General features: G+C 62.9%; 43 protein-coding genes (2 of these 43 running past the window's edge). 17 read left to right on the top strand and 26 right to left on the bottom strand.

Annotated features, from left to right (window positions below; translation table 11 throughout):
• Positions 1-847: the 3' portion of a Na+/H+ antiporter NhaA gene (nhaA, locus tag K4043_RS01745; RefSeq protein WP_259260818.1), read on the top strand. It extends 326 nt beyond the left edge of the window; 847 of the gene's 1,173 nt are visible here — the last part of the coding sequence; its start codon lies off the left edge, out of view; it ends in the stop codon at positions 845-847.
• Between the two features lie 75 nt (positions 848-922).
• Here the strand turns inward: nhaA and betT are convergent, their stop codons facing one another.
• The 3 genes from betT to K4043_RS01730 all read right to left on the bottom strand — a co-directional run bounded on the left by betT (position 923) and on the right by K4043_RS01730 (position 5,784).
• On the bottom strand, positions 923-2,926 hold the full coding sequence (gene betT / locus K4043_RS01740; protein ID WP_265307956.1) for a choline BCCT transporter BetT: 2,004 nt from the start codon (positions 2,924-2,926) through the stop codon (positions 923-925).
• A 19-nt stretch (positions 2,927-2,945) separates the two neighbouring features.
• Positions 2,946-4,046 (bottom strand): hypothetical protein, encoded by a 1,101-nt coding sequence (locus tag K4043_RS01735; RefSeq protein WP_265307955.1) that lies wholly within the window; start codon positions 4,044-4,046, stop codon positions 2,946-2,948.
• A 484-nt stretch (positions 4,047-4,530) separates the two neighbouring features.
• A complete protein-coding gene (locus tag K4043_RS01730) occupies positions 4,531-5,784 on the bottom strand; it encodes a DUF2254 domain-containing protein (RefSeq protein WP_265307954.1) in 1,254 nt (417 codons plus the stop codon).
• Between the two features lie 256 nt (positions 5,785-6,040).
• Here K4043_RS01730 and trkA point away from each other — a divergent pair, with 256 nt between their 5' ends.
• From trkA to K4043_RS01715, 3 genes are all read left to right on the top strand, one after another.
• Positions 6,041-7,429 (top strand): Trk system potassium transporter TrkA, encoded by a 1,389-nt coding sequence (trkA, locus tag K4043_RS01725; RefSeq protein WP_265307953.1) that lies wholly within the window; start codon positions 6,041-6,043, stop codon positions 7,427-7,429.
• Between the two features lie 113 nt (positions 7,430-7,542).
• Positions 7,543-8,949: a TrkH family potassium uptake protein gene (locus K4043_RS01720; RefSeq protein WP_265307952.1), complete on the top strand. Its 1,407-nt coding sequence runs from the start codon at positions 7,543-7,545 to the stop codon at positions 8,947-8,949.
• A gap of 75 nt (positions 8,950-9,024) precedes the next feature.
• Complete coding sequence (locus K4043_RS01715; RefSeq protein WP_265307951.1) at positions 9,025-9,462, top strand: BLUF domain-containing protein; 438 nt, start codon at positions 9,025-9,027, stop codon at positions 9,460-9,462.
• Positions 9,463-9,800: 338 nt separating this feature from the next.
• Here the strand turns inward: K4043_RS01715 and K4043_RS01710 are convergent, their stop codons facing one another.
• The gene (locus tag K4043_RS01710) at positions 9,801-11,234 is read right to left on the bottom strand and encodes a restriction endonuclease (protein WP_265307950.1); all 1,434 of its coding nucleotides are present in this window, start codon (positions 11,232-11,234) and stop codon (positions 9,801-9,803) included.
• Positions 11,235-11,533: 299 nt separating this feature from the next.
• On the opposite strand from K4043_RS01710, the gene K4043_RS01705 reads away from it, so the two are divergent.
• The 3 genes from K4043_RS01705 (at position 11,534) to K4043_RS01695 (ending at position 19,601) form a co-directional block, all read left to right on the top strand.
• Positions 11,534-14,146: an AAA family ATPase gene (locus tag K4043_RS01705; protein ID WP_265307949.1), complete on the top strand. Its 2,613-nt coding sequence runs from the start codon at positions 11,534-11,536 to the stop codon at positions 14,144-14,146.
• 91 nt (positions 14,147-14,237) lie between these two features.
• Positions 14,238-15,536, top strand: a complete 1,299-nt coding sequence (locus K4043_RS01700; protein ID WP_265307948.1) for a hypothetical protein — start codon at positions 14,238-14,240, stop codon at positions 15,534-15,536.
• A 306-nt stretch (positions 15,537-15,842) separates the two neighbouring features.
• A complete protein-coding gene (locus tag K4043_RS01695) occupies positions 15,843-19,601 on the top strand; it encodes a hypothetical protein (protein ID WP_265307947.1) in 3,759 nt (1,252 codons plus the stop codon).
• A 184-nt stretch (positions 19,602-19,785) separates the two neighbouring features.
• Here K4043_RS01695 and K4043_RS01690 read toward each other — a convergent pair whose 3' ends face one another.
• A complete protein-coding gene (locus K4043_RS01690; protein ID WP_265307946.1) occupies positions 19,786-20,871 on the bottom strand; it encodes a site-specific integrase in 1,086 nt (361 codons plus the stop codon).
• Positions 20,872-20,975: 104 nt separating this feature from the next.
• Between K4043_RS01690 and K4043_RS01685 the strand changes: the two genes are divergently transcribed.
• The 3 genes from K4043_RS01685 to K4043_RS01675 all read left to right on the top strand — a co-directional run bounded on the left by K4043_RS01685 (position 20,976) and on the right by K4043_RS01675 (position 22,924).
• Positions 20,976-21,869: a DNA-binding protein gene (locus K4043_RS01685; protein ID WP_265307945.1), complete on the top strand. Its 894-nt coding sequence runs from the start codon at positions 20,976-20,978 to the stop codon at positions 21,867-21,869.
• A gap of 270 nt (positions 21,870-22,139) precedes the next feature.
• Entirely contained in the window at positions 22,140-22,403 is a 264-nt protein-coding gene (locus K4043_RS01680) for a phage protein (RefSeq protein ID WP_265307944.1), read from the top strand.
• 71 nt (positions 22,404-22,474) lie between these two features.
• On the top strand, positions 22,475-22,924 hold the full coding sequence (locus K4043_RS01675; protein WP_265307943.1) for a hypothetical protein: 450 nt from the start codon (positions 22,475-22,477) through the stop codon (positions 22,922-22,924).
• Here the strand turns inward: K4043_RS01675 and K4043_RS01670 are convergent.
• The 9 genes from K4043_RS01670 to K4043_RS01630 form a co-directional block, all read right to left on the bottom strand.
• Entirely contained in the window at positions 22,904-23,545 is a 642-nt protein-coding gene (locus tag K4043_RS01670) for a TraX family protein (protein WP_265307942.1), read from the bottom strand. The genes K4043_RS01675 and K4043_RS01670 overlap by 21 nt on opposite strands.
• Positions 23,542-24,720, bottom strand: a complete 1,179-nt coding sequence (locus K4043_RS01665; RefSeq protein WP_265307941.1) for a zonular occludens toxin domain-containing protein — start codon at positions 24,718-24,720, stop codon at positions 23,542-23,544. The genes K4043_RS01670 and K4043_RS01665 overlap by 4 nt, the downstream gene beginning before the upstream one ends.
• Positions 24,717-25,034, bottom strand: a complete 318-nt coding sequence (locus tag K4043_RS01660) for a DUF2523 domain-containing protein (protein WP_265307940.1) — start codon at positions 25,032-25,034, stop codon at positions 24,717-24,719. The genes K4043_RS01665 and K4043_RS01660 overlap by 4 nt, the downstream gene beginning before the upstream one ends.
• The gene (locus K4043_RS01655) at positions 25,031-26,467 is read right to left on the bottom strand and encodes a virulence factor TspB C-terminal domain-related protein (protein ID WP_265307939.1); all 1,437 of its coding nucleotides are present in this window, start codon (positions 26,465-26,467) and stop codon (positions 25,031-25,033) included. Before K4043_RS01655 ends, K4043_RS01660 begins: the two co-directional genes overlap by 4 nt.
• Positions 26,468-26,596: 129 nt before the next feature.
• Positions 26,597-26,827, bottom strand: a complete 231-nt coding sequence (locus K4043_RS01650) for a hypothetical protein (protein WP_265307938.1) — start codon at positions 26,825-26,827, stop codon at positions 26,597-26,599.
• Positions 26,828-26,848: 21 nt separating this feature from the next.
• Positions 26,849-27,070: a hypothetical protein gene (locus K4043_RS01645; protein ID WP_265307937.1), complete on the bottom strand. Its 222-nt coding sequence runs from the start codon at positions 27,068-27,070 to the stop codon at positions 26,849-26,851.
• A gap of 3 nt (positions 27,071-27,073) precedes the next feature.
• On the bottom strand, positions 27,074-27,358 hold the full coding sequence (locus K4043_RS01640; protein WP_265307936.1) for a G5P family DNA-binding protein: 285 nt from the start codon (positions 27,356-27,358) through the stop codon (positions 27,074-27,076).
• The gene (locus K4043_RS01635; RefSeq protein WP_265308521.1) at positions 27,355-28,287 is read right to left on the bottom strand and encodes a replication initiation protein; all 933 of its coding nucleotides are present in this window, start codon (positions 28,285-28,287) and stop codon (positions 27,355-27,357) included. Before K4043_RS01635 ends, K4043_RS01640 begins: the two co-directional genes overlap by 4 nt.
• Before the next feature lie 175 nt (positions 28,288-28,462).
• Positions 28,463-28,627 (bottom strand): hypothetical protein, encoded by a 165-nt coding sequence (locus K4043_RS01630; RefSeq protein ID WP_265307935.1) that lies wholly within the window; start codon positions 28,625-28,627, stop codon positions 28,463-28,465.
• A 137-nt stretch (positions 28,628-28,764) separates the two neighbouring features.
• Here K4043_RS01630 and K4043_RS01625 point away from each other — a divergent pair, with 137 nt between their 5' ends.
• On the top strand, positions 28,765-29,139 hold the full coding sequence (locus K4043_RS01625) for a DUF3693 domain-containing protein (RefSeq protein WP_265307934.1): 375 nt from the start codon (positions 28,765-28,767) through the stop codon (positions 29,137-29,139).
• 156 nt (positions 29,140-29,295) lie between these two features.
• Here K4043_RS01625 and K4043_RS01620 read toward each other — a convergent pair whose 3' ends face one another.
• Positions 29,296-29,703, bottom strand: coding sequence for a hypothetical protein (locus K4043_RS01620; protein ID WP_265307933.1), 408 nt, complete (start codon positions 29,701-29,703; stop codon positions 29,296-29,298).
• Between the two features lie 40 nt (positions 29,704-29,743).
• Between K4043_RS01620 and K4043_RS01615 the strand changes: the two genes are divergently transcribed.
• The 3 genes from K4043_RS01615 (at position 29,744) to K4043_RS01605 (ending at position 39,695) form a co-directional block, all read left to right on the top strand.
• The gene (locus K4043_RS01615) at positions 29,744-30,517 is read left to right on the top strand and encodes a hypothetical protein (protein ID WP_265307932.1); all 774 of its coding nucleotides are present in this window, start codon (positions 29,744-29,746) and stop codon (positions 30,515-30,517) included.
• 209 nt (positions 30,518-30,726) lie between these two features.
• Complete coding sequence (locus K4043_RS01610; protein ID WP_265307931.1) at positions 30,727-39,438, top strand: glycoside hydrolase family 94 protein; 8,712 nt, start codon at positions 30,727-30,729, stop codon at positions 39,436-39,438.
• Entirely contained in the window at positions 39,435-39,695 is a 261-nt protein-coding gene (locus K4043_RS01605) for a hypothetical protein (protein WP_265307930.1), read from the top strand. The genes K4043_RS01610 and K4043_RS01605 overlap by 4 nt, the downstream gene beginning before the upstream one ends.
• A gap of 54 nt (positions 39,696-39,749) precedes the next feature.
• Here the strand turns inward: K4043_RS01605 and K4043_RS01600 are convergent, their stop codons facing one another.
• From K4043_RS01600 to K4043_RS01585, 4 genes are all read right to left on the bottom strand, one after another.
• Positions 39,750-40,538, bottom strand: a complete 789-nt coding sequence (locus tag K4043_RS01600) for a hypothetical protein (protein ID WP_265307929.1) — start codon at positions 40,536-40,538, stop codon at positions 39,750-39,752.
• Between the two features lie 75 nt (positions 40,539-40,613).
• Positions 40,614-41,333 carry a hypothetical protein gene (locus K4043_RS01595; RefSeq protein ID WP_265307928.1) on the bottom strand — a complete coding sequence of 240 codons (720 nt, stop codon included), beginning with the start codon at positions 41,331-41,333 and terminating at the stop codon, positions 40,614-40,616.
• A 70-nt stretch (positions 41,334-41,403) separates the two neighbouring features.
• Positions 41,404-42,099, bottom strand: a complete 696-nt coding sequence (locus K4043_RS01590) for a hypothetical protein (protein ID WP_265307927.1) — start codon at positions 42,097-42,099, stop codon at positions 41,404-41,406.
• 127 nt (positions 42,100-42,226) lie between these two features.
• Positions 42,227-45,220 (bottom strand): TonB-dependent receptor, encoded by a 2,994-nt coding sequence (locus K4043_RS01585; protein ID WP_265307926.1) that lies wholly within the window; start codon positions 45,218-45,220, stop codon positions 42,227-42,229.
• 62 nt (positions 45,221-45,282) lie between these two features.
• On the opposite strand from K4043_RS01585, the gene K4043_RS01580 reads away from it, so the two are divergent.
• A complete protein-coding gene (locus K4043_RS01580) occupies positions 45,283-45,435 on the top strand; it encodes a hypothetical protein (RefSeq protein WP_265307925.1) in 153 nt (50 codons plus the stop codon).
• 91 nt (positions 45,436-45,526) lie between these two features.
• A complete protein-coding gene (locus tag K4043_RS01575; protein WP_265307924.1) occupies positions 45,527-47,080 on the top strand; it encodes a thioredoxin family protein in 1,554 nt (517 codons plus the stop codon).
• 62 nt (positions 47,081-47,142) lie between these two features.
• On the opposite strand, the gene K4043_RS01570 is transcribed toward K4043_RS01575, so the two are convergent.
• Together K4043_RS01570 and fusA are read right to left on the bottom strand one after the other, a co-directional pair.
• The gene (locus K4043_RS01570) at positions 47,143-48,069 is read right to left on the bottom strand and encodes a M14 family metallocarboxypeptidase (protein ID WP_265307923.1); all 927 of its coding nucleotides are present in this window, start codon (positions 48,067-48,069) and stop codon (positions 47,143-47,145) included.
• 163 nt (positions 48,070-48,232) lie between these two features.
• On the bottom strand, positions 48,233-50,275 hold the full coding sequence (fusA, locus tag K4043_RS01565; protein ID WP_265307922.1) for an elongation factor G: 2,043 nt from the start codon (positions 50,273-50,275) through the stop codon (positions 48,233-48,235).
• A gap of 566 nt (positions 50,276-50,841) precedes the next feature.
• Between fusA and K4043_RS01560 the strand changes: the two genes are divergently transcribed.
• Entirely contained in the window at positions 50,842-53,040 is a 2,199-nt protein-coding gene (locus K4043_RS01560; RefSeq protein ID WP_265307921.1) for a TonB-dependent siderophore receptor, read from the top strand.
• 30 nt (positions 53,041-53,070) lie between these two features.
• Here the strand turns inward: K4043_RS01560 and K4043_RS01555 are convergent, their stop codons facing one another.
• From K4043_RS01555 to K4043_RS01535, 5 genes are all read right to left on the bottom strand, one after another.
• Positions 53,071-53,838, bottom strand: coding sequence for a heme ABC transporter ATP-binding protein (locus tag K4043_RS01555; protein ID WP_265307920.1), 768 nt, complete (start codon positions 53,836-53,838; stop codon positions 53,071-53,073).
• On the bottom strand, positions 53,835-54,869 hold the full coding sequence (locus K4043_RS01550; RefSeq protein ID WP_321160133.1) for an iron ABC transporter permease: 1,035 nt from the start codon (positions 54,867-54,869) through the stop codon (positions 53,835-53,837). The genes K4043_RS01555 and K4043_RS01550 overlap by 4 nt, the downstream gene beginning before the upstream one ends.
• A 20-nt stretch (positions 54,870-54,889) precedes the next feature.
• The gene (locus K4043_RS01545; RefSeq protein ID WP_265307918.1) at positions 54,890-55,924 is read right to left on the bottom strand and encodes an ABC transporter substrate-binding protein; all 1,035 of its coding nucleotides are present in this window, start codon (positions 55,922-55,924) and stop codon (positions 54,890-54,892) included.
• A gap of 69 nt (positions 55,925-55,993) precedes the next feature.
• On the bottom strand, positions 55,994-57,376 hold the full coding sequence (locus K4043_RS01540) for an ATP-binding protein (protein WP_265307917.1): 1,383 nt from the start codon (positions 57,374-57,376) through the stop codon (positions 55,994-55,996).
• 121 nt (positions 57,377-57,497) lie between these two features.
• Positions 57,498-57,671, bottom strand: the end of a protein-coding gene (locus tag K4043_RS01535; RefSeq protein ID WP_123729255.1) for an alpha/beta hydrolase-fold protein. It continues 834 nt past the right edge of the window; the window shows 174 of its 1,008 coding nt (coding positions 835-1,008); the start codon falls outside the window, past its right edge; it ends in the stop codon at positions 57,498-57,500.

The raw sequence follows: 57,671 nt of genomic DNA, 5'->3' as shown, positions 1-57,671 counted from the left end.
CGGCATGGCACTTCCTGCTCTGATCTTCCTGACCGCTTCTAGGCACGAGTCCTCTTTGTCCAACGGCTGGGCCATTCCTGCGGCCACAGATATTGCCTTTGCGGTAGGGGTGCTGGCGCTCCTGGGGCGGCACGCGCCTGCCAGCTTGAAGCTCTTGCTGCTGTCGGTGGCCATCATCGACGACATGGGGGCAGTGGCAATCATTGCCTTGTTTTACACCTCGTCCCTCGACATCGGAGCTTTGGCGGCTGCAATTGGCGCGGGGCTTGCCATGTATGCGCTAAAGATAAACGGTGTGAAGCGGCTCTGGCCATACTTGGTTCTGCTCTTGGCCATGTGGTATGCCACGCTTCTTTCAGGTGTCCACGCCACGATTGCAGGAGTTGTCGGTGCATTTCTGATCCCCTACGGCGCCAGTGCTAAGTCGCCACTGGTTCGCTTGGAGCACGGCATTGCGCCTTGGGTTGGCTTCGTAATCGTGCCGATCTTTGGCTTTGCCAATGCCGGTGTGGATCTGTCCGGAATTTCGATGAGCGCCATTTTGGCACCGCTGCCGTTGGGAATCGCTGCTGGGCTCTTCGTCGGCAAGCAAATTGGCGTGTTCGGCGGCGTTGCCCTTGCGGTCAAGACCGGGCTTGCTGAAAAGCCAGCGGGCGCATCGTGGCTACAAATCTACGGCGTGAGTTTGCTCTGCGGCATTGGTTTCACGATGAGCCTCTTCATCAGCTCGCTCGCGTTCCCATTGGACCCTGCGTTCGTTGAGGATGCCAAGGTCGGTATCTTGCTTGGGTCGCTGCTTTCCGCGCTGCTGGGAGCGGTCGTCTTGAGGTTTGCACCCCGAACCTAGAACAGGCTGCCGATTTGTATCTAAGGCTTCTTGCCCAAGTCCCGGCCAACCGAATCCGGTTGGCCGGGGCATTGATCAGCGAACGTGATCCAGGAACTGGCGGTGGCGCTCGTATTGGTCCAGCACATCGTGGATCAACTGCACCTTTGGCCAGCCCATAACGTCGTAGTCCTGCCCGCCTTCGCGCAGGTAGACCTCAGCCCGATAGTGGCGGGTGCCGTCGCTCACCGGGCGACGCGGGTCCTGCAACGCGAAGGTGGGCGGCTCGTAAGGCTGGGGACGCACCGAGTAGAAGAAGTCCATTTCCTCGCCATGGCCTACGCGAAGCCAGGCGCGCCCATCATCACCTTGGGTGACTTCAACCGGAAGATCCTGCTTGCGCAGCTCCACCGCGACCTCTTGGAGAGCGGGCAGCACCTGATCCTTGATGAAGCCGACGACCTCGATCTTGACAGGGTTATGCGCGAGCAGCTTAAGCCTGGCGCGCCAGTCATCGCTGGTGCCCGGAAGCAATCGTGCATCACGAGAAATCGAGCGCTTGGTTGCGTCCAGATGCATGGCTTTGAGAAGCCCCCAACACATCAAGATCATGACGATCGTAAAGGGGAGGGCGCTGGCAATAGTCGCAGCTTGGAGTGATTCAAGGCCACCTGCAATGAGCAGGGCAACAGCGATGCCGCCAACCAGTAGCGCCCAGAAGATGCGCTGCCAAACCGGAGACTCTTCCTCGCCCTTGGAGGTCAGCATGTCTATGACCAGCGCGCCGGAGTCAGCGGATGTGACAAAGAACAGCGCGACGAGGACAACGGCAAGCGAGGAGGTGATCATCGTCAGCGGAAGGTGGCGCAGGAACTCAAACAACGCCATTGAGCTGTCATTTGACACCGCCGTGACGAGCTCTTGAACACCTTCGGAGCGGACCATGAACAAGGCCGAGTTGCCGTAGATGGTCATCCAAAGGAACGTGAAGCCCAGCGGCACCAGTAAGACGCCAACCACGAATTCACGCACCGTGCGGCCTCGCGAAATACGGGCGATGAACATGCCAACGAAGGGCGACCACGCAATCCACCAACCCCAGTAGAACAATGTCCAGCCGCCAAGCCAGCCACTTGGCTCGTAGGCATACAGGTTGAAGGTCATTGAAAAGAGCTGGGAGGCATACATGCCGGTGTTCTGGACAAATGCCTGCATCAGGTGGACCGTGGGACCGCAGACAAGCACAAACGCAAGCAGTGCCACGGCCATGATCATGTTGATCTCAGACAGGCGACGGACACCACTATCGAGCCCCGCGACGACAGAACCTGTGGCCACCAGGATGATGATGCCGATCAAGGACACCTGCACGAGGGTGCTCACTTCCAGGCCGAACAGGTAGTTCAGTCCTGAGTTTATCTGCATCACTCCAAGACCAAGCGACGTGGCCAGGCCAAAGATGGTGCCAAGGGCTGCAAACGTATCGACCGCGTGGCCGATGGGGCCGTGGATGCGTTCTCCAATCAGTGGATAGAGAGCCGATCGCACCCGCAGGGGCAGGTTGTGGCGATAGGCAAAGTAGGCCAGTGCCAACGCAACAACAGCGTAGATGGCCCAGGCATGCACACCCCAATGGAAGAAGGTGATACGCATCGCCTGGCGAGCTGCCTCGGCAGACTCGGCCGTGCCTGTCGGCGGGGTGGCGTAGTGCATGATCGGCTCAGCCACACCGAAGAACATCAGGCCAATGCCCATGCCTGCGGCAAAGAGCATGGCAAACCACGAGGCATAGCTGTAATCAGGGCGACTGTGGTCTGGGCCGAGCTTGATGCGCCCGTAACCACTGATCGCGACACCGACCACAAAGACCAGGAAGCCTGCGACCGATAGGATGGTGAACCAGCCCGCGTCATTGGCGGTCCAGTTCTTGGCCGCTGTGAACCAAGTCGTTGCTTTTTCTGGAACGAAGATGGATAGCGCCAGCAGTAAAAGCACGATGGCCGCAGTGGGAATGAACACCTGCGGCAAGATGCGCTGGCGAACAGGAGTGGATGGCGGAGCGGGGCTCTGCATAAATTCCTCCGGTTGATGATCGTTCAAGCTGGAATGCGGCTTGAGCTTAGAAGTAGAACCCGATGTTGAGGTTGAGTCGGCTCTGCCAGCGGGAAGGGCCGCCGTCATCGATTCCGATGCCGTCGCCGCCTGCAAACCACATGTTCTTGCCAGCAATCCAGTCCACGTAAGTCAACATGATCCCTTTTTGCAGGCTGCATCCGGTGACGTTCTGCCATGACTCCCTCACGCCTTGGCTGCGTCCCACCGGGCGCGTCATGCTGAGGTTGTTGTAGCAGGTGATGTCATCGAGCCAACGCTTCTCACCGAAGGAGTAGGCCACGTTTGCACTGGGGACATCGGCTTCCGACGCAATCTCAAACGGGGCAAGGAACGCTGACATCGCAATTCGGTTGCCTGGCACGCTGTAACGGTAGCGCGCCCATTGCAGCTGAGTCGTCCAGCCATCCCGTTTCCACTGGGCATGCAGCGCTGCACCCTGGTGGCCATAGTGACGGCGGGTGGTGGTGTTCTGAACCTGACCGCTGAATGCAGAAGCCCCGAGCAGCAGCTCACCGTCATGCAAGGAGCTGGTGTGTTCGTATCTGAAATGCATGCGCTCCCGCTCCTTGTAGGGCAGGTCAGCGGTCTGGGCCACGTCAAAGGAGTATCGGTCGTAGCGGGAGCCACTTCCGTATTCATCCCCCGAGAACCAGCCGGCTATCCAGTGATGGTCGCCACTTCGATGGCTAATCGTCACACCCGGATCGTAATCGTCTTCAATGCCAAGGTAGTAGCCTGAGCCAAACCAAAAGCTCTGGGAAACGGTAGGCAGAAGTCCGAAGGGGACCTGCTGGATGCCCGCTTTGAGCTGCGTTGCGTCGGTGAAATTCCATCCGGCGTAGGCATGGTGGACGGCATCGAAGCCGTCATACCAGCGGTATTGGGCCGAAAAGAAAAGGGGACCAGCGCCGGCTTTGACGTCTGCGCGAAGCAGTTCAAGTTGCAAACGGCTTGTGGGGCCGTAGTCCAGCCAGCCATAATTGAACCGGACGGCGCCACCCACATCGACAAACGGTTCTGCCTGAGTGTCCGGCGCTTCTTGAGCATGAATGGTGTCTGTGGCCGTTGCCGCAGCACACAAAAAAATCAGGGGAAATACCTTCACGATAGTGTCCCGTGGCCTCCATTTTGCGAATGAAAGCGTCCAAGTCTAGCGCGTTAGCGCGAGCCACCCAAGCGAGGGAAACCTTCCGCATGGTGCGCGCGGCATGATCAGGCAGCAACTGGGACGCATTGGGGCGGTATAGAACCATGATGCCCGTGAAAACGAGGGGATGGCGTGGCAGGCGACTTTCGGAAGTAGTGATACGTCGCGCGTGCGGCCAATTGAAGGAGAGCAATGTGCCTAATCGAGTGCGGTTTTACGATCGTGACGGAAATGGAATACGGTTGCCTGAGGGGTGGTGGTTGGATCTAGATAGAGAGATCCCGTCGCTGGTGAGTGTCGCGAAAAAAATTGATCTTCCCATTTCCATTCGAAGCGATCAGCCCAATCTCAGCGCTGCGTTTCTTCTCGACATCCTGGCCCAAGTTCCAGGTACGGTCAGGATTGAGTGACGCCACTTGGACCCGACTGGTGGCCATCGATATCAGTTCGGTCCCGCTACGGTCTGAGGGACGACGGCCCGTTTCGCCCTTTTGTGCTCTACGGAAGCGATTGCTCGAAGCTTGTCGCGATCCTGAGAGAAGCGAAGGGTCTGCAAGGCGCGCTCCAGAGACAGATCGGCGTAGCGCCGCGCCGCCTGGCGCGTGGTGGATGAGCAGCCAGCAGACAGTGCGGCGAAAGCTTTTTGGAGCCTGATGTTGACTTCAAGCGACCCTGCTGCATCAGTCGATATGGGCGCGAACACATCTTCAAACAGGTCATCCACATCAAGCTGAGCCATGTGCACGAACGGATATTGAACGTCCTTGGCCTCGGATCCGGATGACAAAGCGTCCCATTTGAGCAGCAGGCGCACACAGCTACCGATGACCGTAATGCACGTCCCTGGATCATTGACGGCCGGCGACAGCGCTCGCACACCAATCTCAGCAAGGACGACCAAGCCGTAACGCGGATCGTTCTCTATTCGACGAGAGCCGCCGATGGTGAAAGCTGCGAGCAGTTGCGTTTTCTGGTCATGGTGAAGGGTGCCCCAGACACTGAGCAGCGCACGGTTTGGGGTTGCAAAGGTGCCGGGCTGACAGTTCACATAGACGATGAGCTGGTGTTGTTCTGCAACCGTGTTGAGGCGCTGCACATCAATGTGTTCAACATGGCCTACATCCGCAGCGAAGACATCGACCGTGCTGCTCGGAGCGACGCCGGAGTAGGGCGTAGCGCCAAGGAAGGGCTCTTCTGCACGCTGCTTCATGGATTTCAAGGTGGCTTGCTCGACAAGATCGACCGTTTCGCCGAGTCGTCCAAAGCGGGAAAATTGCTCGATGGCGCGGAGAAGCGTGACGGTGATGACGATGATGACCGCAATGGTCGCGCCAAAGAGAACAAGTCTGCCGCTGTCCCCGTAGATGCCGGTGCTCAGCGCAATGAGCCCGACGATGGAGAACAAGAACGCACCGATAAATGTGGCCAGCGTGCCTTGCGCTCGCGTATCTTCAATCAGGAGCCGGGACGCGCGCGGCGTGGCATTGGTCGACGCCGAGCCGTAGGCAGCGACCATGGTGGATAGGGCAAAGGTGGTCACTGTCAGCATTGAGGCGGCAAGGATGCCAAGGATGTTGCCAACTGAGTCGGCACCAATCTGCGTTGCCAGCCCCTCCGGCAGCACGAATTTAGCGCCCGCACCGGCCAATGCAGTAGCCACGCCTAGAACGCCGTAGAGCGTGGATCGGAACCACATCCTCCTGCTAATCCTGAATAGGGCCAGCCGCCACTTTGTCATCATCGGACGCTTGCTCGTTATCTGTGTTGACAGTATCCCAGCCGCCCAGGCCTGTGTGCGTCAATACGAGGTGAGCAGGCTGCAATCCAGCGGCCATGGCGCCCAACTCCGTTGGGGTGACACTCCCTGCCCGGGGCCTATAAAATCGAACTCCTTAGACCGGTTCGGAGCTTGGGTTTTTGACATTGGCATCTGTCCTGTCAGCCCTCTATCCATGAAGATTATTGTGTGTGGCGCGGGCCAGGTGGGGATGACGATTGCGCGCCAGTTGGCCTCGGAAGGTGTGGCGATTACGATCATTGACACCGATGCCGAGCTGATCAGGCGGGCGGATGAAAGCCACGACATTCGCGGGGTCGTCGGACATGCCTCTTACCCGGATACGCTTCGGGAAGCTGGCGCGATGGATGCTGACATGCTGATCGCTGTGACGCGTTCGGATGAAGTCAATATGGTCGCCTGCCAAGTCGCCTACTCGCTTTTTAAAGTAAAGCGCCGAATCGCCCGTCTTCGCCATGTGGGATACACCGCGCGCGATGCAAACGGACTGTTTGCGGCTGAGCATCTGCCCATTGATGTGATCATTTCCCCGGAGGCTGAGGTTGCCGAGGGAATTACCAGGCGGCTTCGCACGCCAGGTGCCTTTACGATCCTCCCCTTGGCTCGCGGACAGTTGGAAGTGATCGGACTCGGTGTGGCGGATCCAGATTGTCCGGCGATGGGTGAGCGCATCTGTGACCTTGAGTCCAACGGCAAGTTTGAGCACATCAGGGTCCTTGCCATAACCCGCAAGGGCATTACGTTCATTCCCACACAGCAGGATCGGGCTGAGCTGGCTGACGAACTTTACATACTCGCGCGGTCAGAGCGGCGCAAGGCGACGATGGCGCTTTTCGGGCACCGCGAGCGCCCCGTCGCCGAACTTGTGATCGCAGGTGCTGGCAATGTGGGCATGCACCTGGTTCGAAACATTCGGGCCTTGCTTCCAAGGGCGCGCATGACGGTCATTGAGCGGGATCGGGATCGGGCACGCTACGCGGCGGAAACACTTGGCGGCGATGTTGTTGTGCTCCATGGCGATGCCCTGGATCGGTCAGTGCTTGAAGAGGCTCGGGTCGATCAAAAGGAAACTCTGGTTGCCGTAACCAACGACGATGAGTCCAACATCTTCTGCTCGCTCTTGGCGCGAAAATTGGGCTGCCGCCAAGCCGTGACGCTAGTCAACAAGAGCACCTACGCCACACTTCTTCCCGGAATGGGCATCAACGCTGTCGTCAGTCCAAGCGCGGTGACGGTCTCAACCGTGCTGCGGCACGTCCGTCGAGGGGCCATTGTCGGTTTGCAGACGTTGCGCGAGGACTTTGGTGAAGTTATTGAAGCCACGATTGGTGCCGGAAGTTCGCCACTTTTAACGCACACCATCGGTACGCTTGGTCTGCCGGAAGGAATTAAAGTCGGTGCCGTCATTCGAGAAGACCACCCACTTGATATGACAGCCGAGACCCGGATCAATGCGGGTGACAGGGTCGTGCTGGTCGTGGCATATGGCGAGATCGATGTTGCAGAGAAGCTTCTTGGCGGAGCGGGCGGGCGGTCGTTTTGAAGGCCAACAGTAGCGGTATCCGTTGGGCACCAGGTCAGACGCCAATACCGCACAATGGCTTTCGTCTGGTGGCGGCGATCGTTGGGCAAGTCCTGTTGGCAGCAGCTGCCTTCATGCTGCTGCCCATGGCTGCGGATCTCTATTACGACAACCGGGATTGGTTGGCGTTTGGGACGGCCTCTTTGGTTTCAGCCACCTGTGGCAGTGCGCTGAGCTGGGGCTATTGGCGCTCTCGCGGGAAGTGGGGCAAGTCGGGCCTGACATTGAGGCAGGCCTTCGCCCTGACGCCATTGAGCTGGGCTGCCGTGTCCGCCGTGAGTGCGCTGCCGTTTCTCTTCTCGGAACACCCGCAGCTTCGCGGACATCTTGCCAACGCATTTTTTGAAGCGATGTCCGGCATTACAACGACCGGCGCCACGGTCATGACGGGTCTTGATACCGCGCCCCCAGGCTTGTTGCTCTGGCGAGGGCTGCTTCAATGGATGGGTGGCATCGGCATTATCGCGACTGCCATTGCCATCTTACCAGCGCTCGGCGTGGGCGGCATGCAGCTGTTTCGCACGGAGTCCTCAGATCGCTCGCAAAAGGCCATGCCCCGGGTTCGGCAGATCGCCTCGACGATCGGGTATGCCTACATTGGTCTGACGGTTGTGGCCGGTCTGGCCTATTGGCTGGCAGGCATGAACCCCTTTGATGCCATCGTGCATGCGCTCACCTCGATTGCGACGGGCGGATATTCGACCTCAGATCAATCGTTTGGTCGATGGCAAGGCAACGGGATCCAGTGGCTTGCCACGCTCTTCATGCTGTCAGGGACCTTGCCCTTCGTCTTGTATGTGCGGTTCTTGGCGGGGGACCGGAGGGCGTTCTTTGATCGCCAGGTCAAATCTCTGCTGGGGCTTCTGGCAGTGTCGGTGGGTGGGATTGGAACGTGGTTGGCTGCATCCGGCCAATATGGGTTTGAGCAGGCTTATCGCTACGCTGCTTTCAGTGTGGTTTCCGTGGTCACCACCACAGGCTATGCTGTAACGGACTATGGCCAGTGGGGAGCGGCCGTCGTAGGGGTGTTTTTCTTGTTGACGTTTGTTGGCGGGTGCACAGGCTCCACGAGCGGGGGCATCAAGATCTTTCGCTTCGAGGTCATGGCAGTGATGCTTCGAGTCCACTTCCTACGCCTGCTTTATCCCAATGGGGTCTTTCCTCGGTCCTACGACGGCAAGCCGCTCTCCGACGAGGTGATCGGCTCAGTGGTAGCGTTTTTGACGGTGTTTTTGGTTTGCTATGTAGTCATTACGGTGGTGCTGCTTGGGCTCGGGTTGGACTTCCTAACCAGCGCCAGCGGCGCGGCCACCGCGCTGTCGAACGTAGGGCCGGGCTTAGGGGAGACCATTGGGCCAGCAGGGACGTTCGCCTCGCTGCCAAGCGCAGCCAAATGGGTGCTGTCGTTCGCGATGCTGCTGGGGAGACTCGAGCTCTTCACGGTGTTGATCATCTTCCTGCCTCGCTTCTGGCGGGGATGACGTATAGTTCGTGCATGTTCGGATGCTTAATTTCCCCGTGCCGAAAGACCCTTTTTCCCACACGCAGCTCGACCAATGCCGCACTCGTATTTGATCTGCACGAGCCTTGTCGCGCCGGGGCTAGAAAGCAAGAACTTTCCCGAGCTTTGGAAAGAGGCGGAGCGGGCAAATGCAGGGTGGGGTGTGACGGGCACCGTGGTCTTTGATGGTGCAATTTTCTTGCAGTATCTGGAAGGTCCGAAGTCAGGCTTGGACGTAATCTATCGAAGACTGGTTAGAGCAAGCTCCCATCGAGATACCACGATTATTGACCGTGGTCATACGTTTTATCGCCGTTTTCCTGAGCCCCGCCTCGTTTGCTTGACTGTAACGCGAGAAGTCATGGCTCAGGCCCTGGAGCTGCGCGGCGTTCTTTTCCGGAAAAGAGACCGAGCTGCAAGAGCGCTCCATCTTCTTGAGCAAACCGTGACGTCCTATTCCTCTCCGCGCTGGGCGGCCAAGTCAAAGCTCTGAGCCACTCGGGGTCGCCCTCGTTACCCCGTATTTTTGGGCAAGCGATCGTCGGATGACCGCGTTGGCCATTCTGGCTAGTCTCAAGACCAGTGCGAGGGCATCTACTGGCTTTCTTCTACGATGGCGATGTACGCTTCTCGCAGTCAGCGTACATCGGAGGGGAGGGGATTAGGAAGATTTATCGTGGGTAGGGAAGGGCAACTTCCGACCCAAAGCGGACGTAGAGACGGATGACACCGACAAAGATCTTGCAGAGCTTCAGGGATCACGTGGGTTTGCAGCGATCCATCTAAGTTCAGGCAATTGGCACTCCGGGCATGCTGCGCAAGTACCGAGATTCAGGCCAGCATACTGAGCGGGACGAAGTGCAATCCCTGTAGCGCGGGATTGCTGACCACCGCAAAGTCCCGCCACACGATCAGATCACCAGGACAGCTGCGTCCTTCGCCCAGATAGACGGAGGCCTTGGGCTCTAGGGATTCGCGATCTAAGCTGACCAGTTCGCGGTTGTTGCGGCTCACGCTGAGCAACAACGAGCCAGCAATCACTTGGCGCAGCGGGTCCACCCAGGGAAATGGCGTTGTGTTGTTCGAGGTGCGTTCAAACCTCACATCCCGGCGCCACGCGCCCGTGTCCGGATCCAAGACACAGATCCCACGACGCGACTGGAACATGCCTACGTACACCCGTTCGTAGACGGCGTCGTAGGTCAGGCACGCTGGTGTCGCGTCGTCGGTCTGGCCATTGGTGACCTCGGCCAGTTGCACCGTACTAATGTAGTCCCGTCGCGCGAGGTCGTATGTCGCGACGTAGCAGTTCGCATGAGGGTAGGCTCGCCCCGCGATGCGTCCACCGCGCGATATGCCGATGTAGAGCAGGGGTTTGGTTGGATGCCGCAGTAGGGACATACAGCCGCGCCCGCCCTGTGGGTAGGGCACCGCCTCGAACGCGTAGGTGGCACTGTCGATAATGAAAAATTGGCTGGTCTTGTTGCTGGCGAAGTAGACCGTCTTCTGGTCTGGCGAGACTGCCATCTCGCCTTCGCCCCCACCGGGCACCGGGATGCGCTTGATGATCGCTTGGGTAGCGAGATCAATAACAACCACGACCTCGGAGAACACTTGGCCAAGGAAGAGGCGGCCGTCCGCGAGTACCAAGTTGCCGGGTGGATGCGTTCGAATCACGCGAGTGCCGTCACGCGGCGAAAACGCCTCGTACTTGTCGAGCTCAAAGGTACGCGCAATGACTTTTCTCGCAGGGTCGACCAGTGAAATGCTGCCGTCTCGCCAGTTGGCCGTAATTAGAATGTCTTCAACCAGGAGCAGTTCGTGTGGCGAGTGCTGTGGAAACCGGTAGAGCGGAATTGGATCGGAGGCGCTAACCAGCGCCAGCGGGGCCTCGGACGTGGCCGCCAACGCGGTGCGCTCGAACTCTTGCAAGGAGGTCACCAAGGTGATGTTCGTACCGCGGGCAGCATCCTGCGCCCCGGACTGGAAGCCCATTTCGCTAACGATGATGCCGCGGTCCGCGCCAACGTCCTCGAGGATGCTCTTGAGGGCGAGCACCTTTTCCTTGGTCACTCGTGACTTCCATAACTTGCACTCGATGATCCATGTGCAAAGGATGCCTGCACGGAGAAAGGTGGCGTGGACGTCGACCGCGTGAGTCGCCCGCAGGCCCGCAACCCGCAGATCCTCTTGCGCGTTGCAACCCAGCCGACGGAATACGTCGGCCGTGGCGTGCTGGTAACGCTTCCACTCCGGCTCGCTCATCAAGCGGACACTCTCGAGACACTGGTTGCAGTGTATCTTGGTTGGCCAAGGTTACCGAGCCGGCGGGCCGAGACCTCTACGGGCACACCTACCAGTGGAAAGCACGCCAACAGGCGTCGCAGACATAGACAGCCTGATCAGGATAGGATTGGAAGCAAGTTGGTTGTCCAGTGCTTTCCTGACAAGCAAGGCGCGGTGACGTTTCAGGGGGGGCTAGATGTCAGTAGTCCGACAGGACTCGGCTAGCCGGTGAAGACGGTATCCGGCTGGGACAGCCGCCGGGCAGCGGAGCGGCGACGATGGGTGCGGTGCACGACGAGTATTTGCGATACATGCAGTGGCTGGGGGCAACGGACGAATCTGCTGACGCCAAGCGGATTGCGCGGATCGTCCAGGAAAACCTAGATGCCCTGATCCCTACGGTGAACAACGGGGGGCAGCGGGCGACTGTGCTGACGCCCTTGCTGCGTCGGGACCTAGACAACACCCCCGACGTGATCGAGCCGGCACAGGCCAATGCGGCCGCCGCCCAACTCCCCTGGACACGGTTGAAGAAGCTGACGATCGGACCATTCCGTGGATTCCGGCGTGAGGAAGAATTCGACCTGTCGCAAAACATCGTGCTGTTCCAAGGGCCCAATGGCAGCGGCAAGAGCAGCCTGTGCGAGGCTCTGGAGTTTGCACTGCTGGGCTATGTCGAAGAGGCATCAGCGAAGCGCATCGAAGATCTCGGGCAGTATTTCAACAACATCCACGAAGGCAGGTATGTCGCGCCGCAGCTGCTGGCAGCCAGTGGCGCCAATGGTGTCCCCGTCGCACCCAATGCCGAATTGCTACGCTTTGCCATCGTGGAAAAGAACCGCATCGAAGGCTTCGCGCGGTTGGCTGCACGCACCCCGGCACAAGCCGGCGCCCTCATTGCCACTTTGTTTGGCATGGATGGCTTCAACAACTTCGTTGGCAACTTCACCGCCAGCTTGGACAGCCAGCTACGGCTGGGCACGCCCAAGAAAGACGGCTTGGCGCTCAAGCAAGCGACTCTAGTAGCCGCACGGCAAAAGGTCGATGGCAATGCCGAAGCACAGGTGGCCTTCGATACTGAGCAGGCCCAGCTTGCCAATGGGTTTGAAGAGGAGCTGACCTACGAGCTGCTGTTGCGACGCCTTGGCATGGACGAGCAGGAGGGGCGGCTGCAAGAGGTCAATGCCATCCTTCAAGAGCAGATCCCAGCGCAATCGGGGCTGACGGTTGCCTCATTTGCTGCCTTGCGCAGGAGCATGAGAAAGAAGCTTGCCGAGATGGCCAGGACGCAAGCGAATCTGGACGCCCGGGCCGGCGAGGTCTCGTTTCTCGCACTGTATCGAGCGGTGGCGCCGCTAGCGACAGAAAGCCCCGGCAAATGCCCCGCCTGTGACACCCCATTGGCCAACGTGATGCGGAATCCATTCGTTCGCGCGCGTGACGGGCTTGAACTCCTGGCAGACCTTGCTGCGCTTGAGGCATCGAGGACGCGCTTGGCTCAGGAATGCCACCAGCTGTCCTCGCAGTTGCATGGAAAGGTGGCGGCAGCGCACGCCTATGCTCCCTTGGATGGTGGAGATCTTGAGCCATTGGTGCAGTGGGTGGTGCAAGACCAACCCATCGAGGCTTGGTCAGAGGGCTTGCTGACCAAGACCACTTGGAAAGCAGTGTTGGCGAAATTGCGGGCACTTGAGGAAGGCGACGCGGCTATTCGTGCAAGGCAAGCTCAGCGTGCCCCGCTCAGGGAAGAGCAGCAGGCGCTGGAAGCGATCAAGGAACAGGTTGATGCACTTCGACTTCGCCGTTCGATGTACGATCAGCAGGTCGTGGCAGAGCAAGCCAAGATCGACGGCTTCGATGAAGCCAACGCGGCGTTGATTGTTGAAGCAGCGGATGAAGCAGCTGCCGTGGTCTTTGAGAAGCGGATTCAGGACGGATATGCGTCTTTCCTCGACAGTCTGAAACGGTATCGCGACGGGCTGCCTGAAGGCCTGTTGGCCGACTTGAACGAGACGGCCCGGGATCTCTACAACCTATTCAATGTGGACGACCACGATCATGACAAGCTGGCCAAGCTCGATCTTCCGCTTCGTGGGGGTGAGCGGATCCGGGTTGCCTTTGTGGGAAGTCAAGGCCAACTACACGATGCGCTGCGCGTATTGAGCGAGGGGCATCTGCGATGCCTGGGGTTGGCTATCCTGCTGGCCAAGAACATCAAACTGGGCTTGCCGTTGCTTGTGTTTGACGATGCCGTCAATGCCATCGACCACGACCACCGCAAGGGGATACGCGACACGTTGTTTGGCGATGCAAGGCTTAACGGCAAGCAGATCGTGATTACCTGCCATAGCCCGGAGTTCATCACCCAAGTGCAAAACGGCCTGGGGCAGGGAGCTTCGAAGCTCTACATCCTCAAGCATCATGGCGGCGACCATCAGCCAATCATTAAAAACGGCAGCGATCGCCACTACCTTCGTCGCGCCCAAGAAAGACTTGACGAGGCTGATCAGCGCCAGGCACTGGCGTCCTGCCGTCAGGCACTGGAGAACCTGACGACCCGGGTCTGGAAGGCGCTGGGCAATGCCGACGATTCACTAGGACGGGTATCGCTGGTTTTGCGCAGGCCTGATGGAGATCCCGAGCTGCGCAACCTCGTGGAGGTCCTGTCCAGGGCCGTCAATAGCGGAGTTGATCAAGGGCGGTTGGCGACAGCTGCCTGGACGCAACGCAAGGAGGCGTTCCAGGAACTACTGGCTGTGCCTGAGGCCGCTCTGGCGTGGAAGTATCTGAACAAGGGCACGCATGATGGGGATGGGGAAGACTTCGAAATTGGCATCGTCCAGCAGATCCTGGCGGCACTGAAGAAGCTGAGTGCTTCCTTTGGAGACTAGCTTCATGCCTTGGAAGCGCCGTCTTACCCCATAAATGTTTTCAAGACACTACCAAGATGCCGAGCTCGAAAAATCTGCTAAGGAGTTTTCTATGTGCAAGGAATGCAAGGATTGCCCGGAGCTGTCTCAAGGTCTTCGCGCCCACATCGAAGCTCTTGGTAAAGGATCCGTAGTCACCGAAGCAGGTATCCGAGAAGCAGGAGAGGACAGCTTTGTATGCCATCTGCGGGGACTGGCCCGGAGGGTTACAAATGGCTTTAAAAATGCACAGACAGCTCTGGTGCGCGTCCATTTGACTGAAGGAACCGGGAAGGCTAACGCGTTCGCGTACGCCAAAATTGAGGGTAGACCCAATCGGCATCTTGTGCTGGTGACACGTGAACTCCTCAATCGTGTTAGGACGCTGGCCGGGCAAACTCCAAGCATAGCCAAGTTGATCAGCGAGCGTGCAGCTCCGTCAGATGTACTCCGTACGCTATGGGGTGATCTGCCCAATGATGAAGATCACTATGAGGCTTTCGGAGCGCTTCTCGCAAATGTCGCCCTTGGGTTCCTGATCAACCATGAAATGGCGCACATCGCCTTCCAGCACGTCACAATCCTTGGTGAAGAATCATGCTCATCCTTTGAGATAGACGAGGTTGCCAGCATCTTAGGGCAGGGGGCTGCCACGAACCACAGTCACTGCAAAGAGTTGCGGAGCCAAACGATCGAGCTAGATGCTGATGTCCACGGCCTCAATTGGACGCGTATCTATCTAGAGGAGTTGGCAGAACGAATATTGAGAACATCTGTGATCCATGACCCCACAGCGGAGGCGGTGTGGAGGAACTTCGTCGGAACCGAGGCGGGACGACGATTCCTGCTTGTTTCGTCCTCTTGGCTTTTGCTTCTCTCATTCCCGCCTTCAGGCTTCAAATTGAAAGACATGGAAAAGGGAACGCACCCAGCCTTGTCGATCAGATTGTGCACACTGCTTCACGCGGAAGCGGAAATTGCTAAGCAGAAAAACAATTGCAAGCAACAGGATCGGCAGGTGGCGGCCTCAATTTTCGCGCTTTTGGCATATGCCGGGGCGCAAGCGGCAGAAAACGCTATCGAAAAATTCTCGCAAGGATCGTCCATCGACACTCCTTCCCAGGAATACTCCCTCCAGAAAGCTGCGCGAGACTGGGGTATATACCAAACACTCGGCCAGGAGGGGGCTGTTCAAGCCCACTTGCAAAGGCTTGCTAGTGAGCGACGGAGTATGGAGAAGAAAATAGGCAGTGGGAAGATATGTTCGGACGACGCAGTCCTACGGTGGTTCATGGAGGAGAGGCCCATGGGAAGTGGTGTTGAGGTCTCCACGACTGAAAGCGTGATGGCCCCGGTGGTGGCTAGCCGGTGACGCGTACTGCCTGCCGTCGGGCTATGGCCGTCCCAAATTTCCAAAGGACATCCTGTCAGGGGTCGAGAATGTCATCAAGTTCACAACAATCGCCTTTCACCGATGAGCATCAGGTGCAGGAAATAGGCGAGTTAGAAGGGCTCGCCATGACGTTGCATGGGTTGACTGTGAGGCAACCTCCAGCCTAGCAGACGGTGCGTCAGCCTGCCCTGGCTCTGCTTGCGATCTGATCGATGTCTCGGAAGAAGGAGAGCACTCGCGCGGCGGCAGTAGTTGCAAACACCTATCGACGAGGAGTCGACCAGCATGGGCAAGAATTCCGGCAAGCGGCGCGCAGTCAAACTGAAGAAGGACGCGCTCAAACAGAAGGCCAAGCAAAAAGAGCAAGCCAGATTCTCCGGCAATGATGCGGTCGTCATCCTTGGCTTGCGGCAATGGCTTGCGCGGCGACACCCGCTCGATGTACTGATGGCCTTGCTTGCCTCAGATCTGTGGCTGCCCAACATCGGTGCGCAGGTCAAGCACGGCTTTGTCTACAGCGTTTTCATGATCATGCCGGAGGACGAGTTTGATGGCAGCCAGCGCATTCAATCGCACGAAGACCTCAGGTTCTTCTTAAAAGGCGTGTTTTCCCGCGTGCCCAGTTTCCCGGTGTTGGAAGACTACGTGCCGGAGCTGGACTGGGGGTTTGTCAAAACCCCCTGTGGCGACGACCTTGTACGGATGTTCTATTCAGGGTATCTGGAAAGAATTCCCGACCAGGTGGAGGCATACCGGATCAAGTATGAAGGGTGCGATGAGCCTCTCTATGACATGGAAGTGGTCTTGCGCGCTCAAGACTATCTGCTGAACCACTTGGGCCAAGTACACCCCGATGCGGTCACCCACGCAGCGCCTGGATATCGGGAAATACCGCCGACAATTTTTTGGGAATGTGCCAAGACCGTGTTCGCCGGCTTTGCCGAAGCCGTCCCATCCTGGACACCGCGGGCGGAGTTGATCTGTCTCCTGGGCTCCGGCACGACGGTATCGAGCCTGCGGGGCTTTGGCGACATGCTGATGGAGGGCCAGTTGATGCCCGCGCCATTTGTGCGCATCGGCGCCCGCGTGATGCCACTGTTTCCGCGCAATACCGCTGGCTGGGTCATCGATCACTGGGGTGAGAAGGAGGGTTACGTCAATCGGCCAACCGATGCGGTGGCCCACGGCGTGGCGGCATTCCTGCGAGCGCGCTTCCGGTCTCTGCAACTAAGCGCTGGCCCGTATCAGATTGTTCGTAGGGATGGGGTAGCGCTACCTTTTTCGGTGGCGGGCTACTTCGTCGATGACCCCCTCCTCACGTTGATTGTCGTGGCCAATGACGATCAACTCGAACAACTGCCCCAGTGGTATGTGGTCATAGAGAGGACGGTGACTTCCGAGGTGGAGTGGGGGTTTCGGGGGACGGACGGGAAGATCTTCTCGATTCAGTTCCGCGATGGACGCGCCATTTCCTCGGTCAAGCTCACCGTCCTAGTGGTCGTGCCCAAGGTTACTACCGCGTCGGTCCGTCTGCGGATTCGTCCGAGTCCAGCGAAGCTGATTTATCTTTCGGACTTTGTTGCGATCTTCGATGCGGTGCGTGATGTGGAGGAACTTCAGCAGTTCTGGCGGTTCCAGGAGAGAGAGAGCCAGGTCTTGGGGGCACCCATGTTCGGTGCGACCGACATGTTTGGGGCATTCCGCCAATCGCATGGGACAATCCTGCCGGGTGCGCGCGAGTACAGCATGGTCATGCTGGATCCGCATACAGGCTCGGGCTGGCGCTTTGAGGAGCTGAAGCGCTTCTGGGAATCTGCCCCGCCCAATTTCCCGGATGACTCACCCCGTTCGTGGATGTTGGAGGAAGATCGTTCCGTTACCTGGAAAATGAACGACAAGCGTCACTTCGTGGCCGCCAGCAGCGCGCTCATCGCAACCTCTTGCCTGCACGTCATCGTTGCCTTTCCAAAGGGCATGCCCGCATTAGAAGCGCGTGTGCTGAATCTATTCGCCCAGTGCTTGGCTGATGCGCTGGCGACCCGGGAAGCGCTGGTGCAAGGGCTCGCAATTTTTGCCAACCCACGTATCGTGACCTATCTCTCGCCTGCGCCGGACGGGCCAGCAGCGAAGGCCGAGCCCGGAAACGGTTTGTTGTCGGGCTGGCAGGTGAAGCGTAACGCATCTAAGCTTATAGAGCTGCACGCAGAGCTGGATGTCATGGGGGCGCTGGATGCATTCAAGGAAGCGACAGATGCCAAGGTGGAAGTGGCGACTGGGATAGAGTGGCTTCTGGGCGCGTCGCACGAACTGGGATTGTCGGTCGACATGTCCGTACTCAGCGCGCTTCGACGGACGGACACGCGTCCTGCCAGATTCACGCTAAGCATGGAAGAGCGGGCGATCGATGTGCCGGACGGTCAACGGCCTGACTATCCTGAGCCGATACACTTCAAACGCGCACGCCAGCAGCTTGCCCACGCGCTTGCGCGGGAGGACGTGGTGCCGGGGCGATATGAGCTGGCCGAGGCCAAAGCGATCATTGCCCCTGTGTTGACGGCATTCCGCGATGACGTCCACCACTGCCTGTTGAGCTATGGGCGGGACGATCTGCTCACTTATGCAGTGCAACAGTTCGATGCCTTGCTGGCCGACAACAACAATCGGATGCGTCGCGTCCAACTAAGCCAAGCCCATGAGGTGGACTACGATCGCAGTCGCCACATCATGGATATGCATACCGAGTTCATCCGGCGTACCAACACATACCGGTACCTGATCGAGGCCACACTCAGCGTCCATGCGTCCAGCGCCTTGCCTACATCGGATAGGCCAGTACTGACTCGCACATCGGCGCTTGAATTACTGGCCGTGATTGATTGGCTGCTGGTTCTCTATGATGCCAATACCGCATTGCACTACGGCATACAGCCTGGGGGGATAGAGATCGATCAGGACTGGGTTCCCCAGGTGTTCTACACCTCCTCCATAAATGAAGAGGCCATTCAGGAAGAACAGGCCATCGAGGTGTTGGGGCAGGGCTTGAACCGCGAGGATGAACCTGACCGGCTATCGGAATCAGAGAGGCTCGCGCTTGATGCAGCCTTTGTCGAGGACGCCGGGTTCTCGCTCACCACGTTGATGACGGTGCTACGGCTGCTGCGACAATGGCAACGACTCAATGAGCGCGAACAGCTGCAGCTGTCCTACGCGGCATCGACAGACGAGATCCTTCAGTCGGCTATCGACGTGTTTTTTGATCTGGACCAGGCCCAGTTCAAGGACGCACTTTCCTTTCTAACGATAGATCCGGACGGCATCCGCCGATTGACCGGGGTAACGGCGCCTGCCGCCGATGTGCCTTTCTGGGAGCACCGAAAACGGGCGCAGCGGATCTCGATACGCCCCATCATCGCGCGCACAGATGGCGTACTTATGTGGGGTGCCGCCTGCGTAGACCGGACATATCGGATCTGGTCAGGCACTTTTGGCGATGGGTATCCGCCGGCGGACTTTTCCTGGCCGAACGTGGAAGGGGTTGCTGAGCAGGTCAAGAAGCGGATCGAACGAGAGATCGAGGATCGGGCTTACGCGGTGATGACCCGGTTTACCCCATATGTGGCCAAGAACGTTGACCTGCGTCGTCGTTTTCCCGGAGAAGGCTTCGAGGAGATCGGCGACTACGACGTGCTGGCGTATCTGCCGTCGGGCAAGATCTGGGTATGCGTGGAAGCCAAATACAACAAACCGCCTTTCACGGTCAAGGATAGCCGGCGCCTGCGTGACGATATATTCGGCCCAAAAGGGCACGTATTCAAAAGCTCACGCCGGGCAGCCTATCTTGAAACCCATGCAACCAGGATTGCTGCCCTGCTGAAGTGGCCGACAAGCCAGGATGGCGATGACCAGGTCATGAATCTCTACGTCTGTCCCCGCATCATGTACTGGATGCGAAACCCACCTGCCGCGGTCAAGACTGAGTTCGTCAGGCTCAGTGCGATGGAGAGCTGGTTCATCGAGCGGGGGTTCGCGTCTGGAGCGCCTTGAGTGCCTGCGAACAGGGCCGTCGGCTGGCCTGGTTCATGCCCGGCTGTTCTGCTCTATTTTGAGCCAGGGTGGTCAAGTGATTATCCGAGTAGAGCACTAGGGCAGCCTCTGGTGCCCTCGGCGATCTCGACGAAGCTTTGCCTCTAGATGCAGTGACGCATAGGTCGAAGCATCTCTTCGGCATCTAGTCTTCAAGTAGCCGAGCGGCGGGATTTGCGGACGCGCCTCCAGTCTGGAAGTACCCAATCACACTCGACACCGATCGGTGTTCCGTCAATTGCATGATCGCCGGCAGCGCCACGCCTTGGCGACTTGCCTCCGTCACGAACCCCGACCTGAGACTGTGGCCACCAAAATCCCCCTCCAGCGCGGCAAGGCGCGCCCGCCGCTGCACGATATCGCCGACGGCGGCCGGCGACAGGGCCGGGCCCACTCGCTGCTTCCACAGGCGTCGGAAGATCGCCCCCTCGGTGATCCCGGACGCCTCCAACCACTCCTGCAGGGCGAGGGCGGCCCGATCCAGCACCGGCTTGTCCGGCGTCGAGGTGGCGGTAACGCCGGATTGCTGGGTCTTACTGTGCTCGAGCCGGTAGATATAGCCCGCCTCGCCGATCCGGCGCAGGTCACGTAGATCGGCCGCAGCGATCTCGCTACGCCGGCGCCCCCCACTGGCAAACCCGAAGCAGAGCAGGGCGCGGTCACGAATCCCTTCCAAACTATTGTCGCAGGTGGCAAGCATCGCCTCCAGTACGGGCAGGGTGATGGCGGTCTTCTTGCGTGGCCGTTCGCCGCGCTTGACCGCGGCCCGCGCGGCGCGGCTGAGCACGGTCCGAATAGCGGGCTGCTCGCAGGGGTTGGCCACTTGCTTGAGCCGGTGCGCCGTGGACAGCACGGCAACGCGATGGCGCACGGTGGCCAAGGTCCACGGGCCGAGCTTGGCCTTGAGGCCAGCGGCCACCAAGGCCCGGTCGACGGCCGGCGGCAGTTCCCAGACCAATTCGCCGTCGGTTGAGCGGCGCTGCACATGGTCGACCACGAACTGCAGCACGGTGGCTTCGGGCACCGGCACCGCCAGCTCGATACCGTAGCGCGCCGCATGCCAGCCGGCCCAGTAGCGCAGGGCACTGGTGTAGCTGCGGGTGGTGTTCTCGGCGGCGGCTTCGGCCAGCAGCTCGCGCACCGCATCGGCGGCCCGCTGGGCCAGCTGTTCCGGAAGCACCAGGCTGGCGGCCGTCGCGGCGAGGACGGGGATCGTAGAATTATCTTTCATACTATGTAATGTATACTACGAAATTGACCTTATACCCGTGATAATCATCACTTATCGCCAGTACGGAATCAACGGGGCAGGGTGCCCTTATGGGAGGTAATTCTATGGCTCGCGGCATCACCGAATCCGACGTTCACACAGCTGCTGACGAACTGGTCGCCAGCGGCGAGCGACCAACGGTAGAGCGCATCCGCGGCCACCTTGGTACGGGGTCACCCAACACGGTGACGCGCTGGCTGGAGACTTGGTGGAAGAATCTAGGCACTCGATTGCAGCCGGAGCGACCAGATCTGAAGGACGCTCCTGCCGTTCTTGCAGAACTCGCCGGGCAGTGGTGGGCGCTGGCGTCGAAACATGCCCGTGAGTCTGTTTTGGAAGAGGTTGAAGACGCCAGGCGGTCGCTTGCGGCTGAGTATGACGAGCTGCGGGTGCAACAGCAGAACTTCGCGGACGAAGCAACTGAGCTTCAAGCCACCGTGTCGGCCTCGAGCCAATCAGAGCGCGTCGCGCTGACCCAGGTGGCAGAACTTCGTCAACTCGTGGATCAGCTGCAGTCCCAACTGGCAGCATCAGTTCAACAGCGTTCTAAGACAGAACTACGGCTTGAGCAAATGGAGGTCGCCAGACAAGCTCTTGATGCCCGTTTACATGAGCTGCAGGAATTGGCCAGATCTGAGCGCGAAAGTCTCATAGAACACGCCAGATCTGTTGAAGACCGTGCGCTGCGGGAAATCGACCAAATCCGCCAGGACGCGAAGGACCTGAAAGCCAAGCTGGCATCCTCTGAAAAGCTCCACCTAGCCACAGAGAAGTCGCTTACCGCTGCTTTGAAAGCTGCGCAGAAGGCAGCTGCTGACGGATCAAAGGAAGCGGACAAGCAACGTGCAAGATCTGATGTCCTGGAGGAACAGCTAACCAAAATGCCCGCGGCGATCGAAGCAGCTCTTCGGAGGAAGCGGAAGCCTGCAATCTCTAGAGAGAAGAAACCAAAGAGGTAGCGGTTACTTAGGATCGTGTCCATGAGCGGTGGAGAATACCCAACGAAATCAATGAGGGGCGCGATCCTACGCAAAAGGACACGGACTAAAAGAACTGACAACGGGGGGAAAGACTTGATCCACAACCAGAACAGCTTAAGACTGCCAAACTGCATTTCGCATAATGTATATTATGTTAAACGTCGGCCGGTACTACGCAGGCCTGATCCGCCTCCTACTGGCATCGCTCTTGCCTCTCCGTGGTTCCAAGGACAAAGCGAGCATTGATGCATGTGCCAGTACCTGACCGGCCCCTTCGCGGGCTGGAGCGTCAGAGGCAACTACCTAGTCAGCCCTGACGGTGACCGCATGACCCCCGAACGCATTGCAGGGCTTGCGTGGCGTGATCAGATGGAACTCAGGGTCGCCGGGTTCGCCTCCCGGCGCAAGGCCGAGGCCGGACAGAAAAAAGCCGGTCAGCGCCAGATGGTCAAGGTCGTCGTTGTAGACCTGGGCGACTTCCGGGACCGGCACTTCGGGCGGTCTGCGGGTTGACGGCGTATCCGTAGGGGCGCAGCCCCTACACCCCGGCTAGAATGCGCGCAGGACGCAATCTAGGGGGATTCATGGACAGAGAACGGCAAGAGCCGACGTTCAGCACACCAGACCTAACCGAAGTTCACTTCGGTAGCAGCCGCATCCGCGAGACGGCCCGCCGCACCGATGGGCCGCCCTGGGGATACATCGCGGCAGGAGTTGCCGTTGCGATCCTCATCGCCATGGGCCTCATCGAGTGGAACGCGCGGAGGCAGGCAGCAGCGATAACGGCAGAACTTACGCGCCCAATGACCAAGGTCGAGCAGGCCAAGTTCGACGCAGAAATGGCAAGGCAGGCGAAAGAGGACGAGGCGAACATCCGTGAACTAAGGCGATACATGGAGAAGCCGATCACGGTCATGCCTGCCCAGCAGCACGTGGAGCCTACCTCGTTGCGCGATGGTCAGCGCTGCATTGGCGGCAAGCGTCTTGAGCGAATTCCGGGCGGGTGGCGCGACCTACCCCACGAACCCTGCTAATTGGAGCGCACCGCAGAGCAGCGATAGGTGCCCGACGTAGTAGCCGTAGAAAGCCCAGCGGGTGCGAGGGAATCTGACCGGGGCGTACCCCAGCGCCATGGCAGGAAGCGCCAGGAGCGCCCAGCCATTTCCGTTGAAGTGACACAGGAGGCCCATCGCGAGCAACTTAAGGCAGACCGCTTCCGGAGCCCCATCGAGCCGACGCACCGCGTATCCAGCGACCACCACCGCGATGCCAGCCCACTGGTAGTCCACCAACAGCGGCAACGGCCCTGCAAGGATCGCCAAGATCCACCAGCGACGTTCCCTGATGGCCCAGACCACAGAGGCTGCAAGCGCGAAGGAAGCAAGCACGTTGAGCGGCAGGAGCAGCCCAAACGCCAGCACATGTACCGGCTGTGCGATGACAGCCCATATCGCAAGGCGGCGAACAGACTTGCCAATGTCGGCACAAGGCTCGGCCAAGTTGTACGCCATCACCAAGGCGAACACAGGAAAAGCTACGCGGCCCAGCTCGGAGACCACCGGCACGTACCCGAGCTCGAAAACCTTGATGACGTGATCGCCGGTCATCAGTACGACGGCCAGCCACTTGAGCAGTTCACGGCCACCGCTGGTCATAGCTTTGCGTCCCGCAATTTGGTGTCGCCGCCGCCGTAGACAGGGGATTCAGGGAAAGACCCCATCGGACGCTGTGTCTGTGCCAGCGAAACGCCTTGCTGCTCACGTGCCGCTATCTCTCCCCTGCCCCGCTCGATCTGCGTAGGACCGTCAACGTAGCGATCATTCCGTTCGTCGCGATACGGCTCGTACTGACCGTGCCGCGCAATGAATCGACAGGTGGCATCGTCCAGGTCATAGAGCGTGCCTTGCTCAGTGACACAGGTGCAGGAAGGCTTGTCGTGTCCACCCTGAGCATTTGAACCTCCACGAGACGACATGCAGAACAGGCGCGGGGCTTCAGACGGCAGGGTCAGCGCGTCGTCATAAGCAGGTGCGCTCCATGGTTCGGAGGGGATTCGCGGCAGGAATCTCATAGCATATTCCGCAGGTGTGACCGATGACGCCGCCGTCGCTCCGCCCGCCGTCGCTAGCGCTCCGTCGCGCGGTGCAACAGCAGCTACCGTGCGATCAGCTGCGGGCAAATCAGCGTGGCCACCCAGCCGATCACCCATCCTTCCAAAGGTGAAGTACATGAGGAAGAGGCCGAGCACGACAGCAATCGGGAGAGCGATGTAGTACCAGGGAACTCTTCGCTCGGTGGTATCAAGCTCAGTCGACTTGTACGTGCCCATGGGTCGGGTCGGGAGCTTCTTGCGACGTGTCACAAGAGGCGTTGCCTTCTCGGCCTGCGCTTCGAATCGGTCGAACTCGCGAAGGTTGACGAACTTGGTGCCAAACCTGCGGCGCACGTGGACGTGGCGTTCGATCAGATCATGAACGAACTGATCGCACTGCTTGTCCGGCGACTGGCTGACGAAGATGAAATCCAAGCCGCGATGACGATGCTTTGCCAGCTGCTCGACATGATGCGGAACCTTGGCGCCGGGAGCGCGCTTGGGGAGCATCTGATGCTCATAAGCCTCATCCACCAGAGCGACTGCGCCGTCAGGAAGGAAGGCGGGCCAGTCACGAAATTGCTCCGGCGTCATCTCTAGAACGCCGGTTTTTGCGTAGTCGAACTCGCGGATGTTACACGCGAAGACCATGCGCCCCTGATCCTTGAACTCAAGCAGGCGCTCAATGGCGTGCAGGGTCTTCCCATGACCAGGCTGACCGGTATACCAATAGATCATGACCCTGCCCCCAGCTGATCAGCGACGCTCTTGGGAACGATGAACACTTTCCAGGTAAGCCGGACAGTGAGGGCAGAAAGGATCATCGACATCGCTGTACCGACCTGGAGATACCCGAGAAAAGCCATGGCAGGGCCATCAAGCCCACTGATGTTCTGCAGGACGAAAGCCTTGAGGTTGGGAAGGATTGCTTGGAAGGTGACAGTGGTGAGGCCGAACGTGGCAAGCACCTTTCCAACGATGCCGGCCGCCGCATTCTTAAGGCTACCAATGAGGTGAAAAATGCCCTTGAGTATCCAATTCCAAACCATCATCCGAAGAACCCCCGTCCCATTAGGATTTGCACTGCTGTGAAAGCACCAAAAACAAGAATGAGACCGCGCATGATCGCGGCGAAGCGGCAGAAGTAAGGGAAATCAGAACCGCTGATCGTTGAACCCATCATGGTGAAAGACGGAGGCTCAGGACACGACCCACCACCAAACATGTTGTCGGTGTCGAGCAAGCTGGTAGATACACCGATACCCCACTTCTTGGCGCTGGCAACGTCCTCATTGCCGTCACCTGGACCAGTGGCGTCCCCGATCCCTTCCAGGGCGTCAGCAACACCGTTGCCGTTGGCGTCCGTGGTGCTGGCACCAGGAGAAGTACCGTCCTTCGCTAGCTGCTTCTCAGCGGCACACGCCGAACGCCACTGCATGAGCAGCTGCGTGTATTCCATAGCGTTGCACTTCTCGCCGGTGCACGTCGGCGTACCGGCCTGAGTGCACTGCCCGCCTGAGATGTTGTTGTTGCGTCGGGTGTTGCAGTCAATGCGCCACTGAATTCGAGCCTGCCCGCACATGATCGGCGAGCCGCTACACGACGGCGGTGTCTTGCAGTCATCACCGCCAGAGAATTCATCCTTGGGCCCATCTTCACCCTCCCCTCCCTCTTCGCCCTCATCGGGCTCGCCGTCGCCGTCCTTATCCTTCTTGCACGTGCCGTCCTTGCCCCGGACCTCGCCTGCGGCGCACTGGCCGTCACCGGGAATGCAGTTGCCCAGGGGCGAACGGATCAAGCCTGCGGGACACTCTTCATCCTTCTTCTTGCAAGAGCCATTGACCAGCGCCATGCCGTCGGGGCAAGGCTTTTCGTCAGTGCATGCATTGCCGACAAGCACCTGACCTTCGCTGCATTCGGGCTCAACGGGCTGACACACGCGGAGCGCGCCATTCCAGACCATGTTCTTACCCTGGGCTGCGCAGTCCGGCTTATCAGCGCAGGTCTTGCCATTGGGGCTGTAGGTGCTGGTTTCGTCGGCGTTCTGGCGAAACACAGACTCGCAGCCGGTCATGCAGCGAACGGAACCGGAAGGAGGGAAAAATGGAGTAACGCCGCTGCTGCGTTTGGCGCACGTGTTGGCGGTTGGATATGCGGAACTGATAGAGGTATTGCCCCTGCACGGGTTCAACACGCCAGCCGAGTACCCCTTGTAGCTACACCTAAAGGTACGAATGGTGCTGCCTTGGGTTCCAGGAGTGCAGGCCTCGCCGAGGGAGCCGCCAGGATTGGCGCTAAGCCACGCGCGGGTATCTGCCAGCGCGGCAGAGCACTCTGCAAAGGCCATGCCCTCGTCGCACTGAGCATAGCCGCCAGCGGGATACGCACACTGCTGCGCCGCTTGTGCAGCAGGCGTTGCCACACCAAGGCCGGACCAGCTAACGAGGGTCAGCGCGAGCAGCACGATCAACCGGAACACGCTCACATGCCCTCAAATGCGAGCCAGCAGGCCCCGCAGATGCCAATGATGACGAAGTACCCCATACCCCCTCCTCTTGCTCATAAAAAAGGGGGCGAACGTTTCCGCGCGCCCCCTGCCCTGGACGGAGTTCGCTTAGCGAACCTTGCGCACGTAGCTCCACAGGATGATCGCGCCCAGGATCACGGCGCAGGCCGCGACAACGAGCATCACGTCACCCTTGCCGTCACCCAGCTCGCCAGCGATGGCGGCGCCCGGCGAGCCTGCACCACCGGCAGCGAAGGCAGCGCCGGAAGCGACCAGGGCGGTGGCGCCGGCAGCGACCTTGCCCGGCAGGGAAGAAACAGCGGCGGAAATCTTCTTCATTTTCATGCGGTTTGCTCTCTCTCAGTAGGACCCTATGCGCGCCGCGCGGAATACGAGACGCGCCTTCAACCCTATTGCCCACAAGCTCACAATCGCGAAGGCAACAACGGTTCCATCGGCCAGAGTCAGGGGTGGAAGCACTGGCTGGTGGTACGGCATCCACACCGGCACCGAGCACGTCCCGTCCTGCTGGATGTTCTCAGCAGCACAGCCGACGACGTACAGCGGCGCGGTGTCGGACATTTCTTATGCCTGCGGCTTGCCGGGGGTCGGCGACGGAGTCAACAGGCGGATGCGGCGGCCGAACTCCAGACCGCCGAATTTGTTGTTCTGCAACGAGGTCGGGCACAGGTCATACGTGCCGATCTTGTAGGGCTGCTGGTCTTCATCCAGACCAACGGTGAACGGCAGCGGGAAATCGCCCGGGCGGACGATGGCTGCTTTCTGCTCGCGGAAGACCGTTGCGGCCTTACCTTCGCGTGCGGGGAACGAACGAACGGCGATGTTCTCGCTGATGATTTCAACTTTCATAGTGGGATTACCTTCCAAGCGATAGTCCGGCCGAATGCGAATGTCACTCGCCACGGGGACGACCAGAACTCCCCGGTGAGCTTGTCGAAATAACCGCCCTGGCACTTGCGGATGTCGGCTTCTCCGCCGAGCGCTTCGCGTGCAGAGATGGGCGCTTTCCACCACCGCAGTTCGCGGCGGGATTCTTCGTTGAGTCCACCGCACCCGTGCGTGCGGAACCCCTTGGGAAATGCAGCAGCCATGACGCTGCTGAACTTCGATGCGTACTTTGCGAGATACCCGACAGCGTTGCGGGCCTCTTCGAACTTGCTGGATCCGTGCGGCCACCACTGCCTGTGATCAACGCGGCCAAACCACATGCCCTGCGGAACCCAAATCAGGAGGTGGTAGTGCGGCCATCCGCGCTGGGTGAGTTCGCCCACCCACAGGTAACGGAACACTTGACCCGTGAGCCGTCGGAGCCGAGCGACAGTTCGATTGAAGTGGCCGCGCATGCGTTTAAGTAGCTCGCTAACGTCACGAGGGCCGCTACGGCTTCCGTCTCGGTAGGTGAGCGTGAGCATGTACCACTTGCCCCGCCTCGATCCCTTCTTCGCTTCTTGGTCATGGAGTCGTGCACTCGTGATTACGGACTTGCGCAGCCGCTGCGCCCGCTGCTGTAGCGGATCGATTTCGATGGATAGACGACCGGTCTTCGACGCGGTGTCACTTGTTTTGTAATGGACAAGCCCAAGGGCCAGCGCTTCGCGCTGGCCCTCCGGGGTCAACGCGATCGGAGCCGCTGCGAGGTACGATTTGAGCGAAGCACCCGATGCGCGCTTATTGCGCTGCATGGCCTCTGAGGCCATCTCGGTGCGGCGTGCAGAGGCGTGCATCACGCTGATGGCGTCATCGAACGCGGCAAGCTCAGGACGCGGCGCAGGCGTCATCCCTTCGAGCTTGATTCGGGCGTTCTTGCCGGTGCAGGCAGCACAAAGACCGCCTGCGAAGAAGTAGACGGTGGGATCGCCGCAGAAGTTGCATTGGCCGCTCATTCGAGCGGGCCTTTGCGCGTGTTATTCAGCCAATGGATGAGCGCGACGAGCAGCACAGGGATAAGGAAGATCACTGGCCGACCTCGGCGCGTGCCTGGGCCACAAATGCGGCGTCACGGATTGCCTTGGTGCCCTGCTCTTCCCTGCGGTCGATTACCCACGCACCGAGACGAGCGATTCCAACGATGACGGCGAGCGCTCCCAGCAGCCCGCAGACCAACATGATTCCGTCCATGCCCCTACCCCCTCCCCTAGCCCCTAGATTCCCCGCCACGGCCTAGGGGGGCCGGGACGGGGTGGTGTCAAGCATTCCTCGACACCGGGGCGAACTGTAAAGTACCCCTATACACCCCTGTCAAGTAGGTATCGACAATGAGCGCCAGCTACGACCTTTTCTGCCGGTGGAAGCACGTGCAGAAAATCCAGAGTGACAACGCTGGAGCTATCGCATTGGGTGTGTCGCGCGCGACGGTTTCCCTCTGGAAACAAGGGAAAAACGCAGAAATCCACTACGTCGAACGCATGGCCGTTGACATCGGCGACAGTCCGGAAATGTGGTCGGCCGTGGTGATGGCCGAGCGCAGCAACTCAGCAGACGAAAAGGCGGCTTGGAGTCGAATTGCGCAAAAGCTGGCGAGTGTGGCCATGCTGGTGCTGATGGCCGTAGGATTCGGCGCAACGCCTACTGCTGCAACGGCTTCGCCGGGATCGGCCAAGTCCGGAATGTATATTATGTACAAACGCTAGCTGCAGTAGTGAGGCACCATTTGGGCCTGCTCAAGCTCCTACTGGCATCGATCTTGCCTCATCGCGGCTCCACGGGAAAACGAGCTTTGATGCACGGGCCACTACCTGACCGGCCCCACCTTGCTTGATCGCCATAGGCGTCGTCCCTACACGCCGTTACTTGCAGGCGGCGTAAACCTTGTCGTCCATCTGCCGACTAAGCTCAAACGAACGCTTGATGCCAGCTGCACGGTAGACCGCGTCCCGATGATCTTTGGCTGCTTGGCAGCGATCAGGCTCTTTGTACTGGCTGACCACGACACCCCTGACACCACCACCAGACGATGCCTGGTAAGACTGCCGTTGATCACGCTGACGCATGTCCTGCCGTATACGCTCCAGCCGCAGCTGGTTTTCGTATGTGTCGTATTGCGGCGTGGCATCCCACGTCTTTTGGGGCGCGCTGTTGGCGCACGGTGCAGATTGGTAACTGGTCTTCCCGCCTTCAACGCACTCATGCACCTGCTGTGCAGATGCCGGGCCCGCAGCCATAGCGGCCAGCAACAGAATAGCTCTCACGTCCATGTAGCCCCCTATAGCTGAGGGCATCATAGCTCCCGCGGCCGTGACCGGTCACATCGAACCGAGCGGCAAGGCTGCTGCCAAGCGCTTCACAGGACGCAAGCGGTTCAAGGGCGATGATGAGTATCAGCGTGATTACATGCGTCGACTCGACCGGATCAGCCTCAACGTGCTTCAGAACCTGCTTCATTTCGCCCCACTGATAACCGCAGCCATGACCTGCGTGACGGCGTTGATCTGGGTCGTCTATCTGAATTTCTTCCTGCGCAGCTACCGCCGCCAGCAGCGTCCTTCCATCCTGATCACGTCGGGCGCGGGCAAAGACCTGGATGCGCACTGCTTCGTGACCAATCTGGGGCTTGAACCGGTCTACCTGCTCGATGTGGTCATCGACCTGATTGAGCCTACTGGGAAGGTGGTCCGCGCGATCATTCCCGAACGCACAGAGCGTTGGAGCCAAGCGATTCCCGGCGACGACGACGATGTCCGCCGTGCGACCAACGTGGGTGCGCTCAGCAGCGGCGGCGAACGAGACCTGGGGCGATTCCGGACCTTGATCGAGCGCGCCAGCATGGAGAACCCCGACATCGCCGCCGAGAACGCCTTCACCAGTCTGGAAGTCACCGTGGTGACAGTCACGGCGAGCCAGGCAGAGCTGTGTGGCGCTTCGCGCTGCTACCGGATCGAGCAACGCGCCGGTGGCAGCGCTCGACTGAGAGCAAGAACCATCAAAGCACGCCAGCTGCAGGGGTACTTTGCGCGCCGTAGCCTGACTCGCCTGTTGACTGACCAGTTGAAGTCCTTGGATACAGCGTAAATCCCATTCACGCCCCTCGTTGTGGTGGGTAGTCGGCACTGCCCTGCCCTCGAACCTACAGGCCGCTGACGATTGCCGGCTGCACTGTACCGACGGCCTGAGGTTTCGCCACGGCCACCCGGGCCGCTCGACCTCTCCCCGCCTTCACAGTTACCACGCCACCCCGAATGCAACTATGCAAGGACGCGACCTGCCCCCCTCGGTAACCTATGCCCCACTTTCGCCGTCTTTTTGGTCGTTGGCTCCGCCTGCGTCGTCTTGTCCGTTGGCGCTGGCGTGAGCGCCAGGCCTCGGTCCCGGCCATCGAAGCCACCGAGGTCCCCCTGCGCGCCGCGCTGTACAGCGTTGAACAGATGGAGGTGTACGGCCGCGCCCTGGCGCGCCAGCATCGGGTGCGGATGCGACCAGGCGCAGAGCGCCTGCTCGATCGCCTGCAGGCCAACGAGCGTGTCCTGGAAGATGCCAACACCCTGCTCAGCAACGTAGTGCGCGAACAGCGGCCGGTGACCCCGGCCGGGGAATGGCTGCTCGACAACTACTACCTGATCGAAGAACAGATCCAGACCGCGCGACGCCACTTGCCGCGCGGCTACAGCCGGCAGTTGCCTTCGCTGGTCGCCGGCCCCTCGGCCGGGTTGCCGCGCGTGTATGAGCTGTCGATGCAAGCGATCGCGCACGGCGATGGCCGCATTGATGCCGATACGCTTGGCCGCTTCATCGCCTCGTACCAGTCGCTCGCGCCGCTGAGCCTGGGCGAACTGTGGGCCGTTCCGATCATGCTGCGCCTGGCGCTGTTGGAGAACCTGCGGCGGATGGCGGCGCGGGTGATGCGCGACGGGACGGACCGTGGCCTGGCTGCCCAATGGGCGGACAGCCTCAATCGCGCGGCGTCGGACACTCCGACCGATGTCGTCCTCGTGGTGGCCGACATGGCACGCTCCGAGCCGCCCTTGACCGGCGCGTTCATCGCCGAGCTGACCCGCTCGCTGCAGGGGCGCGGCGGCGCGTGGGCCATGCCCATCGCCTGGCTGGAACAGTGGGCCGCCGCGGCTGGGCAGCGCATCGACGAACTGGTCGCCGCCGAGGGGCAGCAGCAGGCGGCCGACCAGGTCTCCATCGGCAACAGCATCGGCAGCCTGCGCTTTCTGTCCACCATGGATTGGCGCACCTTTGTCGAAGACATGAGTGTGGTCGAGCAGCGGCTGCGGGAAGACCCGATGGCCGTCTATCCGCAGATGGATTTCGGCACCCGCGATGCCTATCGCCATGTCGTAGAGAAGATCGCGCGCGGTAGCCGCGTCGCGGAAGAACGCGTTGCAACCATCGCGCTGGATCTGGCGCGGGCGGCCGCGCCGCTCGATGGGCCACGTACGCACGTGGGCTATTGGCTCGTGGGCGAAGGCGTGAACGCCACTGTCGACGCCGTGGCCGAGGCGGCACCGCGCCGCCGCAAGGCACGGCGACTGGCGCATCGCGTGCCCCTTGCCCTGTACCTGCTGCCGATCGCCCTGCTGGCGGTGGTGGCCACCGCTGGCCTGCTGGCCTCGGGCAGTGGCTCGGTGCCCGTCTGGCTGGCCGCGCTGTTCGGGCTGCTGGTGTTCAGCGAGCTGGGCATCGTCCTGGTGAACTGGACGGCAACGGTACTGGTCACCCCCAGGCCGCTTCCCAAACTCGATTTCAGCGAAGGTATCCCTGCCGCCTGCTCCACCGTGGTCGCGGTCCCCTCGATGTTGTCCAGCATCGACGGCATCGATGTCCTGACCGAAGCACTGGAGGTCCGCTTCCTGGCCAACCGCGACCCTCAGCTGCGCTTTGTGCTGCTGACGGACTTTCTCGATGCCGCGGCAGCCGAGACGCCGACGGACGACACGCTGCTCGCGCACGCCGTGGAGCGCATCGAGGAATTGAACAGTCGCTATGCGGCCGAGCGCGGCGATCGCTTCTACCTGCTGCACCGCCCCAGGCAATGGAACCCGGGCGAAGGGGTGTGGATGGGGCACGAGCGCAAGCGCGGCAAGCTGGCAGCCCTCAATGCCCTGCTCCGCCAGGGCGATGCGGCCGCGTTCATGCGCACCGTCGGTGACACGGCGGCCCTGATCGGCGTCCGCTACGTCATCACCCTGGATTCGGACACGCAGCTCCCGCGGGATGCCGCACGCGCCTTCGTCGCCACCCTCGCGCACCCGCTCAACCGCCCGCGCTTCGATCCGGCGCTGCAACGCGTGGTGGAGGGCTACGGCATTCTGCAGCCCAGCGTCGGCACCAGTCTGGGCACGCGCCGCACCTCGCGGTTTGCCAGGATGTTCGGCAGCGAGCCCGGCATCGATCCGTACTCGCGCATGGTCTCGGATGTCTACCAGGACCTGTTCGACGAAGGTTCGTTCGTGGGCAAGGGCATTTATGACGTCGAAGCGTTCGAGCATGCGCTCGAGGGCCGCCTGCCCGAGAACCGCATCCTCAGCCACGACCTGCTGGAAGGCTGCTATGCACGCGCCGGCCTGGTCAGCGATGTGCGCCTGTACGAGGACTATCCCGAGCGCTACGCCGCCGATGCCAAGCGCCGTGCGCGCTGGATCCGCGGCGACTGGCAGCTGTTGCCCTGGTTGATGCCGTGGACACCGCGCCCGGGATCGGGATGGGAACGCAACCGGCTCAGCCTGCTGTCGCGCGGCAAGTTGCTGGACAACCTGCGCCGGAGCCTGGTGCCGATCGCTGCCTTGGCCCTGCTGGTGGCGGGTTGGCTGTATGCCGAACGCCCGGCTGCGTGGACGGCATGGGTGCTGGCACTGTGGTTCGCACCGCCGCTGATCGGCATGCTGCGCGATGCGCTGAGCGTTCCGGACGACACCCCGCTGGAAGCGCACTACATCATGGTCGGGCGCGGCACGCTGCAGTCGTTGCTGCGCGCGGCCACCCAGGTCGCGTGTCTGCCCTACGAAGCGTTGCTGGCCGGTGGCGCGGTGCTGCGCACGCTCTGGCGCATGACCGTCACCCGCCGCCACCTGCTGCAATGGAACCCCTCCAGCGAAGTCGAGCGCCGCCTCGGCAGCGACCGCGGCGCGGAATGGCGGGTGATGGCGCCGGCATCGTTGCTGGCAGTTGCGCTGGCGGCAGTGGTGGTCAGCCTGGCTCCGCAGGCGCTGCCTGTCGCCCTGCCCCTGCTGCTGGCGTGGGTCTTCGCACCCGCCTTGATGGCGTGGCTCGGCCGGCCGCCGGCCGCAAGCGTGGCCGAACTGTCCGTGACACAGCGGGCTTTCCTGGGCCGGCTGGCGCGACGCACCTGGTCGTTCTTCCAGGCGTGGGTGCGCGAGCAGGATCATTGGCTGCCGCCGGATAACATCCAGGAGCATCCAACGCTGGTGGTGGCGCGGCGCACCTCGCCGACCAACATCGGCCTGTCGCTGCTGGCCAATCTCTCTGCGTGGGATTTCGGCTGGCTCCAGCTGGGCGCGGTCGCGGAACGTACCGCGCTCACGTTCGATACGCTGGACCAGCTGCCGCGACACCGCGGCCACTTCCTCAACTGGTACGACACCGAAACCCTGGCGCCGCTGCAGCCGCGTTACGTCTCCACCGTGGACAGTGGCAACCTGGCCGGCCACCTGCTGACGCTGCGCCAAGGCCTGCTCGCGCTGGTGGATGCGCCGGTGCTGGCACCGCACACGTTCGACGGCCTGGCCGATACGCTCGGCGTGCTGGAAGAAGAACGGCAGCGCCATCGCCCTGCTGACGCGCCCCTGGGCGAGGCACTCAACCACCTTCGCCAGCGCCTGGCCTCTACGCGCACCGACCAACCCCGTGGGACGGCACAGCTGCTCGCCCGGTTGCAGGAGCTGGCCGGTCTGGCCGACGCCGTACTGGCGCAGTGGCCGGCACCACCAGCGCCCGAGGAAGGTGAGCTGCACTGGCCGGCCCTGTTCGCTGCCGAATGCCATGCCGCCCACGCGACACTCGCCGACCTCCCTGCCGATGCCGGCGCGGACGTCGAGGCGCCAGTACCGAGCCTGCGGCAGCTGGCCACCCTGCCCGGCTCCGCCGGTGCGGACGCGCGCGCGCGCATCGAGCAACTGCAGGCGCTGGCGCACCGCGCCGGACAGTTCTCGCTGATGGAGTACGGGTTCCTGTTCTACCGTACCCGCAACCTGCTCTCGATCGGCTACAACGTCGACGACCATCGCCTCGACAACAGCTTCTACGACCTGCTGGCTTCCGAAGCGCGGCTGTGCGCCTTCGTCGCCATCGCCCAGGGCCAGTTGTCGCAGGAAAGCTGGTTTGCGCTCGGGCGGATGCTCACCGAGGTCAACGGCACACCGACGCTGTTGTCGTGGAGTGGCTCGATGTTCGAGTACCTCATGCCGCAGCTGGTGATGCCCAGCTATCCGGACACGCTGCTCGACCAGACCGCGCGGCATGCGGTCGAGGCGCAGATCGTGTACGGCCGCACCTTGAACCTGCCGTGGGGCGTGTCCGAGTCCGGCTATAACGCGGTCGATGCCCGCCTGAACTACCAGTACCGCGCGTTCGGCGTGCCCGGGTTGGGGCTCAAGCGCGGCCTCGGCCAGGATCGGGTCATTGCGCCCTATGCCAGCATGATGGCGCTGATGGTGGCACCGGAGGCGGCGTGCCAGAACCTCCAGGCACTTGAAGGTCTCGGGTTCTCCGGCCGCTTCGGCATGTACGAAGCGATCGACTACACCCCCGCCCGGGTACCGCCGGGGCAGGATCACGTTCTGCTGCGTTCGTTCATGGCCCACCACCAGGGCATGGGTCTGCTGTCGCTGGACTACCTGTTGCGCGACCAGCCGATGCAGCGCCGTTTCGTTGCCGATACCGAGTTCCAGGCCACCTTGCTGCTGCTGCAGGAACGTATTCCGCGCATCGGCGTGTTCCATCCGCATGAGGTCGAATCCCTCGGCGAGCACTCCGCCATGGCCGAGCACGAGACCTCCCTGCGCGTCCTGCGCGACCCTGCTGGCCCTCGCCCGGAAGTGCAGTTGCTCTCCAATGGGCGCTACCACGGCATGCTGACCCATGCCGGCGGCGGCTACAGCCGCCACGGCGACCTGTCACTCACCCGCTGGCGCGAAGACGGCACCACCGATGCCTGGGGCACGTTCTGCTACCTGCGCGACGTGGACAGCGGCGAGTTCTGGTCTGCCGCCTACCAGCCTACCTGCGTGACGCTGGACCATTACGAGGCGATCTTCTCCGACGCCAAGGCAGAGTTCCGCGGTGCCCGCCGCGGCTGCGAGAGCCATCTGCAGGTCGCCATCTCCGCTGAGGACGACATCGAGCTCAGGCGCCTACGCCTGACCAACCGCGGCCGTCGCCAGCGCACGGTGGAGATCACCACCTATGCCGAAGTGGTGCTGGCGCCCGCAGCATCGGACGACGCGCATCCGGCCTTCAGCAACCTCTTCGTGCAGAGCGAGATCCTGGACGCCAAGCAGGCCGTGCTATGCACGCGCCGGCCGCGTTCGCACGACGAGATACCGCCGTGGATGTTCCATCTGGTCGCGGTGCATGATGCGGAGGTGGTGTCGATCTCCTACGAAACCGACCGTTCGCGCTTCCTGGGGCGTGGCAACACGCCGCGCACGCCGCAGGCGTTGACCACCGATACCGACCTCTCCGGTACGGACGGCTCGGTGCTCGACCCGATCGTGGCCATCCGCGTCCGCGTGGTGCTGGAGCCCGAGCAGACCGTGCAGCTGGACATGGTGTATGGCATTGGCGCGGACCGCTCCGGGTGCGAGGCGATGGTCGACAAATACCGTGACCGTCGCCTGGCCGACCGTGTCTTCGACCTGTCCTGGACACACAGCCAGGTGGTGCGCCGGCAGATCAACGCCAGCCAGGCCGAGGCGTCGCTGTACGAGCGCCTGGCCAGCCACGTGCTGTATGCCAATCCGCTGCTGCGCGCGGGCGACGCGGTCCTGCAGCAGAACCAGCGCGGACAATCCGGGCTATGGGGCCATGCCATCTCGGGCGACCTGCCCATCGTCCTGCTCAAAGTCACCGACGCGGAGAACATAGAACTGGTCAGGCAGCTGGTGCAGGCGCATGCGTATTGGCGCCAGAAGGGACTCAACACCGACCTCGTCATCTGGAACGACAGCAAGGCCGGCTATCGGCAGGAACTGCAGGACCAGATTCTGGGGATGGTCGCCGCCAGTTCCGAGACGGGCCTGCTCGATCGCCCCGGCGGGATTTTCGTGCGGCCGGTGCAGAACATGAGCCACGAGGACCGCATCCTGTTGCAGGCGGTGGCGAGGGTGGTGCTCAGCGACGAGGACGGCACGCTGGCTGCTCAGGTGGGGCGCCAGCCCCTGCCCGTGCGACGCATTCCGGCCCTGGTGCCGCAGGCGGAGCAACCGGAGCTGGCACTGGCGATGGAACAGACGCCAGGCCTGCCCGTCGTCGCCGACCCCGGGCCCGAACCCGGACTGCCGCCGGGCGCCGAGCACGACGAAGAGGTGGACGACCCGTGGCCGTTCCTTCCGTACCGCGGCGCCGGCCGATTCGACAACGGCACCGGCAGCTTCAGCGAGGACGGCCGCGAATACGTGGTGGTGGTGCGCGAAGGCGCCCCGACCCCGGCGCCTTGGGCGAACGTGATCGCGAACGCCCGCCTGGGCACGGTCGTCAGCGAGAGTGCACCGGGCTATACGTGGTTCGAAAATGCACACGAATTCCGCTTGACGCCTTGGCTCAACGATCCGGTGTCTGATACCGGCGGCGAAGCCTTCTACGTGCGCGACGAGGACACCGGCCGTGTCTGGTCGCCGATGCCGCTGCCGTGCAGAGGCACCGGGGCGTACCGGACGCGCCATGGATTCGGCTACACCGTGTACGAGCACATCGAGGACGGCATCGTCAGCGAGTTGTGGGTCTTCGTCGATGTCACGGCCGCGCTGAAGTTCTCGGTCCTGCGGTTGCACAACCTGTCGGGCCGGCCACGGCGGCTGTCGGCCATCGGCTACGTGGAGTGGGTCATGGGTGACCTGCGCCCGAAGTCGCGCATGCATGTGGTCACCGAACGCGACCCGCAGACCGGGGCGCTGATGGCGCGCAACAGTTACAGCACCGAGTTCGGCGGCCGGATGGCCTTCTTCGACACCGATGCCGAGGGCTGCGGCTGGACCTGCGACCGCCTGGAGTTCATCGGCCGCAACGGCGGCCTGCACGCACCGGCCGCCTTGCGTCGCGAACGTCTGGATGCACGGGCAGGTGCGGGCCTGGATCCCTGCGCGGCGATCCAGGTGCCGCTGGAGCTGGCGCCGGGCGACCGCAGTGAAACCACGTTCCGCCTTGGCGCGGGGCGCGACCGCGAGGAAACCCTGGCGTTGGCACGAAGCCGCCAGGGCAATCAGGAAGCGATTGATGCACTGGACGCCGTGCGCATCCACTGGCGCAACGTGCTGGCCACGGTGCAGGTACGCACGCCGGACCCGGCATTCGACGCACTCGCCAATGGCTGGCTGGTCTACCAGACCTTGGGCTGTCGCTACCTCGCGCGCAGTGGCTACTATCAGTCAGGCGGCGCGTTCGGCTTCCGCGACCAGCTGCAGGATGCACTCGCGCTGGTACACACGCGCCCGGACCTGACCCGCGAACACCTGCTGCTCTGCGCGGCACACCAGTTCACCGAAGGCGATGTGATGCACTGGTGGCACCCGCCGCAAGGTCGCGGCGTGCGCACCCGCTGCTCAGACGATTATCTGTGGTTGCCCCAGGGCGCATCCCGCTACCTGGAGGTTACCGGCGACGCCAGCGTGCTGGACGAAGTGGTTGGCTACATCGAGGGTCGCGCGGTGACCCCGGAGGAGGAAGGCTACTACGACATGCCCACCCTTTCGGCGCAGCGCGGCACCCTGTATGCGCACTGTGTCGTTGCGCTGGAGCGCGGGTGCCGGTTGCTCGGCGAACGTGGGCTTCCGTTGATGGGCAGCGGCGATTGGAACGATGGCATGAATCGCGTCGGCGACCAGCAGCGCGGCGAAAGTGTGTGGCTCGGGTTCTTCCTGCACGACACGCTTCGCCGCTTCATCGGGCTGGCCAACGCCCGAGGCGATGCCTCCCTTGCACAATGGTGCGAAGAGCAGGCCGAACGCCTGCGTCAGAACCTGGAACACCATGCGTGGGATGGGGCGTGGTATCGCCGCGCCTGGTTCGACAACGGCGCCATGTTGGGCTCGTCACAAAACCAGGAGTGCCGCATCGATTCGATCTCCCAGAGCTGGTCGGTGCTGTCCGGCGTTGCCGCGCCTGAGCGCGCCACGCAGGCCCTGGACTCGCTGTACACGCATCTGGTGCGGAAGGACGCCAAGCTGATCCAGCTTCTGGACCCGCCCTTCGACCAGACCACGGAGGACCCCGGTTACATTCGGGGTTACGTCCCGGGCGTGCGCGAGAACGGTGGCCAGTACACCCACGCGGCCGTGTGGGCGGCCATGGCATTCGCACAACAGGGAGATGCGGTGCGTGCCTGGGAGCTGGCCGGGATGATCAACCCCCTCAACCACGCGCTGGACCCGGAAGCAGTCCAGACTTACCGCGTCGAACCGTATGTGCTGGCAGCCGATGTCTACGCCGTGTCGCCGCACGTCGGCCGAGGCGGCTGGACGTGGTACACCGGCTCGGCCGGCTGGATGTATCGCCTGCTGGTCGAATCCCTGCTCGGCATCCGTCGCGACGGCGATCGTCTGTCACTTGAACCGTGCCTGCCCGATCACTGGCCGTCATTCGAACTGAGCTACCGCTTCGGGCGCAGCCTGTACGAGTTCGTGGTGACCCGCACGGCGCAGGGTCAGCCGACACTGCGTGTGGATGACGTCCTGCAGCCGGACCTCAGCGTCCTGCTCCGCGACGACGGCCATTACTACAAGGTCGCCCTTGACCTGGACGCACCCCCGGGATGAACGTTCGTCCCGAGATACAGGGTCAGCTCGATGCGCTGGCCGGGATGCTGGTCCACTGGATGGCGCAGGTGCGCCATCCAGCGCAGTTCTGGCCCCAGTTCGAAATGCTCGCTGGAGAAATTCTGGATCAATGCGCGCAGGCGGAGAGAGACCACGCGTGCACGTGCATTCAAGCCATGCTCAAAGAGCATGCCCTGGAGATTCCGGCGTGGCACGAGCGTGATGACAGCGTGCCGCCGAGAGAGCCAGGTGCGTGATGACCATTGCTATCGAAAGTGGCCAGCAGCAACATCATTGCATGACTGCGGCATCTACTGCTGCCAGATGAATCCGACGATAAGAATGATCAGCACCTGGGCAAGCAGGACCATGGCGACAGGGTGTTTGCGTACGAGTGCCGCTGCGATCACACCCGCCACAACGGCGCAGGCCGCGCCGACAAGCAAAAGTAGAAGAAGCGAGCTTGATTCCCACATCGATAGCGGTTGCGCCGCCAACGTGTAGAGCACAAGAATCAGGAAAGCGCCGAATGCGGCAAGCGCAGAGCGCTTCAAGTAGTCCATCAACGCCTTCGTGGTTCTACCTGCTCCAGCAGCAGGCCATACCAATTGATGCGAGCCTTCACCCAGGTTACCGCCAACATGCTGCCGAGTTGTACAGCGTACTATTGGCGCCGATTCCGACGCCACGTCTACGATGTGGTTACCACAGTGCACTGCGTAGTGCTTGAACGGTCCTGGGTACTCGTCGTCAGCGAAGGTACCAGCCGCGACAAAGTCCAAAAATGTTGATTTGGAGTAGATTCGCAGTTGCTCGCCCTGCCATTCCTCTGTGTCATCCCAGCCGCAGTAAGATTCATCTCGAACCGCGTAGCTTACGTAGGTTCCCCAGATCAACTCGAAACGACGAGAATCCGTGGTCACCTCGATCGGCCGGATACCGCTGAGCGAGACGCCGTTGATTTCAATTGACTCCGTCCGATCCAGCACGAGCGCTTCATCAACTACGATGCGAAGCGCATTCTCTTCGGGCTCTCCGATCTCGGCTAGAATGAGGTGTTCGCAGGTATCCAACTGCTGAGCTGAGGTCATATCGTTCATCAGGTTAGGGAACTCAGTCTAGTACGGCCACATTGCCTGTCCAAACCCCCACGCCAACTGCGCAAGGGGTTCTTGTTACTTGCCGGGAGCGCGTTCGCCCTGAAGGGCCGACTCAAGCAGATTGACGTAAGTGTCTACTCGGGTGCGCAACCCGATCAGCAGCCAGCCCGCCGCATACAGAAGCACCATCATCCAGATGAGCAGGCCAGCCACTATGTTCACATCGAACGCCGACGCCCAATCGCCCCATTTCCAGTTGCGGAACTGAAGATAGAGCGCGACCAGCACCGGGAAAATACCCAGGCGCTGAAAGCCGCCGTAAACAAGGCCCATCCGCTCATTCATGCGATCGCGCAATGCGCTGGCGAATCTCAGCATCTCCTCCCTCTGCGCACGCGGAAACCCACTCAGCTCTGCAACGAGCTCGCGCCAGTACGCAAAATCGAAGTCCATCTCGGCAGCATGCGCCAATCGCGGCTTGAGCAGCTGAGGCAGTTCACGCTTTGCCATGAGAATCAGGTGGGTCGCGAACCCGGCAAGCTCCAGCGCCAGACAGGCGGACAAAACCCCTGCCGCCAGCTGTGGGGCAATGACACGCGGCGACAGAGCGGCAACGAGCAACCCCACGCCAGCGGCACCTACCCCGACCCAGACCGACGCACGCTCCACGCGGGATGGCTTCGGATAGCGACTATGAGCAACGTACGCTGCCACTTTATCGTGCAGCCAGGAAAAACTCAGCGCGAGCCCAGCATCCCGCTGTCCAGATGTTCGTGATTCCGCCGTGGCATCCATTCCTTATCCTTGAGGTCTCCATGCCAAGACCAGATCATAGCGCCAGAGTCGAGCGCAGGAAGAACGCCCCTCATTCCACCCAGTACACCGTCTTCAACGCCTCCGCCAATCGCGATGCCGCCTCCTCCTGCGCGAACGGCGGCGTGGGCGGCGGATCGTAGACCTCCGGGCGCGTTCCCGCCACGACCAGATCGATCGCGTAGCAGCCGCCGCCATGGACCGCGCGGTAGCTCTCCGCGTTGACGTAATGACTCATCGCGGCATCGCCGACGGTGAAGTGGGTGAACGGCACGCCGCCGATATCGACCGTGGCCGCCACCGCAGGACCGGTCGCTTCGGCAGGCATCTCCAGGCAGGTCTTGATTGCTGCGGCATTATCGCTTCGCCCGATCCGGAGCTCACCGGCGGTCAACCGATCCGAGCCGTCCAGTACCAACGCTACCAGCGGTGTGCCCACGCTGTCCGGCGGTGCGAACAGCTTCCACGCCGGCGAGGCAAGGTAGTCGCGCTGGAAATCGTGCGCCACCCGCGTCCCCGCGACCGGACCTACCGCAACGCCCGAAGCGCCCTCCTGATAGACCGGTGCTGGCCGCCCGGCCGTGCTCACGGCACCCCCGGGATCAGCCGCCTTCGCTGCCCCCGGGTCCGCGCCGCTGGGCGACACGATCGGGGCGGCATCACCCTGACCCTGCGGCGAACAGGCGCAGAGCAGCATCGTCAAACCGACCGCGGCCAACCCTGCCTTGATTCGGATCTGGTTCTGCATGAAGGGCTCCACTGTCAATGGCCCCAGACTGCATCGCCCACCGTTAACGGCGCGCCACGTTCTCCGTGAAAGGTGCCCGCGCCATCGCAAGAGGCAGGGGTTCCCTCCCCCGCCCTACTCTCCTCCGTCAGTAGTCGTAGCTCACGCTGACCCGCAGCGATCGCGGCGCCTGCCGGATGGTTGCCGCGCCATACAGCGGATCGGGCTGGCCCGGATCCAGCTCGGAGTACGGCGACTTCCACAGCGCCACCTGACTGTTGAACACGTTGAAGACGTCCAGATTGAAGCCCAGCCGCCCCTCGGCCACCGCGGGGCGGTAGGACACCCCCAGGTCCAGCTGCTTCAGCCACGGCAGGCGCCCCTGGCTGCCCGGAGGCGCCGGCTGCCCGTTGTAGAAGTGATACGCGATGCCATAGCCGGAAGGGTCTTCGAAGTCCGGCCCATACGAGCCCAGCGCACTGAACGGCGAGCCGGAGAGCACCTTGAGATTGGCCGAGACCAGCCATTCCGGCGTCAGCTGGTAATAGCCGTGCAGCTTGAACTGATGGGTGTGATCGTTGCTCTGCGGTCCGTTGGTGTGCTCCATCAGCTGGGCGTAATCCCACGCCTGGGTCGTGGACACGGCGGTCTGGCCGATGCCGGAGAGCAGCTGCCCTTCGGTGGTGCCGTAGCTGCGCGACCAGGTGTAGTCGCCGCGGGCATACCAGCGACCGTCAAACGGATGCTCCAGCGAGAGGTTCACCGCGTAGTAGTTGCGCTTGAACTGCGGGAAGCCCATTTCCGCGTTGCTCAGCGGGACGGTCACGTAATTGCCGCCGGTGTCGACCAGATTGAAGGTGTTGGCGCGCCCGGGGTTGATCAGCCAGCAGCTGACCGGGTTGCTGTCCTTGGTCACGTTGTAGCCCAGGCTGCTGGCCTTGCCGAGCACCGCATCGATATCGCAGTAGTCGTCCACACCGCTGCGCAGCACGCGGTAGGTCGCCTTGGCCCCGTACACCCAGTTCTGGCCCAGTGCCTTGCTGAAGCCCAGGATGAACTCGTCCTGGTAGGACGGCTCGATGCCGGAGGTGGCCACCGTCTTCGCATCCGGCAGCAGGCCGTAGTTGTTGTTGGCCGACACCGCGTCGGAGAACTGGGTGAGATCGGTCGGGTAGCCGTTGCTGTCGATGCCGCCGTAGGTGTAGTACGTCGAGGTGGCAAGCGTCGCACCCGCTGCGTTGAACGCCGGGTTAAGCGGCAGCGCGAGGTAGTAGCGCCCTACGTTGCCGAACACCTTGAAGCGGCCATCGCCATCGACGTCCCAGCTGAAGCCAAGACGTGGCGCCCACTGACCGCTGGTCTGCTTGATGTAGGCATCGCCATCGCGGTTGAAGTTGGTGAACTGATCCAGGCGCAGGCCGAGGTTGAGCAACAGGCGATCGGTCACCTGCCAATTGTCTTCGATGTACTGCGCCCGCTGCGACGCACGCACCGAGGCCAGCGCACTGTAGATGTACTGGCGCACGTAGTAGCCGTCTTCGCCATTGCGGATGCCGCCGGTGGCCGGCACGCCCAGGCCGGTATTGATCGGCACGTTGGGGTTGGACTGCCCGTAGATCCAGTAGTAGCCATCGGCCGACGCGACCGAGCCTCGATTCAGCGCACGCGCGTTCTGGTTGTCGATGCCGACGGTGATGCTGTGGTCGCCCCACACGTAGTTGGCATCGAGGCGCAGGTTGTTGCTGCGGTTGCCCCGGTCCGGATTGACCAGCAGCGAGGTGGTCTGCGCATTGGTGATCGGCGCACCACCGGTCAATGCCGGATTCTGCAGCGTGGGGCTGTTGATGTAGGTCAGGCTGCCGTCGTAGGCCGGGTTGCCGATGTAGTCATCCGTGCGCATTTCGCCGTACTGCGCGCTCACGGTGAGCCGGTCGGTGAGGTAGCCGGTGTATTTGGCCGTCCACAGGTCGCCACCGGTTTTGGTGGTGTCTTCCTTGCCGCGCTGGGCGCCACGGGTGAGCGTGTCATAGTCGTAGGCGAAGATGTCGCCCCGGAAGACGTTGCGACTGGAGGCGCCGGTCAGTTCGAGCAGGTGGTTGTCGGTGATGTTCCAATCCACCTTGGCGTACCAGCGGGGGCGCTCGTACTCGTACTTGGAATACGCATTGGTGGCCTCGACATTCTTGACGTCGGTGCCCTCACGTCGCTCCAGCTCATAGGAGCCAAAGAAGAACAGCCGGTCTTCGATCAGCGGGCCGCCGGCGTAGATGCTCTGCGTGCTGACCCACTCGCGGTCCTTGCTCTCGGGCGCATACAGCGCACCGTCACCCGGATACCGCACGTCATCTTTGTCAGAGCGCGCTGACGCGGGTTCCCAGGTCGCCTGGCCACCGAAATGCCATTCGTTCGTGCCACGCTTGCCGACCGCATTGATCACGCCGCCGTCGGAGCGGCCGTACTTGGCGCTGTAGCCGCCGGTATAGATTTCCTGCTGGTCGATGCTGCCATAGGGCAGCGTCAGGCCGCCCAGGCCGCGCAGTGGGTCGGTGCTGTTGAAGCCGTTGATGTAGTACGCGTTCTCTGCGGCAGACGAACCGCCAAAGCTCACCAACTGCGCGCCAGTCGGTCCGGCATACGTGCCGTTGCCGCTGTTGCCGATCACGCCGGGCGCGAGCTGGGCAATGGCCTCGGCCGAGCGGCCCAGCGGCAGCCGCTGCAGCTGCTCGGCCGTGATCACGGTGCGCGAATCCACGCTGCTGACATCGATGGCGGCCGCGGCGCGGTCGGCGCTGACCTGCACGCCATCCAGCCGGGTGACCTCGGCGAAGGAGACGTCGGTGCTGGTACCGACGGTGAGCGCGACGTTCTGCCGGGTCTGCAGCACGTTGCCGTCGGCATCACGCGCTTCGACCGAGTAGCGGCCCAGGGGCAGCTGGCCGACGGTGTAACGACCGCGCGCATCGACCGTTACTTCCCGGGTAAGACCGGTGTCGCTGCGGACGAAAATGCGCTGCGCCGATGGTGGCGCCTGACCGGCGATCGCGCCGGTGGTGGACTGTGCATGTACCAAGGGAGATGCGGTGGCAAGCAACACCGCCAACGCCAGCAGGTGCGGGCGCAGGGAAGAACGAGCTGTCGTCATCGTGGGGCAATCGCTGGTGGGGGAAACGATTTCATTAACCCTGCTCATGGCCCGATCGAGAAATGCGCAGGGGTTATGTCGTGTTCGCCGATGGCGATATCGCGCGCGACCGAAACATGACATTCGTCACCGCGCGGGCTGCATCAGGACGCTACGCGGGCGAAGCGCTCAAGCGCCCCGCACGCGCCTTATCACGCCAGCGCCTGCCGTCATGAGCAATCCGCATCAGGATCATGCAGTCGCGGCGTCCCGCGCTTCCTACAATCAAGCACGCCTCCTGCCCTGCGTCCCTATCTGGATTCCTCAATGCGCTTTGCTCTGTCCCTTGGTCTGCTGGGTGTGGTCGCCCTGCTGCCGGCCTGCACGCCTGCCCCCTCCCCCGCTGCCACCGCCACGCCTGCTGCGACCGAGCAGGCGCCTGCGGAAATCGCCTGGCGCCACGGCGACGTGGACGACGCCTTTGCCGAGGCACGCGACAGCGGCAAGCCGGTGCTGCTGTACTGGGGCGCGGTGTGGTGCCCGCCCTGCAACCAGCTCAAGGCGACCTTGTTCAAGGACCCGGCCTTCATCGCGCTGACGCGCCAGTACGTGCCCGTTTACCTGGATGGCGATGAGGAAGGCGCCCAGGCCTGGGGCGAACGCTTCGGGGTGCGCGGCTACCCGACCCTGATCGTGCTCGATCCCCAGCGCAATGAGCTCACCCGCCTGGCCGGCGGCAATGACAGCGAAGCACTGACCCGCGCCCTGACCCTCGCCGTCAGCCGGCGCACCGCGGTCAGCGAGGTCCTGCAGCACGCGTTGACGGCACCACAGGACGTCAGCACGGAGGACTGGCGCGTGCTGGGCGACTACGGCTGGGAGGTGGATGCCAATCGCCTGGCCGGCGAGCGTGATGCGGCCTCACTGCTTCAGCAGTTGGCCAAGGCGGCGCCCGAACCGGCCCTGCAGCGTCGCTTCACCTTGCTGGCGCTGGGTGCAGGCACGCCGGATGCGACCGCAACGCCGGCGCAGCGCGACGCCACCCGCAGCGTGCTGGAGGCAGTGCTTGCCGCCCCCGCGGAAGTCCGTGCCAACCGCGAGCTGCTCGGGTATCAAGGGCCGGCACTGGTGAAGCAGGCCAGCGCCACCCCTGCGCAGGCCCAGCAACTGGGCACGCAGCTTCTGTCCGCGCTGGATGCCGCCGACCACGCCTTGGGCGACAAAGCGGACGCGCGGCTGGGCACCGTGATCACCGCGCTGGCGCTGCAGCGCCAGCTGCATCCCGACCAGGCCATTCCGGCGGCACTGAAGACCAAGGCGCAGCAGCGCGTCGCCGCTGCCGATGCTGCCGCGACCACCCCGCACGAACGCCAGGCCACGATCAGCACCGCTGTGTATGTGCTGCGCCAGATCAAGGACGACGCAGCCGCCGAGAAACTGCTGCTGGCCGAACTCGACCGCAGCCAGACGCCGTACTACTACATGCCTGAACTGGCCGACCTTGCCGAGGAACGCGGCGACAAGGCCACTGCCCTCTCGTGGCTGCACAAGGCCTACCAGGGCGCGCAGGGCCCCGCCACGCGCGTGCAGTGGGGCGTGCTGTACGTCGAAGGCCTGCTTCGCCTGGCACCGGACGATGCGCCAGCCATCGAGCAGGCCACTGGCGAGGTGATTGCCGATCTGGCAGCGCAGCCGGCGGGCTACCACCAGCGCACGCGCCAGCGCTTTGAACGGCTGGGCGGCGCGCTGCAGGCGTGGAGCCGCACGCATCACGGCGCAGAGAGCTTGACCCGACTGCAGGCGCAGATGACCGCGACCTGCACCAAGGCCGCCTCCTCTGCCGAGGGCACAGCGGGCTGCGAGCGGTGGCTGAAAAGCTGACGGCGAAAGAACACGGCCGCCGCGCAACCACAGCGCGGTTGCGCTGTGCGGCGCGTCTCTGATCAGCCCTGCGGATGCTTCAACGCGAAGTCCAGCCCCGCACACACCGAGGTGACCTGCGCCGCATTGCACTCCTGCGGCGAGGTGCGCGGGCTGTCCGGGTATACCTCGGTGGTGGTGGCATACAACGCCTCGGTGAAGCCGGCACACGCACCAATCGAGCGTGACTCGCCCCAGACTACCCCCGGGGACTGCAGCGGCATGCCGATCAGCTCGCCCTTTGCATCTGCCGGCGCGATGTGGGTGACCTTCTCCACTGCCGCGATCAACGCCCGCTGGAACGCCGGCTGCGGGTCTTCGCTGTTGCCGATCACATAGAAGCCATCGGGAATGATGTCCGGCACCAGTGCGATGCCATCGCGTGCGCAGCGTGCCGGATCGAATTCATGCAGATCGCTGTCGGTGGTTTCGTGCAGGTCCATGTGGACCAGCAGCGTATCGCCGCGCGCCGCGATCCATCGCATCAGCGCCGCCGCCTCCTCGATCAGGCCTTCGCCGCGGAAACTGCGGTTGGGATCGATCGCATCCGGATTCCAGCGCTGGATGCGCTCATAGCCCCACGGGCTGATGCAGGGCGCCACGATCAGGTTGATGCGGCCTGCGTAGGCTTCCGCCTGTCCGTCCAGGAACTGCAGGGCGCCATGCACGCCACTGGTTTCGTAGCCGTGCACGCCACCGGTAACCAGCGCGGTCGGCAAGGAGGCGTCCCACTCACGGTTCACCACCGCAAACAACGGGTAATGATCCGGCGCGTAGTCGAGCTGACCGTACTGCACCACCTCGAAGCGGTCCTCCAGGCGCTCCAGTGCAGCCACCACATCGTCGTGATAGCTGCGCTGGCGCTGCTGATTGGCTCGCCACTGGGCGCGTTCCGCGTCGCCCCAGGGCTGACCGGGGGTGCCAATCGGATAGAAATGCGTGCTGGTCATTGCCGTACTCCAAGGAGAAATCCGGTCGCTGCGGCAGTCGGGCTGCCAGCGACATGCGGTGCATAGTCTAGCTGCGGCGGGCCTTGGGAGCTGTGCGGACTGCCAACGCTGGCACAAAAAAGGGAGCCGGTTGCCCGGCTCCCTCGCCATTCCTCTTCCACGATCAGGCCGTCTGCGCCGCCTCATACCCGTTCAAGCGCATGTCGCTAAACGCGCGCCCCTGGGTCAGCGAACGCAGCGAGGTGGTGTAGCCACCCAGTCGCGACAGCGGTGCATAGCCGAGCACTTCGGCCTGCCCATCCTGGTCCTCGATCGAGGCCACCCGTCCGCTGCGGCGGTTGAGGTCGCCGACCACATCGCCGACATTGCCCGACGGCGCGTGGATGGCGATCTCCATCACCGGCTCCAGCAGCTGCGTGCCCGCCTGGGCCAGCGCCGCTTTCACCGCCTCGCTGCCGGCGCGATGGAAGGCCATGTCCGAGGAGTCCTTGACGTGGGTCTGACCGTCGACCAGCGTCACCTCGATACCGACCACCGGATGGCCCAGCGGGCCTTCGCCGAGTGCAGCGCGAACGCCCTTCTCCACCGCGTTGACGAACCCGCGCGGGATCGCACCGCCGACGGTGCGGTCGACGAAGGTCACCTCGCCATCCTCGCGCGGCGTCACATCGATCAGCACCTGGGCGAACTGGCCCTGGCCGCCGGTCTGCTTGGCGACCTTGCCTTCCACCCGCTGCACCGCACGCTTCGGCGTTTCCTGATAGGCCACGCGCGGCTCGCCGGTACGGATGGTGACGCCCCACTCCGTGCGCAGGCGCTCGACCATCACCTCCAGATGCAGCTCGCCCATGCCCCAGATCAGGGTTTCACCGCTGTCCGCATCGGTCTCGACACGGAACGACGGATCCTCCTGCGCCAGACTGGCCAATCCTTGGCTGATGCGGATCAGGTCCGAGGCCTTCTCCGCCGTCAACCGCCATGCCAGCACCGCATGCTGCGCCTGGATCGTATCGAGCAGCAGCGGGCGCGATGGTGCACTCAGCGTTTCACCGCTGACCGCATCCTTCCAGCCCAGCACCGCGACGATGTCACCGGCCACGGCCTGCTTGATGTCGTGGGTCTGGTCGGCCTGCACCCGGACCAGGCGACTGACCCGTCGCCCCTGCGGATGCTGCGAACTGGCCAGCGCGTCGCCCACCTTCAGCGTGCCCGAATACACCCGCACGAAGCTCAGCGCACCGTGGTTCTGGTGTGTGATCTTGAACAGCAGCGCCGCAAGCGGGCCCTCCGGGTCCGGTGGCAGCAGCACGTCGTTGCCGTTCTCGGCGGCGACCACCGCCGGCCGATCCAGTGGCGAGGGCAGATAGTCGACCACCGCATCCAGCAGCGTCTCCACGCCCTTGCTCTTGAACGCGGAGCCGGCCAGCACCGGGACGCCCGCACCGGCCAGGGTGCCGCGACGGATCGCCGCGCGCAGCTGTGCGTTGTCGATCACCGTGCCTTCCAGCCACGCCTGTGCCAGCACGTCGTCGGCATCGGCCACGGCCTCGATCAGCGCCTCGCGCTGCGGCAGCCACTGCGCCGCCTCATCGGTCGTCCAGGCATGACGCAGGGCGTTGCCCTTGTCATCCCAATGCACGGTGCTGCGGTCGACCAGGTCCACCCAGCCGTTGAACTGGCTTTCGGTCCCGATCGGCACGCCCAGCGCCCACGGCGTCGCACGCAGTTTCTCGCGCAGCTGGGTCAGCACGCGTTCGAAGGACGCACCGGTGCGGTCCATCTTGTTGGCGAAGGCGATCAGCGGCACCCCGTGGCGACGCGCCTGACGCCAGACCGATTCGGACTGGGGCTGCACGCCGTCCACCGCGGAGAACACGGCGACCGCACCATCCAGCACGCGCAGGGACCGCTCCACTTCGATCGCGAAATCGATATGGCCGGGGGTGTCGATCAGGGTCAGGTGATGGATCGGCTGGTCGCGCGGTGCCCAATGGGCCTGCACGGCGGCTGCGCCGATGGTGATGCCACGCTCGCGCTCGATCGCCGAGAAATCGGTGGTCGCCGCGCCGTCATGCACCTCACCGACGCGATGGATCTCGCCGGTTTTCCACAACAGTCGCTCGGTGAGCGTGGTCTTGCCGGCGTCGATGTGGGCAATGATGCCGAGGTTGCGCCGGAGGGTAAGGGTCTGGGTATGGGTGTTCATGGGATAGGTCTCGCTGCCAACATCGGGGAGCCGCACGCCGCCGTTGGCTAACGGGCGTGCGGCCAGGTTTGGGGCTCGGCGATCTGGTGCATGGCACGTTCTCCTTCAGACAGTTCTGCTGCGTGGAAACGAAAAGAGCGCCCGGTGGGCGCTCTGCGTGGGGTCCAGGGTGACCGGTGTTCCGGTCAGCAGCCTCGCACTCCGATTGGCAGGCGCGCCCGTGCCGCGACATAGCGGATCAGGGTAAAAAACGTCAGAAGCGGCATCGAAGTCATGAGGGTCACCTGGGGTGTAGCCGGCATTGTAGACCTCTGATCACCGGCTACAAGCCTTTATTCGCATCACCAGCGCAACACTGATCCTCACGAGTAAACTTACGACCTGTAGCTGGCACAATCAAATCCGGCCATTTGCGGACATGCGAATGTGTCGCAATTGCGTATACGTCGGAAATCCTTAAAATGGCGGCCTATGCGTCGCCTACGGCGACCCCCGCAAGGCGGATGCCGTACGACCACGGGACGGCACGCCAGCGCCCCTTCCTCCGCGTTCTCGAGTTGTTGCCCATGCCCTGCTCCCTGCTCCTGCATCCGCGCCGGTTGCGCCCCAACCTGCTGGCCCTGGCCTGCCTGGCCACCGCATTCGTTCCCGCCGCCTACGCCCAGACCGCCACCGATCTGGACGCGGTGCGCGTCAATGCCTACCGCGCTGCCAATAGCATCAGCGGCGCAACCAAAACCAACACCACGCTGGCCGAGACCACGCAATCGGTATCGGTGATCGAGCGGGCGGAACTGGATGCGCGCGGTGTGCAGTCGCTCAACGATGCGATGCGCTATGTCGCCGGTGTCAGCCTGGAGAGCTCGGGCATCGACAACCGCGTGGATGACTTCCGCATCCGTGGCTTCGATGCCGGCAGCTGGGCCAACAACGTCACCTTGGACGGCATGCGCGCGCCGCAGGGCACGCAGTGGAACCGCAGCATGTTCGACAGCTGGAACCTGGAGCGGGTGGAAGTGCTCAAGGGCCCGTCGGCGGTAATGTACGGTCAGGTCGCCCCGGGCGGCATGGTCAACCAGGTGAGCAAGACGCCGACACCGGATCAGGAGCAGCAGCTGCGCGTGGGTGTGGATGCCAATGGCCAGTACAACGCGGCGTTCGACGTCGGCGCCGGCACGGCCGACAACGACCACCTGTTCCGCCTGGTCGGCCTGTATCGCGACGGCGACACCCAGATCAAGCACACCGCACAGCAGCACTGGTTCCTCGCTCCCAGCTATACCTGGCAGATGGCCGAGCGCACCCGCATCACTCTGCTCGGCCTGTACCAGAAGGATGATGGCGGTTCGACATACCAGTTCCTGCCGATGGCCGGCACGCTCAACGCCACGCCGTATGGCCACATGAAGAACACCACCTTCATCGGCGAGCCGAGCTGGAACACGTTCGACCGCACGATGTGGACCGCAGGCTGGCTGTTCGAGCACCAGTTCAATGATCACCTCACCCTGAGCCAGAGCGCGCGACGCACGCACGTGGATTCGCTGTACCGCGGCGTGGTCACCGATGGTGCGCTCAACGCCGATGGCCGCACCCAGAAGCGCCGCGCCACCTACGGCACCGGCGATTCCGATGGCGATACGCTGGACACGCGGTTGCAGGCACGCTTCGCCACCGGCGCGGTCGACCACACCCTGCTGCTGGGCTGGGATTGGCAGAAGGCCGATTGGGAAGGCGTGCGCGGTGCGATGAGCAACCCGGCACCGATCGACATCTTCAACCCGGTGTACAGCGGTTACACGCCGCGCGTCACCTCGCTGAGCCCCACCGAAGGCATCAACCGCCAGAGCGGGCTGTACCTGCAGGACCAGTTGGCCCTTGGCCAATGGCGCCTGACCCTTGGCGGCCGGTATGACTGGACCAAGGACGATTCCTCCAGCACCACCCGCAACCTGGTGACGGGCGCGACGGTGCTGCAGCCGCGCAGTGTGATCAAGAGCGAGGCGTTCTCAGGCAATGCCGGCCTGCTGTACGTGTTCGACAGCGGGTTCACGCCCTATGTCAGCTACGCCGAATCCTTCCAGCCCTCCACCGCGAGCGCGCTGCAGAGTTTTGATCGGCGCGCGTTCGATCCGGTGTATGGCAAGCAGTGGGAGGCCGGCGTCAAGTACCAGCCGGCCAGCATCGACGGCCTGATCGCCCTCGCCGCCTACGACCTGCGCCAGGAAAACCTGGTCACCCAGGATCCCGACCTGAGCCACATGAGCTGCGGCAATACCGGCAACGCGCGGTGCTCGATCCAGGACGGCGAAGGCCGCATCCGCGGCGTTGAGCTGGAAGGCCGCGTCACTCCCACGCAGGGCTTCAGCCTGATCGGCGCAGCCACCTGGATGGATTCGGAGATGACCCGCAGCGATCAGTACAAGGGCAAGGAACTGATCATGGTGCCCGACTACAGCGCCTCGTTCTGGGCGGATTACACCTTCCAGGGCGGCGCTCTGCAGGGCCTGAGCCTGGCCGCCGGTGCGCGCTACAACGGCAAGAGCTACGGCGACAGCGCCAACCTGTATCTCATCCCGTCGTACACCTTGTTCGATGCCGCGATCCGATACGACCTCGGCCAGTTCGGCAGTACCCGCGTGCAGCTGGCCTTGAACGCCAGCAACCTGGCCGACAAGCGTTTCGTATCGACCTGCACCGGCGTGTCGTCGTGCTACTACGGCAGCGGCCGCACCGTGATGGCGACGGCGCGCTTCGGCTGGTAACGGGTGGCGGCGCCGGGGTAACTCCCGGCGCTAGGCGTCGGTCACCACCACCAACGGGACATCGCGCTGCGGATGCCGCAGCACCAGCACCGGCTGCTGGTAGACGCGCTCGATGTGCTCCCGCGTCAGGACCTCGGTCGGCGTGCCATCGGCCGCCACGCGGCCCTGCTCCAGCAACACGATCCGGTCCGCATACGCAGCGGCCAGATTCAGATCATGCAACACCACGATCACACAGGCACCGGCATCGGCCAGGTCGCGGACCGCGCGCAGGGTGCGCTCCTGATGACGCAGATCCAATGCCGCCGTCGGTTCATCCAGCAACAACAACGGCGTGTCCTGGGTCAGCACGCGGGCGAAGGTCGTGCGCGCCGCCTCGCCACCGGACAGATGTTCCACTTCCTGCTCGATCAACGCATGCAGGTCCGCCCGCGCCAGCGCATCGGCGATGCAGGCCGCATCTTTGACCGGATCCGGCGGATGCGGCAGCCGCCCCATCGCCACTACTTCATGCACACGGAAGGCGAACCGCACCGCGTGCTCCTGCGGCATGACCGCGCGCTCACGTGCCAGCGGCTTGGCTTTCCAGTCCGCCAGCGCCTGTCCACGCAGCAGCACCTTGCCCTGCTCCGCGTCCAGATCGCCTGCGGCCACCGCCAGCAACGTTGACTTGCCCGCGCCGTTCGGCCCAACCAGCGCCGTCACCGTGCCGGGCACGAAATCCAGCGTGATGTCATCCAGAATGCGCCGCGCGCCGCGACTCAACTGCACCGACTGCAACTGCAGCAGCGGGCTCATGCGCCGCTCCGGTGGCGCTGACGCATCACCAGCCACAGGAAGAACGGCGCACCCAGCGCGGCCGAGAACAGGCCGAGCGGAATCTCCGACGGCGGATCCAGCGTGCGTGCGGCGGTGTCGGCGACCACGATCAGCAGCGCACCGGCGACGGCCGAGACCGGCAGCAGCCAGCGATGGCCGGGGCCGACCAGCAGACGCACGACGTGCGGCACGACCAGACCCACGAAACCGATCGAGCCGGCAAAGGCGACGGCGGCACCGACCAGCAGCGCGCTGAAGGCAATCAACTTGAGCCGCGTGCGCTTCACATCCAGCCCCAGGTGCTGGGCCTGGCGCTCACCGAGCGCGAGCATGTCCAAGGGTGTAGCCAGACGCAGCAACGCGATCGTGCCGAGCACGAACACCGGCGCCACCGCGATCACGTCCATCCAGTCGGCCTGGGCCAACGAACCCATCTGCCAGAACACCAGCGATTGCAGCTCGCTCTCGCTGGCGATGTAGGTCAGGAACCCGATCATCGCCGAGCAGAACGCCGCGATCGCAATGCCGACCAGCAGCAATGTCGCCGTGCCGGTGCCCTGCCCCGGTCGCGCCAGCAGGTACGTCAATGTGATCGCGCCACCGGCACCGGCGAACGCCGCCAGCGGTAGCGTCCACGCACCGAAGGCGCCGGCACCCAGCACGATCGCCGAGACCGCGCCCAAGGCAGCGCCCTGGGTCACGCCGACAATGCCGGGGTCGGCCAAGGGATTGCCAAACAACCCCTGCAGGCTCGCGCCGGCCATCGCCAGTGCGGCGCCCACCATCGCGCCCAACAAGGCACGCGGAATCCGCAGCTGCCATACCACGGCCAGGTCGCGGGTACTGACGCTGGCCGGATCGGCCAGCCCCAGCTTTACGCCGATCGCCTGCAGCACCTCCATCGGCGGCAACCGCAACGGGCCCACCGCGAACGAGGCAATGACTGCGATCAGCAGCCCCACCGCGGCCCAGATCAACACGGTCGCGCCGCGGCGACGCGCAGGACTCAACACCGCCATGCCTCAGGCACTCACGGGCGCGGAACGGTTGCAAATGCCGCGGCCAGTGCCACCGCACCACTGCCCGAGGCGACGCTGGCGGACTTCAACTCCACATCCGGCATCACCCACACGCGGTTGGCCGCACCGGCCGGCGTCTGCCGAAGCGTCGGATAGGCGCGCCACAGCCCGGCCTGGCCACCAAACAGGGCCAGATCGTTCTCGGTCACCAGGATCACGTCAGGCGCAGCGGCCACCACGCCTTCATTGCTGAGGGCCGAGTAGTTGGCCACACCGGCTTCGTCGCCGATGTTGATGCCGCCGGCGAGCGTGATCAGCTTGCCCGAGGCGCTGTCCGAGCCCGCCACGGTCGGCGCGCCGCCGGCACCGGTCGCGGACACGTGGATCACGCGCGGGTGCCATGCCAATGCGGCACCACCGGCCTTGGCCGCATCCAGCTGCGACTGCACTTTCGTGGCCAATGCTTCACCCTGCTCGGCCATGCCGACGGCGGCGGCGACCTTGCGCACCTTGTCCGCGGCCGGCTGCAGATCGTCGACGATCACCGCCGCCTCGCCTGCGCCGCGCAGCTTGGCAGCGAGATCGGAATGGCGGCGCAGGCTGTTGCCCAGGAACAGGGTGCCCTGCAGGCTCAACACGCCTTCCACGCCGGTGGTGCGGTTGAACAGAAATTGTTTGGGAGCCTTGCGGCCGGACGCGGTGGCCGAGCGCAGCGGCGCGGCGTAGACCTGGTCGTCCAGACCAAGCGCTTCGAGCACGGCGATGATGTCATCGCCACCGGCAATGATCCTGGAGGTATCGGTCACCGTCGTGGCCACACCATCATCGGAGGTGACCTGTGCCGGCAACTGCTGGGTGGCGCCGTCGATATCCGGCACGTCCACGCCCACCACGCGCTGCCAGCCCTCCGGCAGCGCTTCGGCGCCCTGCACGCCCGGTGCCGCGGCGGTATCGGCAGCCGGCGCGGCAGGCTCTTTCGAGCACCCGGCGATCACGGCAACCAGAGACAGCGCCAGCAGGCTGCGGCGGACAACAATCGACTTCATGGCAGTTCCTCTTCCATCAGAACGGCGGGGCTGTTCGCCCCGCCGCCAGTGCAACGCACTGCGCGAACCTCAGTTCGCGCGGGTGCTGATGCGGGTGATGCGGTCGCCCTTGGGATCCTGGGCATCACGCGACTTGTTGACGGCAAACACGTTGCCCTTGCCATCTTCACGCACATGGTTCGGGAAGGTGCCGCCATCCAGGTTGCCCACCACCTTGCCGTTGCCATCGACCACGGTCACCGTGCCGGCACCGCGATTGGTCACATAGGCCAGCTTGGACACCGGCTCGAAGGCGACGTTCAGCGCACCCGCGCCGACCGGCACGTCGTGCAGCACCTTGCCGCTGGCGACATCGACGATCAGCAGGTTGTCAGTGCCCTGCGAGGCCACGTACAGGCGACCTGCCGAAGCGTCATAGGCCACGCCGGAGGCGCTGATCGAGTTGCCCAGATCGATGACCTTCTCCACCTTGCCGGTGGTGGTGTCGATCACGGCCGCTTCGGGCGTGCCGATGCTGACGGTGAACAGCTTGCCGGCCGCTTCATCCAGCACCAGGCTCATCGGGACGAACTTCTTGTCGTCCACGCCCGAGGCCAGGGTGATCGGCTCCAGCGGCTGCAGGGTGCGGGCATCGAACACCGAGAGATGATCCTCACCGGCTGCCGAAGCGAATACCTTGCCATGACGGCCATCGACCACGACGTCGCGGGCATGCGGCACAGTGCCGACATCGAACTGGCGCACCAGCGACAGATCCTTCTGGCGATACACGGCCACGGTGTCCTGGCGGGTATTGGTGACCCACACGTTGCCATTGGCATCATCCACGCCCACGCCATAGACCGCGAACACCGCACCGCCCTTACCGCCCGGCACTTCCGCCGGAGTGATCTTGGCGGTGACCTTAAGGGTCTTCGGGTCCAGCTTGAGCAGCTGCGACTGGGTGACCGGCGGGCGACCGACAGCAGCGGTGACGAAGACCGCGTTGCTGGCCGCGCTGTACGCGGACTGGTACAGGCCCTGGACCAGTTTGGCCGAGGTCTGGTTGAAGTTCTGCTGCCCGCTCAGCGGCAGGTTCGGCGAAACGCGCAACGACAGCACGGCGGCGGCGGACGGCTGGCTGGCACGCACGATCACCGGCTGCTGGCCGGGCACGGCATCGGCCGGAATCGCGACCTTGCCCTTGAAGTTGCCCTCGGCATCGACCACGTACGGGGTGGCGTTGAGCACCGTTTCACCGCGCAGCAGGGTCACCTGCTGGCCCGGGACGAACTGGCGGCCGATCACCTCGGCGTCGCTGCCCGGCACCACGTTCTGGCCGCGGCTGACCACTTCACCGCGGAAGCCGTTGGCCGGCGCATCGAACACCGGCTGGGCGAACACGGTCGGGCTGGCCAGCGACAGCGCAAGGGCCAGGGTGGCGACGCGCGGGAGGGTTTTCAGGGTGTACATCAGCAGACTCCTTCTGTTGGGGGCGCGCCGGTTGGCGCGTTGTCACAGTGCTTGCCTTGGCGTGGCCGCGGTCCGTTGCGGCGGTGGCACACGGCCACGGAACTGCCTGGGTAACGAAAAATCAGGGGGCCGGCGCGGGCGTGCCGCTGCGATCGGCGATGCCATACAACTGGCTCAGCGTTGCCTTGAGCGATGCCGGCAGCATCGGCCCATGGCCAAGGCCGGGGAATTCGCGGTACTGCACGGTCAGGCCCGGCACCTTGGCCAGGCGGGTGGCCAGCTGCTGCGCGGCATC

It is taken from the genome of Stenotrophomonas sp. SRS1, from assembly GCF_026130205.1.
Lineage (GTDB): Bacteria > Pseudomonadota > Gammaproteobacteria > Xanthomonadales > Xanthomonadaceae > Stenotrophomonas > Stenotrophomonas rhizophila_B.
This window is presented reverse-complemented; position numbering and strand designations above follow the sequence as displayed.

Excerpts from the sequence above, each read along its gene's own strand:
- K4043_RS01730 (WP_265307954.1), bottom strand. The coding sequence starts at position 5,784 with ATGTGGTTCCGATCCACGCTCTACGGCGTTCTAGGCGTGGCTACTGCA.
- trkA (WP_265307953.1), top strand. The coding sequence starts at position 6,041 with ATGAAGATTATTGTGTGTGGCGCGGGCCAGGTGGGGATGACGATTGCG.
- K4043_RS01720 (WP_265307952.1), top strand. The coding sequence starts at position 7,543 with ATGCTGCTGCCCATGGCTGCGGATCTCTATTACGACAACCGGGATTGG.
- K4043_RS01715 (WP_265307951.1), top strand. The coding sequence starts at position 9,025 with ATGCCGCACTCGTATTTGATCTGCACGAGCCTTGTCGCGCCGGGGCTA.
- K4043_RS01710 (WP_265307950.1), bottom strand. The coding sequence starts at position 11,234 with ATGAGCGAGCCGGAGTGGAAGCGTTACCAGCACGCCACGGCCGACGTA.
- K4043_RS01705 (WP_265307949.1), top strand. The coding sequence starts at position 11,534 with ATGGGTGCGGTGCACGACGAGTATTTGCGATACATGCAGTGGCTGGGG.
- K4043_RS01700 (WP_265307948.1), top strand. The coding sequence starts at position 14,238 with ATGTGCAAGGAATGCAAGGATTGCCCGGAGCTGTCTCAAGGTCTTCGC.
- K4043_RS01695 (WP_265307947.1), top strand. The coding sequence starts at position 15,843 with ATGGGCAAGAATTCCGGCAAGCGGCGCGCAGTCAAACTGAAGAAGGAC.
- K4043_RS01690 (WP_265307946.1), bottom strand. The coding sequence starts at position 20,871 with ATGAAAGATAATTCTACGATCCCCGTCCTCGCCGCGACGGCCGCCAGC.
- K4043_RS01685 (WP_265307945.1), top strand. The coding sequence starts at position 20,976 with ATGGCTCGCGGCATCACCGAATCCGACGTTCACACAGCTGCTGACGAA.
- K4043_RS01680 (WP_265307944.1), top strand. The coding sequence starts at position 22,140 with ATGTGCCAGTACCTGACCGGCCCCTTCGCGGGCTGGAGCGTCAGAGGC.
- K4043_RS01675 (WP_265307943.1), top strand. The coding sequence starts at position 22,475 with ATGGACAGAGAACGGCAAGAGCCGACGTTCAGCACACCAGACCTAACC.
- K4043_RS01670 (WP_265307942.1), bottom strand. The coding sequence starts at position 23,545 with ATGACCAGCGGTGGCCGTGAACTGCTCAAGTGGCTGGCCGTCGTACTG.
- K4043_RS01665 (WP_265307941.1), bottom strand. The coding sequence starts at position 24,720 with ATGATCTATTGGTATACCGGTCAGCCTGGTCATGGGAAGACCCTGCAC.
- K4043_RS01660 (WP_265307940.1), bottom strand. The coding sequence starts at position 25,034 with ATGATGGTTTGGAATTGGATACTCAAGGGCATTTTTCACCTCATTGGT.
- K4043_RS01650 (WP_265307938.1), bottom strand. The coding sequence starts at position 26,827 with ATGAAGAAGATTTCCGCCGCTGTTTCTTCCCTGCCGGGCAAGGTCGCT.
- K4043_RS01645 (WP_265307937.1), bottom strand. The coding sequence starts at position 27,070 with ATGTCCGACACCGCGCCGCTGTACGTCGTCGGCTGTGCTGCTGAGAAC.
- K4043_RS01640 (WP_265307936.1), bottom strand. The coding sequence starts at position 27,358 with ATGAAAGTTGAAATCATCAGCGAGAACATCGCCGTTCGTTCGTTCCCC.
- K4043_RS01635 (WP_265308521.1), bottom strand. The coding sequence starts at position 28,287 with ATGACGCCTGCGCCGCGTCCTGAGCTTGCCGCGTTCGATGACGCCATC.
- K4043_RS01630 (WP_265307935.1), bottom strand. The coding sequence starts at position 28,627 with ATGGACGGAATCATGTTGGTCTGCGGGCTGCTGGGAGCGCTCGCCGTC.
- K4043_RS01625 (WP_265307934.1), top strand. The coding sequence starts at position 28,765 with ATGAGCGCCAGCTACGACCTTTTCTGCCGGTGGAAGCACGTGCAGAAA.
- K4043_RS01620 (WP_265307933.1), bottom strand. The coding sequence starts at position 29,703 with ATGGACGTGAGAGCTATTCTGTTGCTGGCCGCTATGGCTGCGGGCCCG.
- K4043_RS01610 (WP_265307931.1), top strand. The coding sequence starts at position 30,727 with ATGCCCCACTTTCGCCGTCTTTTTGGTCGTTGGCTCCGCCTGCGTCGT.
- K4043_RS01605 (WP_265307930.1), top strand. The coding sequence starts at position 39,435 with ATGAACGTTCGTCCCGAGATACAGGGTCAGCTCGATGCGCTGGCCGGG.
- K4043_RS01600 (WP_265307929.1), bottom strand. The coding sequence starts at position 40,538 with ATGAACGATATGACCTCAGCTCAGCAGTTGGATACCTGCGAACACCTC.
- K4043_RS01595 (WP_265307928.1), bottom strand. The coding sequence starts at position 41,333 with ATGGATGCCACGGCGGAATCACGAACATCTGGACAGCGGGATGCTGGG.
- K4043_RS01590 (WP_265307927.1), bottom strand. The coding sequence starts at position 42,099 with ATGCAGAACCAGATCCGAATCAAGGCAGGGTTGGCCGCGGTCGGTTTG.
- K4043_RS01585 (WP_265307926.1), bottom strand. The coding sequence starts at position 45,220 with ATGACGACAGCTCGTTCTTCCCTGCGCCCGCACCTGCTGGCGTTGGCG.
- K4043_RS01580 (WP_265307925.1), top strand. The coding sequence starts at position 45,283 with ATGCGCAGGGGTTATGTCGTGTTCGCCGATGGCGATATCGCGCGCGAC.
- K4043_RS01575 (WP_265307924.1), top strand. The coding sequence starts at position 45,527 with ATGCGCTTTGCTCTGTCCCTTGGTCTGCTGGGTGTGGTCGCCCTGCTG.
- K4043_RS01570 (WP_265307923.1), bottom strand. The coding sequence starts at position 48,069 with ATGACCAGCACGCATTTCTATCCGATTGGCACCCCCGGTCAGCCCTGG.
- fusA (WP_265307922.1), bottom strand. The coding sequence starts at position 50,275 with ATGAACACCCATACCCAGACCCTTACCCTCCGGCGCAACCTCGGCATC.
- K4043_RS01560 (WP_265307921.1), top strand. The coding sequence starts at position 50,842 with ATGCCCTGCTCCCTGCTCCTGCATCCGCGCCGGTTGCGCCCCAACCTG.
- K4043_RS01555 (WP_265307920.1), bottom strand. The coding sequence starts at position 53,838 with ATGAGCCCGCTGCTGCAGTTGCAGTCGGTGCAGTTGAGTCGCGGCGCG.
- K4043_RS01545 (WP_265307918.1), bottom strand. The coding sequence starts at position 55,924 with ATGAAGTCGATTGTTGTCCGCCGCAGCCTGCTGGCGCTGTCTCTGGTT.
- K4043_RS01540 (WP_265307917.1), bottom strand. The coding sequence starts at position 57,376 with ATGTACACCCTGAAAACCCTCCCGCGCGTCGCCACCCTGGCCCTTGCG.